The sequence below is a fragment of the Ureibacillus thermosphaericus genome (genome assembly GCF_002370195.2).
GTDB lineage: Bacteria > Bacillota > Bacilli > Bacillales_A > Planococcaceae > Ureibacillus > Ureibacillus thermosphaericus.
This window is the reverse complement of record NZ_AP018335.1, coordinates 368,014-425,684: the sequence shown is the minus strand read 5'-3', so window position 1 is coordinate 425,684 and position 57,671 is coordinate 368,014. Positions and strand designations below refer to the sequence as shown.

Annotated in this window: 52 protein-coding genes, 1 other RNA gene and 2 riboswitches (2 of these 55 only partly in view); of the genes, 36 read left to right on the top strand and 17 right to left on the bottom strand. The window is 36.1% G+C overall.

What is annotated here, in order from left to right:
• From UtA1_RS02015 to UtA1_RS02005, 3 genes are all read left to right on the top strand, one after another.
• A protein-coding gene (locus UtA1_RS02015) for a hypothetical protein (RefSeq protein WP_096549893.1) crosses the window boundary here: on the top strand, positions 1–5 show its final stretch. It extends 688 nt beyond the left edge of the window; 5 of the gene's 693 nt are visible here — the last part of the coding sequence; its start codon lies off the left edge, out of view; the stop codon is at positions 3–5.
• A 149-nt stretch (positions 6–154) separates the two neighbouring features.
• Positions 155–256, top strand: a riboswitch (purine riboswitch).
• A gap of 121 nt (positions 257–377) precedes the next feature.
• Positions 378–950: a xanthine phosphoribosyltransferase gene (locus UtA1_RS02010; RefSeq protein ID WP_096549892.1), complete on the top strand. Its 573-nt coding sequence runs from the start codon at positions 378–380 to the stop codon at positions 948–950.
• Between the two features lie 37 nt (positions 951–987).
• Positions 988–2,286, top strand: coding sequence for a nucleobase:cation symporter-2 family protein (locus UtA1_RS02005; protein WP_096549891.1), 1,299 nt, complete (start codon positions 988–990; stop codon positions 2,284–2,286).
• A gap of 90 nt (positions 2,287–2,376) precedes the next feature.
• On the opposite strand, the gene fumC is transcribed toward UtA1_RS02005, so the two are convergent.
• The 4 genes from fumC to UtA1_RS01985 form a co-directional block, all read right to left on the bottom strand.
• Positions 2,377–3,765 carry a class II fumarate hydratase gene (gene fumC, locus UtA1_RS02000; protein WP_096549890.1) on the bottom strand — a complete coding sequence of 463 codons (1,389 nt, stop codon included), beginning with the start codon at positions 3,763–3,765 and terminating at the stop codon, positions 2,377–2,379.
• A 260-nt stretch (positions 3,766–4,025) separates the two neighbouring features.
• A complete protein-coding gene (locus UtA1_RS01995; protein WP_232019926.1) occupies positions 4,026–4,466 on the bottom strand; it encodes an SLOG family protein in 441 nt (146 codons plus the stop codon).
• A gap of 174 nt (positions 4,467–4,640) precedes the next feature.
• Positions 4,641–5,780 carry an IS110 family RNA-guided transposase gene (locus UtA1_RS01990; RefSeq protein WP_096549889.1) on the bottom strand — a complete coding sequence of 380 codons (1,140 nt, stop codon included), beginning with the start codon at positions 5,778–5,780 and terminating at the stop codon, positions 4,641–4,643.
• Positions 5,781–5,997: 217 nt separating this feature from the next.
• The gene (locus UtA1_RS01985) at positions 5,998–6,120 is read right to left on the bottom strand and encodes an SLOG family protein (RefSeq protein ID WP_232019887.1); all 123 of its coding nucleotides are present in this window, start codon (positions 6,118–6,120) and stop codon (positions 5,998–6,000) included.
• Positions 6,121–6,287: 167 nt separating this feature from the next.
• Between UtA1_RS01985 and UtA1_RS01980 the strand changes: the two genes are divergently transcribed.
• Positions 6,288–7,643, top strand: a complete 1,356-nt coding sequence (locus UtA1_RS01980) for a transposase (RefSeq protein WP_096549888.1) — start codon at positions 6,288–6,290, stop codon at positions 7,641–7,643.
• Positions 7,644–7,846: 203 nt separating this feature from the next.
• Here UtA1_RS01980 and UtA1_RS01975 read toward each other — a convergent pair whose 3' ends face one another.
• Entirely contained in the window at positions 7,847–9,058 is a 1,212-nt protein-coding gene (locus tag UtA1_RS01975; protein WP_096549887.1) for an ornithine--oxo-acid transaminase, read from the bottom strand.
• Positions 9,059–9,297: 239 nt separating this feature from the next.
• Positions 9,298–10,467 (bottom strand): MFS transporter, encoded by a 1,170-nt coding sequence (locus tag UtA1_RS01970; RefSeq protein WP_096549886.1) that lies wholly within the window; start codon positions 10,465–10,467, stop codon positions 9,298–9,300.
• A 999-nt stretch (positions 10,468–11,466) separates the two neighbouring features.
• Between UtA1_RS01970 and menC the strand changes: the two genes are divergently transcribed.
• The 3 genes from menC (at position 11,467) to UtA1_RS01955 (ending at position 14,522) form a co-directional block, all read left to right on the top strand.
• Positions 11,467–12,573, top strand: a complete 1,107-nt coding sequence (gene menC, locus UtA1_RS01965) for an o-succinylbenzoate synthase (RefSeq protein WP_096549885.1) — start codon at positions 11,467–11,469, stop codon at positions 12,571–12,573.
• A 38-nt stretch (positions 12,574–12,611) separates the two neighbouring features.
• The gene (locus UtA1_RS01960) at positions 12,612–13,661 is read left to right on the top strand and encodes a YkvI family membrane protein (RefSeq protein WP_232019886.1); all 1,050 of its coding nucleotides are present in this window, start codon (positions 12,612–12,614) and stop codon (positions 13,659–13,661) included.
• A gap of 96 nt (positions 13,662–13,757) precedes the next feature.
• Positions 13,758–14,522 (top strand): spore coat protein, encoded by a 765-nt coding sequence (locus tag UtA1_RS01955; RefSeq protein WP_096549883.1) that lies wholly within the window; start codon positions 13,758–13,760, stop codon positions 14,520–14,522.
• Positions 14,523–14,667: 145 nt separating this feature from the next.
• Here the strand turns inward: UtA1_RS01955 and UtA1_RS01950 are convergent, their stop codons facing one another.
• Positions 14,668–15,438, bottom strand: coding sequence for a serine/threonine protein kinase (locus UtA1_RS01950; RefSeq protein ID WP_096549882.1), 771 nt, complete (start codon positions 15,436–15,438; stop codon positions 14,668–14,670).
• Between the two features lie 466 nt (positions 15,439–15,904).
• On the opposite strand from UtA1_RS01950, the gene UtA1_RS01940 reads away from it, so the two are divergent.
• The 5 genes from UtA1_RS01940 (at position 15,905) to UtA1_RS01920 (ending at position 21,800) form a co-directional block, all read left to right on the top strand.
• Complete coding sequence (locus UtA1_RS01940; RefSeq protein ID WP_172597810.1) at positions 15,905–17,497, top strand: S-layer homology domain-containing protein; 1,593 nt, start codon at positions 15,905–15,907, stop codon at positions 17,495–17,497.
• 368 nt (positions 17,498–17,865) lie between these two features.
• Positions 17,866–18,519, top strand: coding sequence for a hypothetical protein (locus tag UtA1_RS01935; protein ID WP_172597809.1), 654 nt, complete (start codon positions 17,866–17,868; stop codon positions 18,517–18,519).
• A gap of 191 nt (positions 18,520–18,710) precedes the next feature.
• Complete coding sequence (locus tag UtA1_RS01930) at positions 18,711–19,208, top strand: DinB family protein (protein WP_016837614.1); 498 nt, start codon at positions 18,711–18,713, stop codon at positions 19,206–19,208.
• 344 nt (positions 19,209–19,552) lie between these two features.
• Positions 19,553–20,302: a hypothetical protein gene (locus tag UtA1_RS01925; RefSeq protein WP_096549880.1), complete on the top strand. Its 750-nt coding sequence runs from the start codon at positions 19,553–19,555 to the stop codon at positions 20,300–20,302.
• 142 nt (positions 20,303–20,444) lie between these two features.
• A complete protein-coding gene (locus tag UtA1_RS01920; RefSeq protein ID WP_096552364.1) occupies positions 20,445–21,800 on the top strand; it encodes a plasmid pRiA4b ORF-3 family protein in 1,356 nt (451 codons plus the stop codon).
• Positions 21,801–21,862: 62 nt separating this feature from the next.
• Here UtA1_RS01920 and UtA1_RS01915 read toward each other — a convergent pair whose 3' ends face one another.
• The 4 genes from UtA1_RS01915 to UtA1_RS01900 form a co-directional block, all read right to left on the bottom strand.
• Positions 21,863–22,642 carry a DUF4097 family beta strand repeat-containing protein gene (locus UtA1_RS01915; protein WP_096549879.1) on the bottom strand — a complete coding sequence of 260 codons (780 nt, stop codon included), beginning with the start codon at positions 22,640–22,642 and terminating at the stop codon, positions 21,863–21,865.
• 280 nt (positions 22,643–22,922) lie between these two features.
• Entirely contained in the window at positions 22,923–24,518 is a 1,596-nt protein-coding gene (locus UtA1_RS01910) for a multicopper oxidase family protein (protein ID WP_016837618.1), read from the bottom strand.
• A gap of 462 nt (positions 24,519–24,980) precedes the next feature.
• Positions 24,981–25,298, bottom strand: coding sequence for a thioredoxin family protein (locus UtA1_RS01905; RefSeq protein ID WP_096549878.1), 318 nt, complete (start codon positions 25,296–25,298; stop codon positions 24,981–24,983).
• Between the two features lie 77 nt (positions 25,299–25,375).
• The gene (locus tag UtA1_RS01900) at positions 25,376–26,554 is read right to left on the bottom strand and encodes a PucR family transcriptional regulator (RefSeq protein ID WP_016837620.1); all 1,179 of its coding nucleotides are present in this window, start codon (positions 26,552–26,554) and stop codon (positions 25,376–25,378) included.
• A 184-nt stretch (positions 26,555–26,738) separates the two neighbouring features.
• On the opposite strand from UtA1_RS01900, the gene UtA1_RS01895 reads away from it, so the two are divergent.
• The 13 genes from UtA1_RS01895 to UtA1_RS01835 all read left to right on the top strand — a co-directional run bounded on the left by UtA1_RS01895 (position 26,739) and on the right by UtA1_RS01835 (position 40,137).
• On the top strand, positions 26,739–27,986 hold the full coding sequence (locus UtA1_RS01895) for a Zn-dependent hydrolase (protein ID WP_016837621.1): 1,248 nt from the start codon (positions 26,739–26,741) through the stop codon (positions 27,984–27,986).
• 18 nt (positions 27,987–28,004) lie between these two features.
• Entirely contained in the window at positions 28,005–29,417 is a 1,413-nt protein-coding gene (gene hydA, locus UtA1_RS01890; protein WP_096549877.1) for a dihydropyrimidinase, read from the top strand.
• A 19-nt stretch (positions 29,418–29,436) separates the two neighbouring features.
• Complete coding sequence (locus UtA1_RS01885) at positions 29,437–30,798, top strand: NAD(P)-dependent oxidoreductase (RefSeq protein ID WP_096549876.1); 1,362 nt, start codon at positions 29,437–29,439, stop codon at positions 30,796–30,798.
• A 13-nt stretch (positions 30,799–30,811) separates the two neighbouring features.
• Positions 30,812–32,095 carry an NAD-dependent dihydropyrimidine dehydrogenase subunit PreA gene (preA, locus tag UtA1_RS01880; protein ID WP_016837624.1) on the top strand — a complete coding sequence of 428 codons (1,284 nt, stop codon included), beginning with the start codon at positions 30,812–30,814 and terminating at the stop codon, positions 32,093–32,095.
• A gap of 28 nt (positions 32,096–32,123) precedes the next feature.
• Positions 32,124–33,632, top strand: coding sequence for an NCS1 family transporter (locus tag UtA1_RS01875; RefSeq protein WP_096549875.1), 1,509 nt, complete (start codon positions 32,124–32,126; stop codon positions 33,630–33,632).
• A gap of 9 nt (positions 33,633–33,641) precedes the next feature.
• Positions 33,642–33,836, top strand: coding sequence for a hypothetical protein (locus tag UtA1_RS01870; RefSeq protein WP_016837626.1), 195 nt, complete (start codon positions 33,642–33,644; stop codon positions 33,834–33,836).
• A gap of 162 nt (positions 33,837–33,998) precedes the next feature.
• Entirely contained in the window at positions 33,999–34,991 is a 993-nt protein-coding gene (locus UtA1_RS01865) for a M23 family metallopeptidase (RefSeq protein WP_096549874.1), read from the top strand.
• Between the two features lie 305 nt (positions 34,992–35,296).
• Positions 35,297–36,412: an IS4 family transposase gene (locus UtA1_RS01860; protein WP_096549873.1), complete on the top strand. Its 1,116-nt coding sequence runs from the start codon at positions 35,297–35,299 to the stop codon at positions 36,410–36,412.
• 233 nt (positions 36,413–36,645) lie between these two features.
• Positions 36,646–36,751: riboswitch (TPP riboswitch) on the top strand.
• A 98-nt stretch (positions 36,752–36,849) separates the two neighbouring features.
• The gene (gene tenA, locus UtA1_RS01855; RefSeq protein WP_096549872.1) at positions 36,850–37,536 is read left to right on the top strand and encodes a thiaminase II; all 687 of its coding nucleotides are present in this window, start codon (positions 36,850–36,852) and stop codon (positions 37,534–37,536) included.
• Between the two features lie 15 nt (positions 37,537–37,551).
• Positions 37,552–38,154, top strand: coding sequence for a thiazole tautomerase TenI (gene tenI, locus UtA1_RS01850; protein WP_096549871.1), 603 nt, complete (start codon positions 37,552–37,554; stop codon positions 38,152–38,154).
• Between the two features lie 2 nt (positions 38,155–38,156).
• Complete coding sequence (gene thiS / locus UtA1_RS01845; protein ID WP_096549870.1) at positions 38,157–38,360, top strand: sulfur carrier protein ThiS; 204 nt, start codon at positions 38,157–38,159, stop codon at positions 38,358–38,360.
• A 2-nt stretch (positions 38,361–38,362) separates the two neighbouring features.
• Entirely contained in the window at positions 38,363–39,127 is a 765-nt protein-coding gene (locus tag UtA1_RS01840; protein ID WP_096549869.1) for a thiazole synthase, read from the top strand.
• Positions 39,124–40,137, top strand: a complete 1,014-nt coding sequence (locus UtA1_RS01835) for a ThiF family adenylyltransferase (protein ID WP_126434388.1) — start codon at positions 39,124–39,126, stop codon at positions 40,135–40,137. The genes UtA1_RS01840 and UtA1_RS01835 overlap by 4 nt, the downstream gene beginning before the upstream one ends.
• Before the next feature lie 190 nt (positions 40,138–40,327).
• Here UtA1_RS01835 and ssrS read toward each other — a convergent pair.
• Positions 40,328–40,518: non-coding RNA, 6S RNA (gene ssrS / locus UtA1_RS01830), on the bottom strand.
• A gap of 136 nt (positions 40,519–40,654) precedes the next feature.
• Positions 40,655–41,296 (bottom strand): YfbR-like 5'-deoxynucleotidase, encoded by a 642-nt coding sequence (locus UtA1_RS01825; RefSeq protein WP_096552362.1) that lies wholly within the window; start codon positions 41,294–41,296, stop codon positions 40,655–40,657.
• Positions 41,297–41,510: 214 nt separating this feature from the next.
• Between UtA1_RS01825 and UtA1_RS01820 the strand changes: the two genes are divergently transcribed.
• The 9 genes from UtA1_RS01820 (at position 41,511) to UtA1_RS01775 (ending at position 50,992) form a co-directional block, all read left to right on the top strand.
• Positions 41,511–41,942: a hypothetical protein gene (locus UtA1_RS01820; protein ID WP_096552360.1), complete on the top strand. Its 432-nt coding sequence runs from the start codon at positions 41,511–41,513 to the stop codon at positions 41,940–41,942.
• Positions 41,943–42,520: 578 nt separating this feature from the next.
• The gene (locus tag UtA1_RS01810; RefSeq protein WP_096549866.1) at positions 42,521–43,093 is read left to right on the top strand and encodes a superoxide dismutase family protein; all 573 of its coding nucleotides are present in this window, start codon (positions 42,521–42,523) and stop codon (positions 43,091–43,093) included.
• 296 nt (positions 43,094–43,389) lie between these two features.
• Complete coding sequence (locus UtA1_RS01805) at positions 43,390–44,385, top strand: TAXI family TRAP transporter solute-binding subunit (protein WP_096549865.1); 996 nt, start codon at positions 43,390–43,392, stop codon at positions 44,383–44,385.
• 72 nt (positions 44,386–44,457) lie between these two features.
• Positions 44,458–44,970 (top strand): DUF1850 domain-containing protein, encoded by a 513-nt coding sequence (locus UtA1_RS01800; protein WP_096549864.1) that lies wholly within the window; start codon positions 44,458–44,460, stop codon positions 44,968–44,970.
• Positions 44,960–46,960 carry a TRAP transporter permease gene (locus UtA1_RS01795; protein ID WP_096549863.1) on the top strand — a complete coding sequence of 667 codons (2,001 nt, stop codon included), beginning with the start codon at positions 44,960–44,962 and terminating at the stop codon, positions 46,958–46,960. Before UtA1_RS01800 ends, UtA1_RS01795 begins: the two co-directional genes overlap by 11 nt.
• A gap of 233 nt (positions 46,961–47,193) precedes the next feature.
• Complete coding sequence (locus UtA1_RS01790; RefSeq protein ID WP_096549862.1) at positions 47,194–48,309, top strand: amidohydrolase; 1,116 nt, start codon at positions 47,194–47,196, stop codon at positions 48,307–48,309.
• 26 nt (positions 48,310–48,335) lie between these two features.
• The gene (locus UtA1_RS01785) at positions 48,336–49,451 is read left to right on the top strand and encodes a mandelate racemase/muconate lactonizing enzyme family protein (RefSeq protein ID WP_096549861.1); all 1,116 of its coding nucleotides are present in this window, start codon (positions 48,336–48,338) and stop codon (positions 49,449–49,451) included.
• A gap of 11 nt (positions 49,452–49,462) precedes the next feature.
• Positions 49,463–50,170 carry an N-acetyltransferase gene (locus UtA1_RS01780; protein WP_096549860.1) on the top strand — a complete coding sequence of 236 codons (708 nt, stop codon included), beginning with the start codon at positions 49,463–49,465 and terminating at the stop codon, positions 50,168–50,170.
• 81 nt (positions 50,171–50,251) lie between these two features.
• Positions 50,252–50,992: an alpha/beta fold hydrolase gene (locus tag UtA1_RS01775; RefSeq protein ID WP_172597807.1), complete on the top strand. Its 741-nt coding sequence runs from the start codon at positions 50,252–50,254 to the stop codon at positions 50,990–50,992.
• 73 nt (positions 50,993–51,065) lie between these two features.
• Here the strand turns inward: UtA1_RS01775 and UtA1_RS01770 are convergent, their stop codons facing one another.
• From UtA1_RS01770 to UtA1_RS01760, 3 genes are all read right to left on the bottom strand, one after another.
• A complete protein-coding gene (locus UtA1_RS01770) occupies positions 51,066–51,935 on the bottom strand; it encodes a YitT family protein (protein WP_096552358.1) in 870 nt (289 codons plus the stop codon).
• A 185-nt stretch (positions 51,936–52,120) separates the two neighbouring features.
• A complete protein-coding gene (locus UtA1_RS01765; RefSeq protein ID WP_096549858.1) occupies positions 52,121–52,828 on the bottom strand; it encodes a Fe-S oxidoreductase in 708 nt (235 codons plus the stop codon).
• 90 nt (positions 52,829–52,918) lie between these two features.
• Positions 52,919–53,887 carry a DMT family transporter gene (locus UtA1_RS01760; RefSeq protein WP_096549857.1) on the bottom strand — a complete coding sequence of 323 codons (969 nt, stop codon included), beginning with the start codon at positions 53,885–53,887 and terminating at the stop codon, positions 52,919–52,921.
• A 672-nt stretch (positions 53,888–54,559) separates the two neighbouring features.
• Between UtA1_RS01760 and ltrA the strand changes: the two genes are divergently transcribed.
• Positions 54,560–55,816 carry a group II intron reverse transcriptase/maturase gene (gene ltrA, locus UtA1_RS01755; protein ID WP_096552356.1) on the top strand — a complete coding sequence of 419 codons (1,257 nt, stop codon included), beginning with the start codon at positions 54,560–54,562 and terminating at the stop codon, positions 55,814–55,816.
• A gap of 57 nt (positions 55,817–55,873) precedes the next feature.
• Here the strand turns inward: ltrA and pepT are convergent, their stop codons facing one another.
• Positions 55,874–57,118 carry a peptidase T gene (gene pepT, locus UtA1_RS01750; protein ID WP_096549856.1) on the bottom strand — a complete coding sequence of 415 codons (1,245 nt, stop codon included), beginning with the start codon at positions 57,116–57,118 and terminating at the stop codon, positions 55,874–55,876.
• Positions 57,119–57,280: 162 nt separating this feature from the next.
• Between pepT and UtA1_RS01745 the strand changes: the two genes are divergently transcribed.
• Positions 57,281–57,671 carry the 5' portion of a hypothetical protein gene (locus UtA1_RS01745; RefSeq protein ID WP_096549855.1) on the top strand. The gene runs 1,304 nt beyond the window's last position, so the window shows 391 of its 1,695 coding nt (coding positions 1–391); the start codon lies at positions 57,281–57,283; the stop codon falls past the right edge of the window.

The following is a 57,671-nucleotide window of genomic DNA, read 5'->3' as shown; positions in this document are numbered from 1 at the left end:
AATAGTTTTTTGTGATAGTTTAGAAAAAACAGAAAATACGAACAATTTATCTGCTTGTTAGTTGAAATTTCACCGATTTCCGAATAATACATGTGTTTATTTTAAGAAATATCTTGCATTCGACATATGACGTGTTTATAATAATAAACATTCAAAAATAAATAAATACCACACTCATATAATCGCGGGAATATGGCTCGCAAGTTTCTACCGACTTACCGTAAATAAGTCGACTATGAGGGGATTGTCTAGATTTGTCGGATGTTAGTACATATGCACAAGTCTATGTGCTTTCGATATACTCGAAAGGCTTATTCCTCATAGGAAAGGTCTTTCGAGTTTTTTTATTAAAGAAATGATGAAAGGGCGAATTTTTAATGGATTTGTTAAAAGAAAAAATAGCTCAAGAAGGGAAAGTGCTTTCGGACACTGTGCTAAAAGTGGATTCTTTTTTAAATCATCAAATTGATCCGCTTTTAATGAGAGAAATTGGCGAAGAATTTGCGAATCGATTTAAGGATGTAGTGATTACAAAAATTTTAACAATTGAATCTTCCGGTATCGCACCTGCGACGATGTTAGGTTTGACTATTGGTGCAGAGGTAGTATTTGCACGCAAGAAAAAATCTTTAACTTTATCTGAAAATTTATATACTTCGCAAGTTTACTCATTTACAAAACAAGAAACAAACGAAATATCCGTTTCAAAAGACTTTTTATCCCCAGACGATAATGTGTTAATCATCGATGATTTTTTAGCAAATGGTGAGGCGGTAAAAGGATTATTGGATATAGCTAAACAAGCAGGGTGTAAAATCGTTGGAGTTGGCATTGTGATTGAAAAAGGATTCCAAAATGGTGGGAAAGCGTTGCGAGAACAAGGTATTCGTGTAGAGTCTTTAGCCATTATCAAATCTTTAAAAAATAACACAATCGAGTTTGCTGAATAATTGATTGTTTAATTATTTCGAGGAGGAACATGATTTCATGACGAATGGAAAAGCAATTACCCTAGGTATACAGCATTTATTAGCGATGTATGCTGGAGCTATTTTAGTACCGTTAATTATTGGGAGTTCATTAGGGTTTGATGAGCAGCAGCTAACGTATTTAGTGGCAATTGATATTATGATGTGTGGCGTCGCTACCTTGTTACAGGTAATGAGGGGGAAAGCTTTCGGAATTGGTTTGCCTGTCGTATTAGGATGTACATTTACTGCGGTATTTCCGATTATTTCAATTGGCCAGAGTAAAGGTATCGGTGCGATTTATGGAGCTATTATTGCTTCTGGATTTCTTATTATTCTCATATCAGGAGTATTCGGAAAGTTAGTAAAATTTTTCCCTCCTGTTGTGACAGGTTCTGTTGTTACAATTATCGCAATTTCATTAGTTCCAGTTGCCATGAATAACATGGGCGGAGGACAGGGAGCACCAGATTTTGCTTCGGCTTCCAACCTTACATTAGCGTTAGTTACTCTCATAATGATCTTATTGATTTATAGATTTACAACAGGCTTTATTCGTTCCATCTCCATATTATTAGGCTTAGTGTTCGGAACAATTATAGGTATTTTTATGGGGAAAGTTGATTTTTCGCCTGTATTAGAAGCAGGATGGTTCCATATGGTACAACCATTTTATTTTGGAACGCCAACCTTCGACTTGGCTTCAATCCTTACAATGACGCTTGTTGCGATGGTTTCGTTAGTAGAATCGAGTGGTGTTTATTTTGCATTAGGCGATATTGAGAAAAAGTCAATTTCAGCAAGTGATTTGGCACGCGGCTATCGATCAGAAGGATTGGCTTCAATCATTGGTGGAATCTTTAATGCATTTCCATATACAACGTTTTCACAAAATGTTGGATTAATTAAAATGACAGGGGTAAAAGATCGAAAAGTCATCATTATTACTGGGGTAATGCTCGTTGCTTTAGGCTTTTTACCAAAAATCGCAGCACTAACAACAATTATTCCAACTGCTGTACTAGGTGGTGCTATGCTTGCAATGTTTGGAATGGTATTGACACAAGGTATTACAATGCTTGCACCTGAAATTTTGAAATCACCAGAAAACACGATGATTGTCGCAATTTCTGTAGCTTTAGGTGCAGGTGTTGCATTTGTACCAAATATTTTTGAAGTATTGCCAGGTAGTTTATCCATTTTAACGTCTAATGGAATTGTTTGCGGTTCGTTATCAGCGATTGTGTTAAACATCATATTTAATATGATTGGTCCAAAAAAAGTAGATTCCATGTATGCAACAACAGCAGAAGAGTAATATAGAAAAGAAATAACCGACGAGCCAATTGCTCGTCGGTTATTTCTTTTTAAGGGGTATGTTAAGGGATGAAAACACAAATTTAGAAATTTAAGCATTTGGATAAATCATCTTTTTCGGATCTACATATTCATCGAATTGTTCTTCTGTTAGTAAGCCAAGAGAAAGTGCAGCTTCTTTTAAAGTAGTGCCTTCCGCATGTGCTTTTTTCGCTATTTTTGCTGCATTTTCATAACCGATGTAAGGATTTAATGCAGTAACAAGCATTAAAGAATTTTCTAAGTTGCGCTCAAGTACTTCATGGTTCGGTTCAATGCCTATAGCACATTTGTCGTTGAAGGATTTCATTGCATCAGCTAAAAGTCGGGCTGATTGAAGGAAGTTATAAATAATGACAGGTTTAAATACGTTCAATTCAAAGTTTCCTTGACTAGCAGCAAAAGCAATCGTTGCATCGTTACCGATTACCTGAGTAACAACCATCGTCAAAGCTTCAGATTGAGTAGGATTTACTTTACCAGGCATAATCGAACTTCCTGGCTCATTTGCAGGAATAATAATTTCACCAATACCACTACGAGGGCCGCTAGCAAGCCATCTAACATCGTTCGCAATTTTCATTAAGTCTACAGCTAAGGCTTTTAAAGCACCATGTGCAGCAACAATTTCATCGTGGCTTGTTAATGCATGGAATTTATTTTCAGAGGAAACAAATTGTTTACCTGTTATTTTACTAATTTCGTCTGCCACCATGTCTCCGAATTTTGGATGAGCATTGATACCAGTACCAACTGCAGTACCACCGATGGCTAAGCTCTTTAAATACTCGGTATTATGTTTAATCATTTGTTCTGAGCGTTCTAGCATATAGTACCAACCGCTAATTTCTTGTCCAAGTGTTAAAGGTGTTGCGTCTTGTAAGTGGGTACGACCAATTTTAATAATATCTTTGAAAGCTTCTGATTTTTCTTTTAATGTATTTTTCAAAAGTTGTAATCGAGGTAACAAATAGTCTTCTACCATTTCAACAGCAGCGATATGTAATGCTGTCGGGAATGTATCGTTCGAACTTTGACTCATGTTGACATCATCATTTGGATGAACTTTCTCCGATGATCCTTGTTCAATTAATAATTGATTTGCACGGTAAGCAATAACTTCATTCACGTTCATGTTAGATTGAGTACCGCTACCTGTTTGCCAAACAACTAGTGGAAATTGGTCATCCCATTTACCTTCTAGAATTTCATCTGCTGCAGAAATTATGGCATCTGCTTTTGCTGGTGGCAATTTATTTAATTTTTTATTGGCGATCGCTGCAGATTTTTTTAGTATTGCCAATGCTCGAATGACTTCTATTGGCATTTTTTCATCGCCAATTTGGAAGTTTTCTTTACTACGTTGTGTTTGGGCGCCCCAAATCTTATTTGCAGGTACACGGACTTCACCTAACGTATCTTTTTCTATACGATATTTCATTTTGTACAACTCCTTTGTATTAGTATATGTATTTCAAATAAAAAAATAGTATTGATTATAGAATTTTGGCTGCAACATAATAGTTGCAGCCTAGAAATGTCTATATAGGGGGATATAGACATAATTTGGAGAAAATAAAATGGAAAATATTATTCCCGAGATATATTTTGGGGGGTTCAGCTCGGAAATTTTCTATTTACGATAATGATAATCATTATCAATTAAATTGTCAACAGGAAATTCAAAAAAATTTGAAAAAATCACCATTCAGCTCTTTCTAATTCTTCTGCAATGATTTGCAAATCGTAAGACGTAATCACAAATAGTTCATATGGATTGCGTTCCATGTATTTCTCAACCAGTCGCTTTAAATATTTTGGAGATCCTTCATGTTCTTCATCATAGACAAGTAATAGGGCATCGGTATTTTGAATAATAAATTTATCTTTTTCAACAAATTGCCAAGGTGCTTCATATGGTTTTTTTGTTATACTTGTCACAAAATCTGCTTGACTAATAATGTAAGCGTATTGTTGTTGTCTTTGTTCATTCCAATTTTTCTCGATATCTAAAAAAGGTGTAATAACGGAATATTTCAATTGAGGAAATTCATTTTTTAGTTCAATGACAACTTCTGCAGTCCATATTTCAATACCGAGTTGTCCACTGACGACGACCCATTCTAATCCATCCTCAATCATACTTCTCAATTCATTCTCAATGGCTTTTTCTGTGAAAATAATTTAATTCCACTTAGCCCATGAATAGCTTCAATCTATTGAGGGTAATATATAAATAACCTAAAAAAGACAATAAGAAAGCAGAGCTACCTAATGGAAGGTAACTTTGTTTAAACTTATTCTTCTTTGGTTATACTAATTAATTAAAGGTTCTTTATAAGGCTCCTTATTAATTAGCATGGAGTAAATGATTCGAAGCATTCGATGCGATATGGCAACGAGTGCTTTTTTCTTTCCTCTTCTTGCAGCAATCGACCAATATTTAGCAGCTAACCAACGATTCCTACTTCTAGAGATTGCCCATGCTACTTCGCACAGTACAGTTTTGATATGAGGATTCCCTTTAGTCGTTTTAGTTGACTTTCGTTTTCCTGCACTTTCATGATTTCCTGGAGCAACTCCGGCCCAAGACGCTAAGTGTTGAGAGGTAGGAAATTGTTCCATGTTCACCCCAATCTCTGCAATAATAATTGCTGCGGAATCCTTTTTAATACCCGGAATCGTTAGTAATAACTCCACTTCTTCTTTATAATTCTTCAGAATTTCATCTATTCTTTCCTCGATTTGGCTGATTAATGATTCTAAATAAACGATGTGTTGCCAAGATTGTTTGATTAGAAAGATTTGATGATCGTTTAAAGTACCGAATAAAGAGTCTGTAATCATTTGTTTTTTGTGCTTCATTCTTCCGTGAATACTATTTTCTACATCAATGGAATCAACATATCCATTTTGAATTAATTTGGATAGAAGTTTTCTTCCAGAAACACCAAACACATCTGAAATAACTGAATTTAGTTTAACATTTGAGCATTCTAATACTTTCAGAATCCTATTTTTTTCTGAAGTCAAATGGCCGATCCATTTTTTACGAAGCCGAGTTAAATCACGAAGGTTTCGTATATCTTCTGGTGGAACAAAACTTTTTTCAATCAGTCCATAACGCAATAACTTCGCAATCCACTCTGCATCCGAAACATCTGTTTTTCTTCCAGGGACATTCTTGATTCTTTGAGCATTCGCTAATGTAATATCAAAGTAATCCTCCAAAATGTTATAAACAGGTTTCCAATAAACTCCAGTACTCTCCATCGCAATGTGCGTAATGCCATGGTTTTCCAACCACTTTAGTAAACGAAAGAGATCCTTTGTTAAAGTGGGGAAAGTTTCTGTTTCAATGAATAATTCATCGTCCTGTTCGCCAATCATGACACAAGCAACAATTGTTTCAGCATGTACATCTAATCCTGCACAACGTGTCATCAGTACATCCAATATAATCCCTCCCATAAAGTAGATTCACAAACAGCGAGTGAATTTGAAATATAAGCATTTTTCTGTACGTAGTCATCATTCCAAATGAATGAGCTAACAATGGGTTGTTCACCAAATCCACTCAAACAGTTTTTTATTCAGGGTATCATCCACCATAAAAGCCTACGTATTGTTAACTGTTTGTGTTATCTACATTATGGGAAAGAAATATCCATTTTCATGCCAGGGTTGTGAATGAAAATTCATGATTGTTTTTTATGATTTGAATGCCAGGATGTTTTTTTTTAAATATACATAATTCATGGGGTCTGTATCCTGACACATAAAGCGATTGAATCATTCTAATCCCCCTCTTAATATAAGGAATAGTTTTGCTATATGAGTTAATTTCATAATTCTCACCCCTTGATTTTCAAGGGATTCAAGACAATAAAAAATGGGTACCTCCCCAAATTTCGTTATAATGGTAGGTAACCAAACAAACCATACGAAAGAGGTGAGTACCCTATGACTATTGTAAAACAAATTTCTCTTTTTGACATCCATCAATTATTAGAAATGGAAAGTTCCCATCGTTATGATGCCATTTTTAGTGCAATCGACATTCAGCCTATATTTCAATTGTTTTCTAAAAAGACATTGAAAGGTGCACCACGTGAATTGAATTATGGTGCAATGATTCAATCGCTGATTATACGTATTGTCGAACGTATTCCAACTATCAAGGATTTAGTCAAACGTTTGGTTCATGATCCTTTATTTCGTTTCGACTGTGGATTCCTTGTGTCTGATGTCGTACCATCTGAAAGCTCTTATTCACGCATGATTCAAGTCATTAGTGAATCAGATGTGCTAGATAAAATGAACGATACACTCATCAAAACAGCGATGTTGGAAGGCTTTCTAAATGATGAACATGTCGCCATCGATGCGAGTCACTTTGAAGCTCGTGATGCGTTCACACCATCAGAAAAGAAAGCACCTAAAACTCCTAAAAAACGTGGTCGTAAAACGAAAGCTGAACGAGCTGTTTGGTTAGCCGAACAAGTAGAGAAAAAAGGAAATCAATCAACCTATGAAAAAGAACTGAAAGAACAGCTGGATATCCCATTAGAAACCCTTTGGAAGGATGTACCGATTGAGCCAAAATGGGGTGTGAAAAAGAATAGTAAAGGAAAAAATACATTCTGGTTTGGTTATAAAGCCCATTTAGCTGTTTCGACGAAAAGTCAATATATCATCACTCGTTTGATGTCCTCAGGTAATTTAAGTGATTGTAAAGCTGCGATTCCATTATTGAAAAAACTTCATCACTTAGGAAACGGTCAATTTACAATAGCTATATTTGATGCTGGTTATGATGTTGAACCTATTTACCGTCAAGCCGTATCACAGTCCATGCGAGTCGTGATTCCTTACAACGTTCGCCGAGAAGGAGAATATATAGGATTCGATGAACATTTTCGTCCAACCTGTGTGCGTGAACATAGTTACCAATATGACAGCTTTGACGCTAAGTACAATACATTAAAATTCACACGTCCAAAGGAATGTGCAACTTGCCCATTACGAGAAGACACCCTTTGCCAAAAAGTTTTCAAAACCAAATGTGATATAGATATCCGTAAATTTACCTATCCAGCACGTGGGACAGAACGATGGAAACAGCTTTATCAAGAACGTACAGCAGTCGAACGCGTTAACGCTTATTTAAAGGAATACTTTCAATTAAACAATGTCCGTCATCGTACAGGAAAGAAAGCAAAAATGCATTTCAATCTGGTGACGTTAATTTATAATACCTGCAAACTAGCAGTTGATCGAATCAATGCTTTATTACAGCAACAAAACCAAGTTGCATAATTAAAAAAAACAAAGTTTTTAGTATAGGGGTACTCTATACTTCAGAAATACTATGATTTATGAAATTGATTCATATATTAATTGAATCATAATGTAATGAGAATAAAAAAATCAATAAATAAGGCTGTTTAGAAATTTTAACTTTCTAAACAGCCCATAAATGAATTGCATTTAGTGCATGTTAGTGAATATTATATATTCTCTTAATTTGCACTTTCTGCATTCTCAAGAACTTCTTTAATTCGTTCAAGTGCCCAATCAATTTGTTCTTTCGTAATGATTAATGGTGGGGCAAAGCGAATTACATATTCATGAGTTTCTTTACATAATAGACCTTTTTCCTTTAATTGTTCGCAATATCTGCGAGCAGGTTCATAAAGTTCAACCCCTATGAATAAACCTCTTCCTCGCACTTCCTTAATAATAGGTGATGAAATTTTTAAAAGTTCTTCTTTAAAGTATTGTCCTAGCTCAAGTGAACGTTCCACTAATTTTTCTTCTTCGATGACTTCAAGAGAAGCGATTGAAACAGCACAAGCTAGTGGGTTACCACCAAAAGTAGAACCATGAGAACCAGGATTTAATACCCCTAAAATATCATCGTTTGCCACCACAGCAGAAATTGGCATTACGCCCCCGCCGAGTGCTTTTCCAAGAATATAAACATCCGGCTCAATATTCTCCCACTCGCAAGCGAACATTTTTCCTGTACGGCCAAGTCCAGTTTGTATTTCGTCCGCAATAAACAATACATTATGTTCTTTACAAAGTTTTGCTGCTTCTTTTAAGAATCCTTCAGGAGGTACAATGATCCCTGCTTCTCCTTGAATCGGTTCAAAAATAAAAGCTGCCGTGTTTGGAGTGATAGCATTTTTTAGAGCTTCGATATCTCCATATGGAATTAATTTAATTCCTGGAATTAACGGTCCAAAACCGCGTTGATATTCTTTCTCAGATGAAAGAGAGACAGGAATCATAGTGCGGCCATGGAAGTTTCCATTGCAACCGATGATTTCAGCTTTATTTTCTTCAACGCCTTTCACATCATAAGCCCAACGGCGAGCAACTTTAATCGCTGATTCCACAGCTTCTGCACCAGTATTCATTGGTAAAACCATGTTTTTTCCGGTGATATTACATACTTTTTCATACCATGGACCAAGTTGGTCGTTATGGAATGCACGAGAAGTTAAAGTAACTCGATCTGCTTGATCCTTTAATGCTTGAATAATTTTTGGATGACGGTGACCTTGGTTTAGAGCCGAATAAGCAGATAGCATATCCATATATTCTTTACCTTCTGGATCTTTTACCCATACTCCTTCTGCTTCACTAATCACAATTGGTAGTGGGTGGTAGTTATGAGCACCTAGCTTTTCTGTAATTTCTATAATTTCTTTTGTTGTTTTAACCATTGAAAAATCCCCCTTAATGTACTGAAGCATAAAAAAATTGTGTTTTTTAGCAAAATTGCTTATAAATTCATTATATATGATAGATGTGATTTTTTAATCGAAAGAATTTAAATTATCAATACTATTATAATAATTTGATCTTTTTATTAGGCATTAGGGTTCGATTGAAACTTTTTTCAAAAGACTTATGAAGGATAAAAATAAAGGGACTGTCCACTTTTCAGACGCCCCTTTTTTGATTAATGATAAGAATTCAGTTGGTTTTTCCAAAACATTGCAATGATAATACTTAAAATTAATATGATTGTTGCAAAGTAGTATGGATAATTATAATTCATATCAAATAAGATACCACCAATGATAGGGCCAAAGATATTTCCGATGCTTGTAAACATGGAATTCATGCCGCCTACAAAACCTTGTTCATTTCCTGCAATTTTTGAAAGATAGGATGTAATTCCTGGACGAATTAAATCAAAGCCTACAAAGACAATCCAACAAGTTAACATGATTGTCCAGTAAGAATTTACAATTGTCATAACGAACACTAATAGGCCTGACATAATTAAACTAATTCGAACAACGTTAATTTCTCCGAACCGCTTTGTTAATGCATCAAATAATAAAATTTGCACAACTGCTCCAACAATACCACCGCCTGTAACGATTATGGCGATATCTTTTGGTGTAAATCCAAATTTATGATCAATAAATAGGCTAAATAATGACTCGAAGGAAGCTAAACTGAATGTCGATAGGAAAATAATAATAAATGAAATAAGATACATTGGAATAAAAATTCGTTTCCAACCAACTTTTTCATCTTTGAACACTTTCGGATGCTCTCTACGTTCAGGCTCCTTCAAAATAAAAATGGAGGCAATGGCTACTAATGCTCCCAAAACACTGGCAGCAAAGAATGGTACACGAATTCCAAATTCCGCTAAAAATCCGCCTATACCTGGCCCTACAATAAATCCGGTATTAATCGCGGCAGACATAAATCCAAGGGCTTTCGGACGTTCGCTTTCAGATGTGATATCCGCAATATATGCAGTAATCGCAGGCATGATGCATGCGCCACTAATTCCACCTAAAATTCTTGATAGGAAAAGAATCTCAAGGCTCTTAGCAATACCAAATAACAACTCTGAAAAACTAAATAAAAAAAGACCGATGATAATCATTATTTTCCGGCCGTATTGATCCGTCCATTTTCCTGTAATGGGAGAAGCGATTAGTTGAGCTAATGCAAAAGCAGCTACCATGTTTCCTACTACGGTGCCGCTTAAGGATAATTCATTCATTAATGAAGGCAAGACAGGGATAACTAGGCTAATACCAACAAAGGTAATAAAAATATTTCCAAGTAATAGAGCAAAGGCAACTTTTTGAGATTTTGATTGCATAAATATCCCCTTTGAATTTTTTATCTATAAAATTATTTTTAAATAGCAGTAGTGATATTGTAACGGTACATTTACAGAAATTGAAAGTGCAAAAAGGTCTATTCCTATTTAAACCTTTACGAAAGACTGAGTCAAGGAAACACAAATGTTTCAGAATACTTACATAAAATAGTAAAAGGGAAAAAGACATGACAAAAAAAGGATGGCTACTTGCCATCCATGAATGATAATGGGATTTGTGGAAGAAATGTGTGCTCACTCACCACTCGCCGTCGTATAAGGGGTGTACAATGGTTACTGGGAATGCAAATTCGGAGAGACGTTCCCAACTAAATAAATGGAGGTAACAATGATCAAGCTATAAACTCCACCCTCATGCCAACCTAAGAAGTTAGGATACAATATGCGTCCAAACCATTCCTGTTGTGAAGGGATCTATTCACCATCGACTTAACTTTACAGATCCTTTTCAATGAAACAAATTCAGGCTCTTATTTTTACATCGTTATATAGGGAGTTCAAATTGATTTACTGCAGAGGGCTGTATTTGTTCATTTTCACAATACAGGAAATGGGTATCCTTGATTTATCCAATTCAAAGTTTGTTACATCAAATTGAAAAGGATAATTGTTGCCGTACATTTATATTCATAGGGTAATTTACTTCCCATTACAATAATTAAATTTCTCACCTCCTTTTGTTTTCATCATATTCATTTAATAGTTTATATGAAGGGACAATTAGCTAATCTTTTGATAATAATAAACAATTATAGCGAGAAAAATTAGAGATAAAAGTCTATTATTGAACTAAACTTTTTTCTTTACTTCACTCTTAAGAAAAACTACAACTATTTTCGGTTTCTCAAGTAGTAAAGAATTTTTATGGATTTAATAGTCCCTATTTAAATTATTATTCAGAGATAATGTGATGAGAAAATACTTTTTAATGAATTTGTATAAACGAAATACATATGTATTAATAAGGGAGAATTAATGATGAGAATTCATAAAGTCATTGTTCGTTATGTAAAAATGCCAATGAAAAATCCATTTACAACAAGCTTTGGCACGTTACATGATAAATCTTTTTTATTGTTGGAAGTTCACACAGATGAAGGAATTGTTGGATTTGGTGAATGCGTTGCTTTCGAAGCGCCGTGGTATAGTGAAGAAACCGTAAAAACTTGTTGGCATATGCTAAAAGATTTTCTGATTCCAATGATTTTACAAAAGAACATCCATCATCCAAATGATGTAAGTAAAATGTTTGCAGGCATACGGAAAAACAAAATGGCCATTGCATCGATTGAAGGGGCAATTTGGGATATTTACGCACAACAGTCTAATCAATCTTTAGCAAAAGTCCTTGGAGGAAATAAAGAAAAAATAGATGTAGGAGTGAGTCTCGGTATTCAATCGACAATCGAAAAGCAAATTGAAGTGGTCGGGAAGTACATTGCAGAAGGATATAAAAGAATTAAAGTCAAAATAAAGCCTGGATGGGATGTGGAAGTCATCAAAAAGCTGCGGGAAGCATTCCCAAATGTTCCGATGATGGCAGATGCGAATTCAGCATATACTTTAAGCGATATCGACTTATTAAAACAGTTGGATGAGTATAATTTGATGATGATTGAACAGCCGTTAGCTTATGACGATATTGTGGATCATGCGACACTTCAAAAGCATTTGAAGACACCGATATGTTTAGATGAAAGTATTATATCCCTTGAAGATGCACGAAAGGCAATTGAATTGGGGAGTTGTGGTGTTATAAATATCAAAATTGGACGAGTTGGAGGTTTGTCTGAAGCAATCAAAATTCATGATTATTGCCAATCAAAGGGCATACCGGTTTGGTGTGGTGGAATGCTCGAGGCAGGAATTGGCCGAGCATATAATATCGCTTTAACATCATTATCAAATTTTGTTTTACCTGGAGATACTGCAGGGTCAAGCCATTATTTTGAGGAAGATATCATAAATCCCGAAGTTGTTGTGAAAGATGGAACTATCCAAGTGCCGCAAACTGTTGGAATTGGGTACGAGCCTAATCGAAAGATTATTGATAAATATACAGTTTCCTCGAATGTTTACAATTGAATACGACAAACGATTATTGAGTTAGAGAAATGGGGGAAATGGTGAGAAATAGTTTAAAAATCGGGGGAGCATTTGTCGGTTTAATGATTGGGGGTGGCTTCGCATCTGGACAAGAGATATTCCAATTTTTTATCTCCTACGGTTGGTATGGACTGTTTGGGGTTTTCGTTGCTAGTGTACTATTTTCTTTTTTAGGAATGAATATAGCAACATTAGGATATTCTTTGAAAACAACATCCCATAAAGAAGTCGTGCTTTTTATTGCAGGTTCAACATTCGGCTCGATCATCGATTGTCTCATAACGGTGTTTTCTTTTTGTATTACGGTTGCTATGTTTGCAGGGGCAGCGAGTGCTTTTGAAGTGCTATTTGGAATAAATGGTTTTATTGGTAGTTTCTTTATGATGATATTCACAATTTTCACACTGATGCTCAATGTAGAAAAAATTATAAGTATACTTGCCCTAGCAATCCCCTATTTAATCATCGTGATTTTCATACTAGTGATTGCTTCAATTTTAACGATGGATGGTAGTTTCAATGAACATGTGGAAATGGCAAATCAATTATCAACAGGACATTGGCTATTAGCAGCACTTTTATATGTTTCGTATAATTTAGCGGTAGGGTTGCCAATGCTTGCGGTAATGGGGAGTACTGTGAACAGTAGAAGAGAGGCAGGAATGGGTGGAATTATTGGTGGATTATTAATGGGCATGTTGATTCTATTAGTTTATGTGGCGCTAATGGCAAAAATGGATGTGATTTTTGGGAAGCCGATGCCAACATTAGTGATTGCCTTAAATATACATCCAATTATTGGTGTGCTGATGGCTATTACTTTAATTATAATGATTTATAGTACAGCAGTCGGTGTACTTTATTCTTTTGTCATTCGATTTGTATCACCAAAGTCCAAAACGTATAAATATTTTCTCATTGTTTCCGCCTTCATTGCATTTTTTGCAAGCTTTATCGGGTTTACTACCATTGTGAAAACTGTGTATTCCATTATGGGATATTTTGGGTTTATCGTAATAATCATCACTTGTTGGATGTGGCTAAAAAGAAAAGGGAGCTTAACCTGAGGCAATTCTCAGGTTTTTTTATTTATGAAAGAACCAATCACTCATTATTCACATATATAATGGGGTAACGGTATTTTACTCGTTAGGAGGAACAACATGTATCCATATTGGCAACCACATCAGTTTGACATCTTGCCTAGCTTAATGCCCCCCTTTGACCAATCAAAAGGCCCCTCTGTAGTAGCTTATCAATTGAGTGACGTTACCGGTGATGGAGTGCTTGATGGAATTTTTCTGATAGCCTCAAAACTCGACGATAGTCCTTATTTAAGCAATATGAGTCTAGTTGTTCAAAATGGTTTCACCCATGAAATATCCGTATATCATTTAAGAGATGTAGCAGGATATAATCCAACGATTTGGACGGGAGATTTAACTGGTGATCAGGTAAATGATATTCTAGTAACTGTTCAATCCGGTGGAAGCGGAGCGATAGTCTTTGCTTACGTATTTTCGTTTTTACATGGCAAGTTAGGGAAAATTTTTGATTCTATTAAGTTTAATGAAGAACGGCAGTATGAAGTAAACTATAAAGACAATGCAGAAGTAATGGTAACGAGCAGGAATCCTAACATACGTTATCTATTAAATATTCGTTATAAAGGAAAAGAGTATTTACATGAAATATATGATTCCAATGGAAAGCTAAAGGAACCTATTCAAGGTTGGGTAGATCCTGCTAGTGGGATATATCCAATTGATCTAACGGGGGATGGGAAGTATTCATTATTAACAATGGAAAAAATCGCCGGGAGATATCATGCAGATGGTTTAGGATACGTTGAGAACGTTTTACATTGGAATGGACGGGAATTTGAAGCGGTGAGTCAACATGTTGCAATTAATGGAGCAAGTTTCTAATATATTTTCTGCAAATAAGTTAAAATGGTTTTGAATATAGTCAACGATTAATAAGTCGCTTCTTCAATGAAGCGACTTAATTCGATTTCTTTTAAAAAAATAATAGCCTACTGTTGAAATAAATACTTGTAAAAATTGGCTATTATTAGACTTTAGGGATGCAATGTAATGCTTCCTCTGCGCTTGAGAAAGGTGGCCGGATTAATAGTAAACGTTCAATATAGTTTTTTACTTCTTCAGGTAATTGTAATTCTTCTTGCCAACTTCTCTCTTTACTTTCTGTAGGAGTATAGGATGAGTAAAGTAAAAAGAGTAGAAAATGACCGAGAAAATAAAGATCACTACAATGATTTGCAGCCTTTTTTGGATTTTTAACTTCCTCGATCTTTTGCTTCGGGTTTAAATAAGTAGCTAATCCAAAATCAATAATAGAGAGCTTTCCTTGATGGACTAATACGTTAGGGATTCTTAAGTCGCGGTGCACAATACCTTTATGATGAATTTGGACGACCATTTCTAGAAGTATTTTTAAAATATGAAGGGATTCAGGTAAAGAATAAACATTACCTTCTTCAAAGATTGTTTGTTCAAAAGTGCGGCCTTCCATATAATCCATTACGAAAAAAGGGATATTTTCAACTTCATTTTCAACAATGACGGAAGGGACAAAGGGAAAATTCAATTCTTTAAGAATTTGGATTTCCTTTTGAAATCTTTGACGTAATTTCTTAGAATGTCGATATTTCGTTATTAGACGTTTCAGGACATATTTTTTTCCGGTCCGCTTTTCTATGATTAAATATGCTATACCATAAGTACCAGTACCAAGTACCTCAGAAAAACAATAATTTGTCTTTTCATCTATATACCTTTTAAATATTCGATGGTACTTGTTTTCAAGAAAATATCGAATCATCGTTTAACTACTGAAGAAACTTCTTGAACTGAAGAAGCTACCGGAACGAAAAATACCACTGCTTTTATGTCCACGTTTGTAATAATGATGTCCGTAAAAGTTATGCCTTTTTGTGAATCTTCTATAGTTGGAAGAAGAATGACGTTTTCCCCCTATGATGGACTTGAAAAATTTATCGATCATGCTAAACTTCCTCCTTTTCAAAAAGCCTTTTTTGAATATGTACGAATTATCAATAAAGAAGTTTCATAAAAAACGATTCGACGACAGGAGTCAACATATTATTTATCACCCATTAGGTAGAATTAAAGAAAAACTTAAAAAATTTCGAAACCATTTTGATAGAATCTTCGTATCTATAAACAGGTCACATAAATTGGTAACAAAGTATAGGGGTTTCCAGTAAAGGGATATGTTACAATTATTGTAAATGTGGCTAACTATTATGTGTCGGAGGAGGAGAAAAATGAAGAAAACAAGATTCTTTTCTATTTTACTAGCAATTGTTTTATTGTTAGCGGTCCCGTTTGGGAGTGCAGGTGCAGCTGGCTTTACAGATGTAAGTGGTAAACATTGGGCTTCATACGAAATCAACCGCTTAGTAAGCAAAGGGGTTATTAAAGGGTATGAAGACAATTCGTTCAAGCCAAATCAAACTATAACACGTGCTCAAGCTGCAGTTATATTATCAAGAGTATTAAAACTTGATACAAGCAAAGATCCAAAGATTGTATATAAGGATGTTTCAAAAGATTATTATGCATATGACGCTATTGCTGCTGTAACAAACGCTGATATTATGAAAGGGTCTAATGGTGAATTCAGACCGAATGATGATGTTACTCGTGCACAGATGGCGATTATTTTAACAAATGCCTTCAAATTAAAAGGTAATGGAACAACATCTTTTAAAGATGTAGCGAAAGATTTCTATGCATATGAAGCAATTGATGCTCTGTATGCAAATGAAATTACAACGGGTAATGAACAAAATGCCTTCAATCCAAATCAACCTACGACACGTGCTCACTTTGCAGTATTCTTATCAAGAGTATTGGATAAACAATATGCAAATGATCCAATTGTACAAGAACTAAAAGAAATTTATCAAAAAGAATTTGAATTGAATTCTTATGAATTTGAAGGAACAATGAATTACGGTTTTGAATTCCCTACAATTGAGGGAGCAACTGAAGAAGCAACTGCAATCTTTGATATGTTTAAAGATATTCATGTCGATTTCAAAGGGGTTTATCAAAAAGACCCATTACAACTTGAAATGGATATGACATTTAAACTAAACGGACCGTTCCCAATTGGTGATATTAAACTGCCAGTTGTGATGACTGCTGATAAAATGTGGATTCAAATTCCTGAACTGCCATTTGCCCCAACTCCAGAAGAGTATAAAGGTAAATTTATTGAAATGGATTTTGCTGAGCTTTCAGAAGTAACTGGACAACCTGCTCCTGTATTGGATATAGAATTACAGCAAAAATTTAATGAAGAATTGTTCGATCTCTTCTTTGATCACTTCGGTGGGGAGTATTATGAAGAAGTATCTAAAGATGCAATTCAAGTACCAGAAGGTATTGAGGTAGACAAAGTAATTAAATTTGAAATGACGAATGATGAATTAACGCCTTTCATTCAAAAACTATTTAATAAAATTTTACCTGAATTCGTTGCATTATTGGAAAACCCAGAATACGCCAAAGCACTTGGTGTTACTTCCGAAGATATCGAGATGTTAAAACAATCACTGGAAGCTGCAGAATTAGATATTAAAGATATTGTTGGTGAAATTAATAATTACGTGACATTAAATGAATTGAAAGAATATATTGCTGTACATCCAGAAAAATATATTGGCTATGATGTGTTAAATTTTGATATAGACTTTACAATGGAAGGCGAAACATTCGGATTAAAAATAAACTATAAAATGGGTAAATCGAATGTAAATGAAAAACCAAACTTTGTGATTGGTATACCAGATGCGACAAAGATTATTAAGTTTGAAGAATTAATTAACTTCGAAGGGGTCATTGAAGATTAATTTCTAATAATTTAGTACGAGTCTTTTAGTGTCCATTTTGCCGCACAGTGCATGTTAAGTGTCCTGTGCGGTTTTTATTCAGAATGAGAAGTGATGAAATAGAAACATTTAAGTTAATTCGAAACAGAAAAATAAGTTAAATGTGAAAAGCAGCTAAGTAATACTTTAATAAAAATGATTTTTTCTTATTATACCAATAAAACATATAAAATAACTTGGTATACTTTGGTTGTTAATATTCAACAAAAGGGGTTTTTAGTATACAAACACATCTTTTTCTCCTCTTTCAATGAAGATGAATATATGCCTATGTAGCGTTGAAATAGCTACATACATTGAAATTAGCTTGAAGAAAAGGGGGAAAAAGCGTGTATCCTTTTTTTAACGACAATGATAATAATAATCAATTTGATTTTGATGATGATGTAACGCGTAGAGGGTTTCAAGGCCAGCCATCAAGGTTCCCAGGTATGCCAGGAGGATTCCCAGGTGCACCAGGGGGAGGCCCAGGCGCACCGGGAGGATTCCCAGGTACACCAGGAGGATTCCCAGGCGCACCGGGAGGATTCCCAGGTACACCAGGAGGATTCCCAGGCACACCAGGAGGATTTCCAGGCGCACCGGGAGGATTTCCAGGCTCACCGGGAGAATACCCGGGTACACCAGGGGGATTCCCAGGCTCACCAGGAGGATTTCCGGGTACACCAGGGGGATTCCCAGGTACACCAGGAAGACCACCTGGAGGACAAATGACTCCACCTGCAGCTCCGCCTCCAAGTTTCACACCTCAACTTAGCTCATTCCAAGGAACAGCTGAATTTGGTCGTCGCAGTGGAGGACGAGGAATTGGGAGATGTTTGTTCCGCAATACTTTTATTTGGTTAACGAATGGTAATAGCTTCTGGTTCTATCCGATGTTTGCTTTCGGTAACTCAATTATTGGTTTCCGTTGGAGAGGAAATCGAGGTTGGGTTTACGATGTATTAAATCGTCAACGTATTGCATTCTTCCAATGCTATTAATTTAATGATATACAATATTGAATTTCAATGGATATGCCTATGTTTGAAGTGAGCGATTTTCCGCGTCACTTTTAAACATAGGCCGTTAACTCTAAAAATAGTTCTACTCCGTTCATTATAAAAAGAATAAGTAGTTCTTTTTTTTATTTTGAAAGAATAATAATTAGAAAGAATGAAGGAGGGTAGCAAGAGTGGAAAAAATACAGAAAACCCGTGAAAAGCTTTTGCAAAGTGTTCGTTCCTTGTCTAATGAACAATTAAATGCAGTACCTGAAGAAGGGAAATGGTCAATCGCTCAAGTGTTAGAGCATTTATATTTAATGGAAATGAATACGGTAGATGGAATATTGGAAACGCTATCAAAAGATGAATACAATCCAACTGAAGAAAAACCCCTTTACCATATATTAGATCGTACGGTGAAACGAGTAGCGCCAGATGATTTAACACCTTCAGAGAAATTTCAAACATTAGAAGAGCTTATACAAAAATTAGAAAAATCTAGAGAAGCATTGTTGCAAAGTATTGAAGGTGTTAGTGAAGAAGATTTAGAGCAAAAATCTTTTATTCATAGAAGGTACGGGCTATTATCAATACGACAGTGGGTATCATTAATTGGCTATCATGAAGAGCGTCATTTGCAACAGATTGAAGAAATAAAAGGGACGTTATTAAAGAAGGTTAATTAATGAAACACCTTCGATTATCGTAGGTATAATCGAAGGTGTTTTTAGATTTTAGGAAGAAGTAATATGCTTGTTGTCGAAACTGAAATGTTAACTTGAAAAAATTGCTTCTCCTCTACTGCTTCTGTTTCTTCCACTATTTCTCCTTTTATCCTCGTTTAAATTTGCACGATTACCACAACAATAAACTAGTAACATCTTATTAATGTGATTCTCAATTCTAGAGTAAATATCCCAAACATAGAATAATTTTTTTCTAAATGAATATATATACTATAAAGTTGTGTCCATTTTATTACGAAAACGGAAATTTTTATAACAACATATAAAAGGGGGGAGGGCTTGAGTTGCCTATGGTGGAAATGGGATTTTCCATACTTATTTTGTTCATCCTTTCACAAGCTTTTATATATATGCAAACAAAACGTAGAGAAAAATCAAGAGAATATAAAGAAATTGCTCAACATTTCGTCCTGCCATATTTAAATGAAGTGTTATTATTTATCGAGTTAAAAACTGATCATCGCAAAGAAACAGGTGTACCGATGATTGAAATTAGTTCAGATGAAGTCGTAGGTAAAATACAGGAAAAGATTAGTTATGGAAATGCGAAGTTAATGAATGCGCTTTATCGTTACTTTAATTCGGCAGCGTATTTTGAAGGTCGAGGAGAGGCAAAAAATCTAGCGACTTATGAGGTGTTCTATCATTATTTAGATCACGCTTATAATTCGATTGAAAAAAGCGAATTCAAAGACGAGCAATTATTAAATAACATATTAAAATGCCAAAAAATTTATGGAATTGCTTTCGTTTTGACTTCCATTTTAGGCAATGATGAATCGTTAAAAATTCTTTCGTATAAATGGCTTTGGAGTCATCACTTTTTAAATAAAATTCCACTGCATTTATTAGAAGATTTAATTCATAACTATAATAATTCAAAAACAGAAGAGCATAAGTTGTTAAAGTTTTTAAGCATTATAAAGCAAGATTTCCATGAGTCACCAGAGATCGATCGATTCCATGAATTAAAAAATTATTTGGAAGAAGCTTTCATAATTGTAGAAAAGCGCTGGTTAAATTATAGTAGCTAGTATTGGCTACTTTTTTTATTCATATTTTACTTTTAGTTTCATATTAAAAATGATAACTTCTATTTTTGTCAAGTTATTTATATATAATTATAAAGGGTTTAAGCGAGTCAGCACTAATTTATTTAGAAAGTAAGGTGAAACAATGAGAGCTTATATTTTAAAATTGACATTCGAAGGAATTAAACCAGAAGTTTGGCGAAAGGTGATTATACCGGTTGGAGCAACCTTTAATCGACTGCACGAAACGATACAGTACGTAACAAATTTTAAAAGCTATATGGAACCCTATCATCATTTTTGCTTCCCTTTGGAAGATGTTATGATCACAAATAATGAAGAATTAATTGAACAGAAAGAATTGAACGGAAAAAAGGTAAAGCAACCTAGCCGCATTAAAATTGATCAATATATTGAGAAGAACGGTAAAATTCTTTATCAATATGATTTCGGGGATAATTGGGAAATCACCATAACGTTAGAAGATACCGTAGATGATTATTATTTTGGCTATCCGACTTTGCTAGACGGCGGAGGTATGGCACCGCCAGAAGATGTTGGGGGACCAGTTGGATATATGAATTTTTTAGAAATTATTCATGACCCAACTCATCCACAATATACTTCAACTCGAGAATGGGCTGAATCGGTCGGATATAAACCGTTAAATATAGACCATATTAATTCTCTTTTAAAACATGTAAAATTCAAAAAGACAGAATGGGAACATATTCATCATGAAAATTATTTAATTATATCTGACAAATATAGGGGTTCTGAAGTTATCGATCCAGAAAAAGTAGCGAATAAAGAATTAATATATGACTATATTGTAAGTTGTACGAACTTATATGGAATTGTTCCAAATTATAAAGTAATACACATTTACAATTTGCAAAACAAGCCAAAAATTACGAGTAAAGAATTACAAGCAATTACAACGGATTCAAAATATAAAAAACTACTTGAAGAAGCTAATGTCGTTGTAAAATTAGATCGTTTTATTCATAAAACTCTTGAAGAGAACAATATTACGGAAAAATTGGAACAACTTGTGGTTGGGAAGCCATTTTACATTCCTGAAAAAGAAGAATTACTGCGTTATAAAGATGAGTTCTATTATGAAGAAACGAAGTATCATCGAGAACTTATTAAAATACTAGAAAGAGTTGAAGGGCTAGAAAGTAGATTGATTCAAGAGTTAGTGGATGATTTTGTATGGAAAATCAAGGTGATGAATTATAAATTTAATATCTTCATGAGGGAATTTTTAAATCAATTTGTGTTTGAAAATGTCAATCAGGTTAACGAAATAACAAGAGTGATTTTTTCCATTGCAAATACTACAAGACTTTGGGACAATCGTGGGTATACTCCAAAGGAATTAACAGATCTTTCAAAACCAAAACAAACGAAAGTAGTAGTTGGTGCTAAAATTGGCCGCAACGATCCATGCCATTGCGGAAGCGGGAAAAAATATAAAAAATGTTGTGGTAGGTAATTAAAAAAACCAAGGTGATCAGCCAAGATCTCTTAGAGATTTATTTCACCTTGGTTTTTATTTTATTTAATTTCAATGCTACCGCTAGATACTTCTAAATCGATATTGTATTGTCCAGTTCCATGAGTGCCTCGTAAACGATTTTTTTCTCTCACTTCATTATTTAAAGGAAAACGATTATGAATGTTTCCGCTTGATATTTCGCCAGATAATGTAAAGTCACTATCATCTGGTAAATCGAGTGCAATATGGCCAGAACTTACTTCTGCATCTATATCACCTATTAAATCATCTACTTGAATGGAAATATTTCCGGATGAAACATCAATCTCCAATTGGCCTGTCACATGTTTTATATTCACATTCCCAGAATTAACATCCAATTCAGCTTTATTTGCTTGTAACGAATCGATGCGAATGTTTCCTGATCTTACATCCATTTTGAATTCATGGAGTTCCATGTCTTTTGATAATTCAAAGTTAATGTTTCCAGAACGAACATCAAATTCTAAATCACGATTATAGCTTTCAGGGATTGTAATAATAAGCTCTGTTCGATCCCCGAAATTGAAAAATTCATACCATCTGCGATCATATTCTATTTCAATCGTATCGTCTTTTTTAGAAAGGGATACTTTGCCTTTACCTTTTAATTTCGCTTCAACATAATCTTGATTTTTAGTAAGTATTGTTGCATTTGCTCCTGCAAGATCTAACTCGATTGTATCAATTTCATTTGTAACTTCCGCTCTAAAATCTTTTGAAAAGAATGAAAAGTGACCAATACTAATTAAACTAATAAGCAATAACATAACGACGATGGCTAAAAGTATTTTCTTCACAGAAAACCTCCTAAATATTTTTGTTTATATCAACATATTAGATAAAAAGGGGATGGCCAACAACAAACCGGGGGTTTATTTCTTTATAGGTCTCGAGGTGTAGAAGAAATAGAAGCATTGAGTAAGTATTAAAGGGGAAAAATGTAAAAAGTCGAATGGATAAAAAAAGGATATATACATAATGCAAAAAAAAACGCCTGTTAAAAGGCGGGATAATAGTGAAATTTATTGAACTATTTCAAGTGATAGGGAATTGGCGATATTTGTAAAATAATTATCTTTAATCATGTTGTACGACAGGATGGGCGTCATCAATGACTCTGATAGGGCGCATCATATCGTGATCTTCATGTTCGAGCAAGTGACAATGCCAAATATAGTTCCCCGTATGTTCTTTCCAATGCATGATGACTCTTGTGACCATTCCGCTAGGAGCGCTCACCGTATCTTTCCAACCTCTTTCGTAGTCGAGAGGCGGTTCTGGATCACCTATAAACTCAAGAATTTCCCCGTTGGAATTTTGGTATAATTCAAGATCAAACGGTCTTCGATCAAGAATTTTGAATTGTACTAAATGAATATGCATAGGATGGGCAATTGGTGTGGCATTGATAAATTCCCAAATTTCAACACTATCTAAAGAAGGTTTTTCTGAGCATGGATCGTGATACATTTTATTATCTAGCATCATCATAATTCTACCGTATTGATCTTCTCCGACAGATAAAGGTAGCTTACGAATGACATGAGCGTGGTGTTCATGTAAATCCATTGATTCAGCAAGTTTAGTTGGAATCTCACTTGTATCTTTTCCTTTTAACGGGCGAGTTACACGAAACTCCATAATGTCCCTTTTGGGCTCATCTTCATCAAATAAAGTATTAATTAATTTGATTTTTTGCCCTTTGAACGAGGAGAAGTCAACGATTACATCTACTCGTTCCGCTGGCATAAGCTGTATAGAAGTAACTTTAACAGGTGCAGTTAAAAAACCGCCATCCGTACCAATGAGATAAAATGGTTCCCCATTTTCAAGTTGGATATTGTAAGTAGAGCTGTTCGCACCATTTAAAATGCGGAATCGATATTTTCTTGGTTCTACCTCTAAATACGGCCAAGCTTTTCCGTTAACAACCATCACATCTCCGTTGAAAAATGGAACAATGGTAGGAATAAATGGTGCTGGAATTGGGAATGGTGCATCTTCCGGTGGACGATCTGGATAAAATAATGATCCATCTTCGTTAAATGACTTATCTTGGAGGAGAAGAGGATATTCATAATCTCCTTTTGGCAAATTTAATCGATCTTCTAATGCATCTCGGATGATATAAAAACCTGTCAGACCTGCATAAACATTTAATCTTGTCATCGCCATTGTGTGATCATGATACCAAAGGGTCGCTGCTGGCTGATGATTTGTGTATTCATGAACCTTTCGTTTAAATTTTGGTCCCGTATATTCATAGTTTTGTGTATACCAAGCTTCTGGATGACCATCGCTTTCCCAAAATACATTAGCACCGTGTACATGAACAACTGAACGAACTTCTGGTGAGTCACCTACACTGTGCAATGTGCGATCAATAGGTAAGAAATGCTTTTTTGGAAGTTTGTTTAAATATTTCACATAAATTTTTTTGTCTTTTCTTGCCTCAATTGTTGGCCCCGGATAAATTCCATCATATCCCCACACTTTTGTTAATGGAAAGTCTCGGTGAAATCGATGAAACGCTTCTTTCATCGTAATTTCAAAATATGAATTGGTTGGATAGTTAGGGTTGGGTTTCGGTTTCACTACAGGGGGTTTTTGTAAAGGCGTTACAAACTTTGGTATTGAAGCAGGATCTTTCGGGTTTACTTTCGTTTTAGGCAATTTTTCACTTCCTTTGTCATACTTTCATATCTATCCTATTCATCAGCATCATCTTATGTTTCTAATAGTGGGACAGATAGAACGTATGAGATGACAGACCATTAAAGTCAAATTTGAAGCTGATTGATGGTAATGATGTCTAACTATGCTGTAAAAACACATGGCGAAATGTAAATTAGTGGGTTTGCCTAATTGGAAGATTGTTGGTGGAAAAATTTATGAGAGTTTTGCATATTCGTTAGTGAATATTAGGCTATTGGAGTCGCATCTGATTCTTTCGGTACCTTATTCGCAACAGTAATTAACTCGAATAGAAGCATATGTTTAATTTATTCCTTAGTTCACAAGTTGGAAAATAGAATAAAAGACCCCTATCTAATGCGGGGTCCTTTATGTTAAAAAAGTTTTTATATTACCTTAAAGGGCACAATGAGAAGATTATCCAATCTATTTAATATTATGTTAAATGTTTAAGCTATCAATAAAGTTTTCAATTTCTTCTTGTGTTTTGCGGTCGCGGCTAACGAAACGTCCAATCTCTTTTCCATTGTTGTAAGCGATAAAACTTGGAATTCCAAAAACATCAAGTTCGCCGCACAAATCTAGAAAGTTGTCACGATCTACTAATACAAACGTATATTGAGCATATTTTTCTTCGATTGCCGGAAGGAATGGTTTAATGAATATGCAGTCTTTGCACCAATCTGCTGAAAACACAAAGATTACACGTTCGTCGTTTTTTAGTTCATGAAACTGTTCAATGGATTGTAGTGATTGCATTGTTTCTCCTCCAAGTGAATGTATTGTAAGTTAAAAGGTATCATACCATATTATTTAAACCAAAACAAACTAAACCACTATGTTTTATTTAATACATCTTCTATCATCAGAGCGATGCTTAAATTGGTTTTTGTAAAATTATCGTTTAAATCAACATCTAACAAAGATTCGAGTTTTCGAATTTTATAATTGACGGTATTTCGATGAAGGAAAAGTTTTTTGCTAATCCGATTTACACTTCCGTTTTCTTCTAAAAAAATTTTCAAAAATTGCACATAGTCCGATCCATTCATTTGGTCGTATACATATAGGGGGCCTAGCATTTCTTGATGAAAGGATTTGATGACAGGATCGTCGTATAATGCCAAAAGAATACGATATGCACCGATATCTTTATATTTAAAAAAAGAAGATTTTTGTTGCAATTGGGTTAAATGGATCACAGTGAGCGATTCGTTATAACTTTTTTTCACTTGTTGGATTGAGTGATATTTATTTCCCATACCAATGGTTAATTGTCTTGTCCCCAGTTCTTCGTATTCCTTTTTATAAATGTTTTGAAAGATGGATTCTATTGGAATTTTCTTAGCGTGTTCATCATAGGAAAAGATGACATATATCAATTGATTATTATGTTCCAAACAAAAGAAGTGTTTGAAATATTGTTGAAACTCATAATCAATCAATTTTCGGTATTGAAAATATTTATTATTTGGTTGATCCAATAAACAAGTAATCACGCAAAAAGATTCTTCTTTTGAAATACCACGTTGCTTCAATAATTCTTTTAATTCTTCGAGAGGGGAATCGATATCAAACAGTAATTGCTGCAAAATTCTTTTTTCATTGTTTTGTTGATAGTGCATATTTTGTTTTTTCGAAATAAACTCAAAAGTCATTTTTAATAAATCCGCGATTCGATATTTCCATTCAAACTGGAAAAGAGGTAATTGCTTTTCATTCGCAAATTGAATGATTGCATTGGGGACACGAGGAATGTAGGGTCCGATATTGATAATAAAACCTGCTATTTTTTTTGCATGTGAGGACTTAATTAATCTTTCCAGTTGCCTTTCATCATTATTCATTTGAATACCAGTCGTTACAATTAATTCATTTGGTCGACAAAATGGAACTAAGTCAGCCGATTCGATTACATTAATTCCAGAAAAACTTTTATGGATTCCAGCCTGTCCACCAATTAACTGCAGATGTTGGAAATTTGGATCAGATAATAGCTCCGAAATTTTTACCATAGAATCCCCCCAAAATAAATTGATACGCGTAAATCCCCTATTGGCTTATATGAAAAAAAATTATCAAATAGAACTGTGCAACTGCACAATAATTTTCGTCAGAATGACCATTAATTGAGGATTAAGTTTCTAATAAAATTATCGTAATAAGTCACAGTTTAGTTGGTATAAAGGGGGGGAGTTAATGTATAAGTGCAATGAGGCGAGGCTGAAAGAATCCATCATTCAGTTTAGTCAATTCGGTGCTACAAGTAACGGCGGTGTTACAAGGCTCGCCTTATCAAAAGAAGATCTTCAAGCAAGGGACTATTTCGTTCAATGTTGTGAACAACTAGGGATGGAAATAAAAACAGATGATATGGCCAATATTTATGCGACTTTGCCGGGAAAAAGGAATTTACCACCAATCGTGATGGGGTCGCATCTTGATTCCGTCGTGCGAGGCGGTCGGTTTGATGGAGTGCTTGGCGTATTAACTGCGCTAGAGGCGGTAAGAACAATCAAAGAAAATGGACTAGAATTAGAGATTCCGTTAACGATTGTGAATTTTACCAATGAAGAAGGTGCTCGTTTTGAACCGTCAATGATGAGTTCCGGGGTACTTTCTGGAAAATTCGATAAAGAACGAGTGTTAAAATCAACAGACGTAAGTGGCATCACGTTTGAACAAGCATTGAAAGAAAGCAATTATCAAGGAAGCGAAGAAAATCGGCTAAAAGAAGCCAGTGCTTTTATTGAATTGCACATTGAACAAGGTCCTGTACTAGAAGCGGAAAATGTTGAAATAGGTATTGTTGAAGGTGTAGTGGGAATGGTTTGCTATGAAATTCGCATTACAGGTGAATCAAACCATGCCGGCACAACACCGATGAAAATGCGTAAAGATCCTTTATTTTTAGCTAACAAATATATATCACTCCTCATAGAAAAACTAGGTCAAATCGATGAAGAATTAGTTTATACAATCGGTCGAATGAATGTCTCTCCAAATATTCACACAGTCATTCCTAACAAAGTTGTCTTCACGTTAGAGTCACGTCATAAAGATCCAGCAAAAATTAAACAAGTAGAAGAAGTAATCCATTCCTTACCAGAAGAAGAAGCAGGATGCAAAGTGGAAATTGAAAGGCTTTGGAATCGTGATACAGTCGTTTTTGACGAAACAATTTGCAATCAAATCGAAGAGGCTTGTAAAAGCTTTGGTTATTCATCAAAAAGGCTATATAGCGGTGCAGGCCACGATGCACAATTTATTGCAAGCTACATTCCTACAGCGATGATATTTGTGCCAAGCATCAATGGAAAAAGTCATTGCGAAGAAGAAGAAACCCCTTACGAAGATTGTGCAAAAGGTGCAGATGTATTGCTGGAAACAGTGCTGAATCTTCAAACAAAATTTTCACTAAAAGTGCAAGAAAAGCAAACTAATTAAAGGAGGAAAGGTGCTTATATGTCAAAAAAAATCATTAAAGGCGGCTGGATTGCAACTGCCTCAGATTTTTTCCAAGGTGACATTTTAATTGAAGGAGAGAAAATTGTTCAAATCGGTGGAAACATTGTTGATCCGGATGCTGAAATCATCGACGCAAGTGGAAAGTACGTGTTTCCAGGAGGAATCGATCCGCATACGCATCTAGATATGCCTTTCAATAATACTGTGACTGATGATGATTGGGAAACAGGGACAATTGCTGCAGCCTTTGGTGGAACAACAACAATAATCGACTTTGCATTAACTGCGGGGGAATCGAAGCTAGCAAATGCTGTGGAGAAATGGCACAAAAAGGCGGAAGGAAAAGCAGTTGTTGATTATGGGTTCCACTTAATGATTCATGACTTAAATGAAGAAACGGAAAAAGAATTGCCTATTTTATTAGAAAAAGAAGGAATTTCATCCATTAAGGTATTTATGGCTTATGCGAAGGAATTCCAAGCATCTGATCGAACATTGTTTAAAGCTTTCAAGATAGGAAAAGAAACTGGTGCCGTTGTGATGGTTCACTGTGAAAACGGTTCCGTAATCGATGAACTGGTGGAAGAAGCACGAAGAAAAGGCCATACAGCACCAATTTATCACGCTTTGACGAGACCGCCAGAAGTGGAAGGAGAAGCGACGAAGCGAGCAATTGAACTCGCTCATATTGCGGGAGCAAAGCTTTATGTTGTTCACGTGACATGTAAAGAAGCAGTTGAAGAAATTATTAGAGCCCGAGAAAAAGGATACGAAGTTTACGGAGAGACTTGTCCACCCTATTTGGTGCTAGACCAAACAGCCCTAGAGAAACCAGGATTCGAAGGAGCAAAATATGTCTGGTCGCCTCCTTTAAGACCGAAATCTCATCAAGAGCCATTGTGGAACGCATTAAAGGCAAAACAATTACAAACGATTGGTTCAGACATGTGCTCATTTAACTACAACGGTAAGAAGCGTTTAGGGTTAAATGATTTCTCTAAAATTCCAAATGGCGGACCATTTATTGAAGACCGCTTCAGTGTATTATTCTCAGAAGGTGTTGCAAAAGGGCGCATTTCCATTACAGACTTTGTTGACATGATTGCAACGAGCGCGGCAAAAATCTTTAATTTATATCCGCAAAAAGGAACAATTGCGGTTGGCAGCGATGCAGATATTGTCATCTTTGACCCGACTGTAAAACGGACTATTTCCGCTGAAACACATCACATGAATGTCGATTATAATCCGTTCGAAGGAATGGAAGTGACTGGTGAACCGGTAAGTGTGTTGTTGCGCGGAGAGTTCATTATTAAAGACAAAGAATTCGTAGGTAAAATCGGAGGCGGTAAATATATTCATCGCAGCTTAGCTAAGGAACCAAAAAAAGAAACTCAAATCATCAATTGATAGTTTAGGAGGGGGATGTATGACAAGCCTTTTGGGGGGTCGCATTTCATCTAATTTGACTGAAAATTTTGAAGAAATTTATAAAGGAATGACACCAAGCGAAGCTATCGAAGAAGCGAATCGTTGTTTGTATTGTTATGATGCACCTTGTATTAAAGCTTGTCCAACGGCGATTCCAATTCCTAATTTTATTAAGAAAATTTCATCCGGTAATTTAAAAGGGTCAGCAAAATTGATACTTGAGGCAAATCCTATTGGAGCCAGCTGTGCAAGAGTTTGTCCAACTGAGGAGTTATGTGAAGGCGCTTGTGTTTTAGGTTCTGTTTCAAAACCGATACAAATAGGCAACTTGCAACGATATGCAACAGATTGGGCAAGAGAACAAGAAAAACCTTTATTTGAAGCAAAACCATCTAACGGCAAAACGGTAGCCATTATCGGAAGCGGTCCGGCAGGATTATCTGCAGCAAGAGATTTAGCTCGTTTAGGCTACGAAGTAACGATTTTCGAAGCGGAAAAGGAAGCAGGGGGGTTAAATTATTTCGGAATTGTTCCTTTCCGCTTACCGAAAGATGTTGTGGAATGGGAAGTACAACAAGTTGAGCAATTAGGTGTTGAAATAAAAACGAATACTCGTGTTGGTGTAGATGTTTCCGTTGATGAAATAAAAAACAATTATGATCGAGTTGTGTTGGCAATCGGAATGGGTGATGTTCCGAATTTAGGAATTGAAGGGGAAGAATTAGAAGGCGTTTATGATGCAATTCAATTTGTAAAAAATACAAAATTAGGATCTATTACAGAATCTTTCAGAGGGAAAAAAGTTGTTGTCATTGGTGCAGGAAATACAGCGATTGATGCTGCAACATGCGCAATTCGTTTAGGTGCAGAAAACGTTCAAATTTTATATAGAAGAACTAAAAATGAAATGACAGCTTATGAGTTTGAATATGATTTTGCAAAAATGGACGGCGTTGAATTTAGATGGTTAACAACGCCTGTGAAGATTATTGGAAAAGACAATAAAGTCGTAGGCATTGAGTGCATCAAAATGGAACTTGGCGAACCGGGTGAAGACGGTAGACAAAAGCCGGTACCAGTAGAAGGTTCTAATTTTGTATTAAATGTAGATGCAGTAATTAAAGCCATTGGGCAAACGCGTCACATCGATCTATTAGAAGCCTTTGGTGTGAAACATTCAGGCGGAGTTGTTCAAGTCAATGAGTGTTTAGAAACGTCTGTGAAGAATGTCTATGCATGTGGAGATGTTATCTTTGGGAAAGGTCAAGGAGAGGCAATGGTTGTAACGGCTACACAACAAGGGAAAGAAGTAGCAAAAGCTATACACGAATCGTTTGAATTACAAAAGGAAAAAGCCTAGGGGGGATTGAAACATGGCGGATTTAAGCATAAATTTAGCGGGAATTAAATCACCCAATCCATTTTGGCTTGCTTCAGCACCACCGACAAACTCTGGCTATCAAGTTCAAAGAGCTTTTGAAGCAGGTTGGGGTGGAGCGGTATGGAAAACCCTTGGTGAGCCTATTTTAAATGTCTCTTCACGATTCTCTGCATTATCATATAACGGTCAAAGAGTGGCAGGATTTAATAATATTGAGCTCATTACAGATCGGCCTATCGAAGTGAATTTGAAAGAAATCTATGAAACGAAAAAGAAGTTTCCTAATCATGCTGTTATTGCATCCTTAATGATGGAACCAAAACGAGAGAAATGGCATGAGATTGTGAAACGGGTTGAAGATGTGGGCGTAGACGGGCTAGAGTTGAATTTCGGATGTCCACACGGTATGGCAGAGCGAGGAATGGGAAGCGCCTCTGGTCAAGTTCCAGAGCTTGTTGAAAAACAAACTTATTGGGTTAAAGAAGTTGCAAAAACACCTGTTATTGTAAAGCTGACGCCAAACATTACAGATATTACAGCAACAGCAGAAGCTGCGACTAGAGGCGGTGCAGATGCAATTAGTATGATCAACACAATTAATAGTTTAATGGGTGTTGATTTAGATACATGGAACACGATACCTCATGTTGCAGGAAAAGGAACGCATGGAGGATATTGTGGTCCAGCTGTCAAACCAATAGCGCTCAATATGGTGGCAGAATGTGCAAGAAGCCCTTATATCAATGTTCCGATTTCTGGTATTGGAGGCATTTCCAATTGGCGTGATGCAGTGGAGTTTATGCTGATGGGGGCTACAGGTGTTCAAGTATGTACAGCGGCGATGCATCATGGATTTAGTATCGTAGAAGATATGATTGATGGTCTTAATAACTATCTCGATGAAAAAGGAATTTCTTCTGTGATGGATATTGTCGGAAAAGCAGTTCCGAAATATTCCAATTGGGGAGATTTGGATCTTAACTATAAAGTAGTTGCAAAAATTAACAACGATGTGTGCATTAACTGTAACAAGTGTTACATCGCTTGTGAAGACACTTCTCATCAATGTATTGAAAGATTGAATGATGAGAATGGTAATCCGATTTTAAAAGTACGAGAAGAAGATTGTGTAGGATGTAATTTATGTTCGATTGTTTGTCCGGTGGATGGCGCAATTGAAATGGTTGAAGTGAAAGACCGATTACCAAAGATGACTTGGAACGAGCGTCAAGCGGCAATTGCAAAATACTCTATGGCCAATGTATCTAGTGAATAATTCATTCTGAAAACAGGGAGAGGAAATTTTGCATAAAAAGAGTAATTACTTAAAGTCTCCTGATTTGCTTCCGATAACGCATGCAAAGAGGAACATTAGTCCGTTCGGATTCGCTGTTATTTGGGTAGGTATGGCCATTGTACTTGCGGCATTTGCCATTGGAGCGGCAGGGATTGTTAATTTGCCGCTTCCAATGGTCATTCTCGCAACGATTATTGGTTCTGTTGCGATCGGAATTTTAATGACGATTATTGGGGATATTGGCGTTGAACATGGGCTTTCTTTCCCCGTTTATATGCGGGCTCCTTTTGGAACAATTGGTACTCATATCCCTTCAGCAGTTCGTGGGATTACCGCTTCATGTTGGTTTGGAATTAACACATACTTTGGTGCTTCGGCAATAAACGGGATTTTAAACATATTATTTGGATTTGATCAATGGTTTATTTGCTTTATCCTATTTGCTACATTCCAATTAATCAATGTGTCTTTAGGAATTAAATCCATTGAACGATTTGCGGATTTTGCTGCACCAATCATCATACTCATTTCCATTTGGATGTATATTTCCTTAGCAGATAAAGCAAGCGTGCAAGGAAAAGATATTTGGACTTGGGTTGAATCACCTGCAACAGGTGTTGCTGCTTTTACTGCCTTCATGGTTATTGTAATGGCCAATATGGGATTCTGGGCAACGCTCGCAGCAGATATGCCTTCATTATCCAGATTCTTTAAAGCTCCAAAAAATGAGCGAAATTGGTTTAAGCGTAATAAAACGCAATTAGTAGGTTCCATCATTGTGATGCCGATTTTTAACACATTAATGATTATGATAGGTGCAGTTTGTTATGCCGCGGTTGGTACGGGTGATCCAATTGTGGCTTTACAAGAAGCAGCAAGTGGATTCATCTTAGTCATCTTGCTACTAATGATTATTCTCGCCCAATGGTCAACGAATACGTCAGCAAATGTTATTCCAGCAGCAACGATATTTTCAAATATTGGTGGACCAAAAGTGCCTTTCTGGGTTGGGGTAATTATTGCCGGCATCATCGGTATATTAGCTCAACCATGGAATCTGTTTGATATTCTTACTCAGGCATTACTCATCATTGGTGGTATTTTAACATCGATTGTCGGTGTGTTGTTTGCAGATTACTATATCCTTCGTAAAAGAAGAGTGAATGTTAAGGATTTATATGAAGTAGATGGTCAATATCGTTATGCTAACGGAATTAACTGGGCAGGAATGCTTGCATGGATTATTGGGGGAATTATTGCCAATTTATTACCGACCTATTCTTCAATTGTAGGATTGGTAGCAGGTGCGGTTATTTATTATATTCTTGCAAAATATTGGTGGTTTAAAAAATATCCTCAAGCTGAAATAGTAGATCCAGATGATTCCAAATATTTAGGAATTACAGCTGGTAGGGACTGGATGATTGATGGTACAGAGACGGATGTAGAAGTGATCTTTGGAGAGCTAGAGGTGGAGGCAACCGAGCAAGTCATCCCATCGAAAAACATAGAATGAGGTGATTTGATGTCTGAAGAATATAAGGAGTTTCTTAAAGAAAAAGAAATTATTGAAAAGTATTTAGAAAAGGGATTAAAAATAGAAAAAATTTACGAAAACTTAGATGGTACAGTTGTAAAATTTTCAAATAGTGATGAAGAAATAATACTTACAACTCCAAATGCTAGAAAATTAATAGTTACAAAGTTGATACATGCTTGATTCTTTCGTGCTTAACATGTGTTGTTAAGCACTTTTTTATTTGCATAAAACTCTCCTACATAAAGGAAATTGGAATGTAAAATAATGGACTTTATTGTCATAGGAAAATCACTCATGGTTTAAAAAATTCGGGATATTCTAATGAAGAAAGGAGGATTCGTTTTGGTTCGAAAAATATTTCTCCCCTTATGTTTGGCGATTGTATGCTTTTATATATTTCCGACTTACGTAAATGCAAAAGAAACGAAGGAAAATGTTTATCAGGAAAGAATGAATTTGTACAAAAGCTACGAAACGCCATTTGTCCCATGGTATCGTTTGGCGGCGGTCGATCAATATGAAAGAAATATCCAAGAAGTACGGAAGGATATTCCGAAGCGTGAGAGTATCATCGCGATTCAGTTTTCTCCTGAATTTTGGGTTGGAGAATTGAATCCAAATGAGGAAGATACTTCACCTTTTTCAATTGGATATTTTGGGGGGAAAGGTCTTGATGGAAACGGAGATGGCAAGGCAGATCGAAATCATGACCAAGATATTCTTTATACAATGGCAACGTATTTAAGCGAATTTGGCCCGTCAGAAGAGGATTTTAAAACTGCCTTATGGGAGTATTACAAAGATGAAAAAATTATCAATCAAATTATAACCATTCAAATACTTTATAAACATTTTAATTCTATTGAGTTAGACAAGCATATTTTTCCCCTCCCAGTTCGAGGCTATAATTACAGCTATAAAGGAACTTGGGGTGCTAGCAGGGGATGGGGCGGAAGACGTATACATGAAGGAACGGATATTTTTGCAGGCTATGGAACGCCTGTTCTGTCAACTTCTTATGGTGTTGTAGAAGTGATGGGCTGGAATCAATTTGGCGGTTGGCGAGTTGGCATTCGGGATAATCATAATACGTATCATTATTACGCACATTTAGCATATTTCAATAAAGATTTGAAAGTTGGAGATATTGTAGAACCGGGAACAATTCTTGGCGCCGTAGGAAGTTCTGGATATGGTAAAGAAGGAACGAGTGGAAAATTCCCTCCACATTTACATTACGGAATGTATAAATTTAATGGCCGTACAGAATGGGCATTTGACCCATATCCACATCTTTTGCAATGGGAAAAACAAACAAAGAAGGGACAAAAATAACAAGAGTTGCTTTAGCGAAAAATCGCTAGAGCAACTTTATTTTATGGTAGAAGCCGCAAACATTTTTAGCTAAAAGTATTTGAAGAATATCCAGTCTGCTAAAAAAGATTATGCTTTTCAATGAGACACTGGGAAGTAGAAAGTTATATATAGTTGGAATAAAATCACTAGCATTGCACTAATTAAATCTGATGATTCAAAATACTAAGAATGTTCAATTTTTTATTGATTTCGAAACAAAAAAATCCTTTACAATGGAAGTACAGGTGGTTCCTGTCCAAATCCAATCGTAAAGGATAAACGTTATGGACAAGAATACACTAATTTCATCATTTGGTAAATGGGTTTCACCCATAAATATTCAAAAACTTAGCGAACAAGTCAAAGAATTGAAACAGGACTATTACACAAAAAAGCTGACAACAGAAGCCTATATTAAACTTTTATTGGTAGCCCAGCTGCTCGAATTTAAGAGCTTAGAGGAAATGAGTGATGCACTTGTAGACGAAGATCTTCAAAAAGCACTCGGATTTGAATCGATAAGTGCCTCTCAGCTATCCCGAAAAAACAATCAGATCAACCCACTAATTCTTGCAAATTTGTTCTTGGATCTTGTTTGGAAAATTCAACGGTACCATTATAAAACCGGAAAGAATATGCCACTGAAAATCATTGATTCAAGTACACTCCCGTTGAATTTGACCAATTATAAATGGGCAAAATTCCGTAAAACAAAAGCTGGTGTAAAGCTACACTTACGGCTCGTTTTCATGGATAAAGACCCCGTCTATCCTGAAAAAGCAGTGATTACGACAGCAAAAGAACATGACCGAAATCAACTCGAAGTCCTAGTGGATGATAAAGAAGCCATGTATGTGTTTGACCGCGGTTATGTGGACTATGAACGTTTTGATCGGATGACAGATGATGGCTATTTCTTCGTTTCAAGACTGAAGAAAAACGCAGTCATTCGTGAAGTCTATACATTTTCACTTCCTGATGATTGTCACGTTCTATCCGATAAAATGGTCTACATTGGTACCACACAAAATCGTACTGAAAATGTCTTTCGTCTACTAGAAGTTATGGACACAAAAGGGAACTTACTTCGTTTCATCACCAACCGATTTGATTTAAAACCAGAAGAGATAAGTGATATTTACCGATCTCGCTGGGCTATTGAACTCTTTTTCAAATGGCTCAAGCAACACGTAGAAATTAAGCACTTTTATGGAATGAGTGAAACAGCTATTCAAAATCAAATTTTCTTAGCCCTTATCACGTATTGCTTACATGTTCTCATTCAATTGGAGATGAAAAGTAAGAAATCTCTACTTCGAATTACTCGTTGGTTAAAGAGAGCTCTGTGGAAACCAGCTTATGTTTGGTTGCGAAAATTTGATGGGCGAGCCAGTCCATAATCTCCCTTTTGTCGTTGTCGCTCTGGTTTAACTGTATATATTTACCAAATGGGCAGTGCCACCTTTCTTTAGGTTTTGTCTTTTTGGCACAAATTCACAAAAATTAATTAACAGAAAATTCTAACTATATTTATGCAATGCTAATGGAATAAAATAACAAAATTTATATTCATTTTAACTTATTGAAAATTTTATGAGTTCATGCAATAATGATTGTAATTTAATAATGCATTATAAATCACTAGGGGTGCTAATTCATTTTAGCTGAGAGAGGCATTGCCTCAACCCTTTGAACCTGCACTAGGTAATGCTAGCGAAGGGAAGTGGTTGTTGGGACTCGTATTGTCTATTATTATATCTTTTTGCATTTCGGGTTTTAAGCCACTTCAATTTGAAGTGGCTTTTTTTAATGGTGAATTGAAAGGGAGGGAGAAATGATGAAATTTACTGACCGACTCTTTGAAAAGTATTGGTCAACTTGGAGAAAAAACCATGAACATCCGTTTGTGAAAGAGTTAGGTGCAGGCACATTGGACCCTGACAAATTCCGTTTTTATATGATTCAAGACTATTTATACTTAATCGATTATTCCAAATTGTTTGCTTTAGGTGCGGTGAAAGCGCCAAATCTTGAAGTGATGACGGTGTTTGCCAACCTGCTTTATTACACAATGAATGGAGAAATGGCGTTGCACAGAAAATATGCGAGTCGTTTTGGCATAACGGAAAAAGAGCTGGAAGAGGCAAAACCGTCTCCGGTAACGCTTGCATATACGCACTATATGTTAGCTGTTGCACAAAATGGTTCTATCGCTGAACTTGCAGCTGCTCATTTAGCTTGTGCATGGAGCTACTGGGAAATTGGATGTGAACTTGCTGAAATCGAGGGTGCTAAAGAACACGGATTATATGGAGACTGGGTAAAAATGTACAGTTCCGAAGAGTTTGGCCAATCAGCGCAATGGAATCTCGATTTGCTTAATCAATTGGCAGAAGGAAAACCGGAATCTGAACTTTTACGACTAGAAGAAATCTTCTTAAATACAACACGATTTGAATACATGTTTTGGGACATGGCATACAACAGGCAAATGTGGCCGACTGATGAAAAAGTCAATGCATGAAAGGAAGTCAATGTATTGGAACTGCATGCCATAACTGATGGAAAAAAATCAATTAAAGAGCTGAAAGAGATTATTACATCCATTGCCGATGTTGTTGATTACATTCATATACGCGAGAAAAGTAAAGTGCCCGCAGAAATCGTTGCGCTAGTAGAAGAACTTATTTATGCAGGGGTGGAGAAAGAAAGGCTTGTTATTAACGACAGGCTTGATATAGCCCTACTTACGGGTATACGGAACGTACATCTTCCAGCAAACAGTCTTCCGGCAGCAAAAGTAAAAACGGCGTACCCATATATGAGAGTTGGGGTTAGTGTGCATTCCGTTGAGGAAGCAAAAACTGCTGAAGAAGCGAGGGCAGATTATTGTCTTTTCGGTCATGTATTTGAAACGGACAGCAAAAAAGGATTGGCAGGTAGAGGAACGAATGCCCTAGGTAAAATCGTTGAACAATTGCAGATTCCCGTGATAGCGATTGGTGGAATTACGCCAGACAACGTTGAACAAGTGCTGGAGAAAAAAGTGCATGGCATTGCGGTGATGTCTACCATTTTCTCATCGAGTCAACCAAAGGAAGCCGCAATCCATTTAAAAAATATTGTTCAAAAAGGGGGATGAAGTTGCATCTTTACATTAATGGCCGAAAAACAGAAGTGCAAAGTAGTATTCAAAGTGTTGAAGATTTGTTGAAGTTTTATAAATTACAAGATCGCATAGTCGTGGTTGAACAGAATGGCGAAATTGTATTGAAAGAACAGTACAGCAAGCAGCAAGTGAATGATGGCGACAAAATTGAAATTGTTCATTTTGTTGGAGGGGGATAAACATGTTAAAAATTGCAGATAAAGTTTTTCAATCAAGATTGTTGTTAGGTACAGGGAAATTTCCGAATTTTGAGATTCAAAAGGAAGCGGTAGAAGCATCTGGCACAGAGATTTTAACTTTTGCGGTCAGAAGAATGAATATTTATGAACCATCCCAACCGAACTTTTTAGAAATGTTGGATCTTTCCAAATACACGCTTTTACCGAATACGGCAGGAGCCAAAACAGCGGAAGAAGCAGTGAGAATTGCGAAACTCGCAAAAGCTTCAGGGTTATGTGACATGGTGAAAGTCGAAGTAATTGGGGATGATAAAACGCTTCTCCCTGATCCTATTGAAACATTAAGAGCATCAGAAATGTTATTAGAAGAAGGATTTATTGTCCTTCCTTACACTTCTGATGACGTAGTGTTAGCGAAGAAGCTGGAGGAATTGGGAGTTCATGCTATCATGCCAGGAGCTTCTCCTATTGGTTCTGGGCAGGGTATTATCAATCCATTAAATCTTTCACTAATCATTGAACAGGCAAATATTCCTGTCATTGTCGATGCAGGAATTGGTTCCCCAGCAGATTGTGCGATTGCAATGGAGTTAGGTGCAGATGGCATTTTATTAAATTCAGCGGTGTCAGGTGCAAAAGATCCAGTTAAAATGGCAAAAGCAATGAAACTCGCTATTGAAGCTGGAAGACTTGGATATGAAGCAGGAAGAATTCCGAAAAAGCGCTATGCTGTTGCCTCCAGTCCAACAGAAGGGATTCTTTCATAATGGAGCGATATTCGCGACAAATTTTGTTTTCTCCGATTGGTGAGGAGGGACAGAAAAAATTACTGAAAAGCCATGTACTCATTGTAGGTGCAGGGGCACTAGGTTGCGCGAATGCTGAGATGTTAGCTCGAGCTGGCATCGGTAAAATCACTATCATTGACCGGGATTACGTCGACTGGACAAATCTCGGTCGTCAACAACTTTATACGGAAGAAGATGCAAAAAATAAAATTCCGAAAGCTGTTGCTGCACAAAAACATCTACAAACAATCAATTCAACCATTCAAATTGAAGGGATTGTTGGGGATTTTTCAATTGAATTAGAAGAGATGGTAAAAGATTTGGACCTCATCATTGATGGAACAGATAATTTTGAAACGAGATTTTTCATCAATGATGTTGCCATGAAACACGGCATACCATGGATTCACGGTGCGGTTGTAAGAAGTTATGGTATGAGTGTTTCGATCGTGCCAAAACAAACACCGTGTTATAATTGTTTGCTTCAAGTGATTCCATCCGATGGTATGACTTGTGATACCGTTGGAGTCATTAGTCCAGCGGTGCAAATCGTTGCATCTTATCAAACAGCGGAAAGCCTGAAATACTTAGTGAGTGGAAAGGTGTCTAAACAACTAGTTTCCTTTGATGTTTGGAAAAGGGAGCATTCAATTATTGACGTTTCTTCTTTAAAAAGAGAGGATTGTCCTTCATGTGGGAATAATCCCACACATCCTTACTTAACATTAGAAACAGGTTTGAAAACAGCAGTGTTGTGTGGCAGAAATACGGTGCAAATCAGACCGCACCAAAAACAACAAATTTCATTGGATCATATCTCAAAAAGACTCCAACCGCTTGTTCAAAACTTAAAAGCGAATCCTTACTTAATTTCTTTCCAAGCAGAAGATGTTCAAATCGTTCTCTTTCAAGATGGCCGGGCATTAATTCATGGAACGAAAGAAGAAGAAAAGGCTAAAAGAATTTATCATCGCTATGTGGGAGCATAAAAGTGCTGAAAGTTGCTTGCCATTGGGAAAAACACGGACACCTGTTAACTATGAGCGAAGTAGAAGTAGTATCAAAATATATTATTATAGAGGAAAGCGGGGAAGGTTCTCCGCTTATTTTTTTCAATAAATTAAAAAGCCCTCCTAATCGGAGAGCTCTTTTACAAACATTGTTAAGGTAATGTTTGTAGTGCAAGCCGCCTTGCCGTAATATTATAGAAAGTTTTAAAACCACGACTCCACCAAGTGGGTGTTCGCAGAAGATTTCCTGTATATCGTCATTCACCGTAGTGTGACGCTCGCCATTCCACCTTCGATCTAAAACTCCCTTTTTCAGTTCAAAGGTTAAAACTTAATATTCAACGTACAACGCAGCTTTAATGTAATAGTAATTGAATATGTAGCCTCGTGCAAGTAAGTATCTTTTAATAAAAAAGTCAAATATTTAATATAAAAAAGTAACGGATATTAGAGATAGAATTGGATGCAAAATAAAAGCCTCACTATAGCAGAATCCTTACTCTTGAGGCTTTATTTTGTTCAATATTTCATTTGTTAAATCGGCGATATTAATTTGCGTATCTTCTTTCATGACATCCTTTAAAATTTCATTTCGGAAATAATTGACACTTACTTTTAAAGGCATTTGAAGAAGATTTGTTAATGCTTGTTGATACATAATAATAAATTCTTTATCCGTATTACCTCGCTTCAGTTCAGCGAATGATTCATAAAATTGATCAAGCTTATCCGCAAATTCAAGAAGTCTGCCTTCTAACGTACCATCTTTTCCCTCTTTCATTCGCTCGAAGAAAACTTCTTGAAATTCAGGTGGAATCTCTTCTTTGATGAATTTTTCCATCATTTTTTCTTCCACGTGAGCAAGCATTTGTTTTAACTCTTCGCTTGCATGTTTTACCGGTGTTTTAATGTCACCAATAAATACTTCTGCAAAGTCGTGGTTGATTGTTTTTTCGTAAAGGGATTTCCAATTGACTTTTGCCCCATTCATTTCTTCAAGCGTTCCGAAAAACAATGCGTATTGAGCTACTTTCCAAGAATGGGCAGCAACATTGTGTTCTTCAAATTTAAAGCGCCCTGGAGCTCGAAAAATACGTTCTAAATCATTTAAACTAGTAAAAAATTTATGGATACCGATTGTAAACACTCCTAACAACCATGATTATGAAAAACCTGTGTGTTAATCATACATCAAAGTTTATCCAATGAGAGGCGATAATTAAACATTTAACATAAAAGTAAAATAGTTTAATAAAATGCTAAAATGATTTGTCATTGAATTTATAAATTAAGTATTTGAAATACATGTTATAGTAGATGTAGGTATTATAGATTGGATGTGAAAGAAATTGATGCATACTATTTTTTTATTCATTCATATTTTAAGCGCAATCATTTCAATAGGTCCGTTAGTTACATTGATTCCTTTAACAAAGAAAATGGAAGCTGCGGATGAGATAGAAATGATTGGATTTGTACAGTCTTTTCGAATAGCCATTACTGTTGTCAAGCATGCTGGTCATGTTCTTGTACTTTCTGGTGCGATTCTTATTATCGTTAGTGGATGGAAATGGACTGATTCATGGATTGTTTTAACGATAGCCATAATGTTAATATCCATTGTTTTCTTAGCAAGTGCTTTCAAGCCCACATTAAAAACCTTTGGGACGAGTCATTATAAGAAAGAAGAATTTATCGAGAAATTACGAAAAGCAACATGGAAATATATCATATTATTGCTGATTATGTTATGGTTGATGGTTGATAAACCAATGCTATGGTGAGTCATCTTATGTTGTTAGAAAGGTTGTAATATTATTCATATGATAAATGGTTCGAAATGCTACTTTTGTTTTTTTAAAGATACTAAGGTGTTTGTAAATAAAATACGAAGGGCCTGACCAAAGTGCAAACTTTTGGTTAGGCACAAATTCTTATGATAAATAATTTATTTGCTCCTAAAGTGGTCACATCAAACACGCCTCTTCGCCGCAATTTATTTGAGATGAAAGGGTCATCGTTAATAGAAAATTGGCGCTTTAAATGACTTTTTAGGCGCCAATTTTTCCATTATATTGACACGTCAATAACATTTCCTTTATACGGATGGTTTATTTGATGCTGTGCTTGATTTGATTTTTCCAACATCTCAATGACACCGGATGACCCTAAATTTAAGGATTTGTCTAAAATGCTTAATTGTAGAGTATGTTGGAGTGAGGCTAGCTGACTAGACATAATTGAATTGATATCCACGGAAATCCCTCCTTTCCATTAATATCGGAAAGTTTTTCGCCATTCCCATCTTTTTTGAATATTTATCCACTCCTTTGTCGAAACTTTTTTCGAGGGAGGGATGAGCATGAAAAACATCTTATTAAACAGTTTACCACTTAGCATACTACTTTTAGGCGGTTGCAGTTTTTTTGGAGCTGCGAATGAAGAGAATAACGAAATAATTCCCACGAATACAAGAGAAGCTTTGACTGCAACAGCAACCATGATTGATACAGAGGGTAATGAAATGGGGATAGTTGAATTGACCGAGTCATCAGAAGGTGTGAGAATCCATGTAAAATTGGAAAATGTACCGGAAGGAGAGCATGGTTTCCACATTCATGAAGTAGGAAAGTGTGAAAAACCGACTTTTGAATCTGCAGGAGCGCATTTCAATCCTAAAGGAAAAGAACATGGTTTTGACAATCCGAAGGGCTTCCATGCAGGAGACTTACCGAACATATCACCAGATGAAAATGGCTCTGTCGATATAGAATTTATTGCAAAAAATATTACCTTAGAAAAAGGAAAGGAAAATTCCTTATTTGATGAAGACGGAAGCTCTGTTATTTTACATGAAGCTCCTGACGATTATAAAACGGATCCATCCGGAAATTCTGGTTCGCGAATTGCTTGTGGTGTAGTAGAGTCAAATTAACCAAAAAATCAGGATGTTTGCTCATTTTTAAGCGACATCCTAAATTTTTTTATTATTATATTTATTTTGTTAAATATAATAAATCAGATATTAGAAAATTTAAAAAAAGGTTGTATTATAACACTTTTGCAATACTGTACCCAATTTTTTTATATAAAAATTTCTATTATAGTAAAATGATTATCTGCTTAATACGCTATTATTCTATAAAAATATTTGACATAAGTAATTTACAATAGTTACAATTGTACTGTGTTAAAACACCTATTACGCAATACAAAGAGGAGGGAATTGATTTGAAAAACAAAAAGTTTCTATTTTTATCAGTAATTAGCATCATGTTACTCATGTTGCTAGCTGCATGTGGTGGCAAAGAAGACACTTCTAACACAAATGAAGGTTCATCTGAAGGGGATAACAAAGAAACAACATCTGATATTAAATTCTTAAGCATGGTAACTGGTGGTACACAAGGTACTTACTATGCTTTAGGTGGTACATTTGCTGAATTAATCTCAAATGAAACGGGTATTAAAACAACTGCTGAAGTTTCACAAGCATCTGCTGCAAACGTAAATGCTTTAAAAGCAGGCGATGCTGAAATCGCTTTCGTACAAACAGATATTGCATATTATGCTAAAAATGGTCTATTAATGTTTGAAGGCGAGCCAATGGAAGATTTAGTAGCTATCGGTGCTCTATATCCAGAAACAGTTCACCTAGTAACAACAGCGAAATCAGGTATTAAATCTTTTGAAGATTTAAAAGGTAAAAAAGTTTCTGTCGGTGCTCCAGGTTCTGGTACTTACGCAAACGCTGAACAATTATTAGAAATTCATGGTTTAACAATGAAAGACATCCAAGCGCAAAACTTAGACTTTGGTGAATCAACTGATGGTTTACAAACAGGCCAAATTGATGCAGCGTTCATTACTGCTGGATATCCAACAGCTGCTGTAGAAGCTTTAAGTGCACAAGCTGACGTAGTGGTTGTTCCAGTAGATTCTGAAAAAGCAAAAGCATTAATTGAAAAATATCCATATTACACAGAAGATGTAATCCCAGCAGGAAATTATGGTTTAGCTGAAGATGTTCCTACTGTATCTGTACTTGCAATGCTTGCTGTGAAGAAAGATTTACCAGAAAATGTAGCGTACGGAATTGCAAAAGCAATCTATGGCAATACTGATAAAATTGGACATGCTAAAGGTGCATTCATTAAGAAAGAAACTGCTCTAAATGGTATTGGAATTGAAGTGCACCCAGGTGCTCAAAAATACTTTGACGAATAATTATTGATCGTTGCAAAGTGAAGGGCTTGAAGGCTAGTGCTTCTTCAGGCCCTTTGTATATGGAGAGATAATATGAAAAAATTTGCAATTATCATAATCGTCATCATCGCAATTTTCGCAGTTCTTTTTTTCCTTCCTTTTTTTTCTGTTATTTCCTTCACGGAAACAAAAACGAATGAACCGCAAATGTATTACATAGATGTAGGTAAAGATACATTATTTCAAATTCGTTTTACCCATTCCATTCACCTTACGGATGTACTAGAAACATATGAAATAATAGACAATAAAATCAAAATGATACTGATGGAGTATGAAGATGTGGCAATTGGTATGCCAGCTTCTGCAGAAGAAGGGCAAACATTAATATATGAAGATGGGAAGTATAAACTTTATTCAAATAATTTTATAGAAAACTTTGTCCTTTATGTCGGAGATGTCAATAGGGATTTATTTTTTTATTACGAGGATAAGGAATATGATTTAAAAAAATTTCTTCAGCGGGGAAGTTCCTATATCGTTGAAGTGAAAAAAATCTCTCTTTATGACAAGATGAAAGGAGTGCGAATAGCTCATGGCTACTGATAAACAACTAGAAGTTCTAACAGAAGAACAGCAACAAGAAATTTTAGAGAAGTATGACACCGAATCTAATGTTCGACGTTTAGGTGGAGTAATGAAATGGATTGTGTTTGGTCTACTACTTGCCTTTTCATTATTCCAATTGTATACGGCTATATTTGGTCAATTTACAGCTTATATACAACGTAGCATTCACTTAGGATTCGGGTTAACAGTTATTTTTCTTTTATTCCCTGCACGAAAAAAGGCATCTAAAACGAAAATTCCATTTTACGACTATTTATTAGCGATCATTGCAGCAATTTCAGGGATGTATTGGACGCTTAACTATCAACGACTTGTAACAAGCTTAGGGAAAATCGACCAAATGGATTTTATCGTTGGTACGATAGTTATTCTATTAGTGCTAGAGGCTGCGAGAAGAGCGGTTGGTTTACCGATTACAATTATAGCGTCACTATTCTTGGTATATGCGTTCTTTGGCCCTTACATGCCAGACTTCTTGGCTCACCGTGGTCAATCGCTTGAACAAATCGTAAACTTAATGTATTTCTCAACAGACGGTATTTTAGGTACTCCTATTAGTGTATCTGCCACTTATATTTTTGCCTTTCTATTATTTGGTGCTTTTTTAGTAAAAACAGGAGTTGGATCTTACTTCAACGATTTAGCTATTACAATTGCAGGGAAATTGATTGGTGGACCTGCAAAAGTAGCTGTCTTCTCCTCTGCATTACAAGGAACAATTTCAGGAAGTTCCGTTGCCAATGTTGTAACATCAGGTTCATATACAATACCATTGATGAAAAAATTGGGATATAAAAAGGAATTTGCAGGTGCGGTAGAGGCAGCAGCCTCAACAGGTGGTCAATTAATGCCGCCGATTATGGGGGCAGCAGCATTCTTAATGGTTGAATTTATTGGACGCGGTATCACTTACTGGGAAATTGCGAAAGCGGCCATTATTCCAGCCATTTTATACTTCTCAGGAATTTGGATTATGACTCACTTTGAGGCGAAAAAAATGGGGCTTCGTGGGTTGACGGATGAAGAAATTCCTAATCGAAAAGAAATTTTCAAAAAACTATATTTATTAATTCCGATTCTATTAATTATCGTATTAATGATGACTGGAATTCCTGTAATTCATGCAGCGTTATACGGTATTCTATCTTGTATTATTATTGGGTTTATTAACAAAGAAGTTGAATTTGGTGTGAAAGATATTATTGAAGCGCTTGTTGATGGAGCTAGAACAGCATTAGCCGTAGTTGCGGCAACTGCTTGTGCGGGTATTATTGTAGGAGTCGTTGTAAAAACGGGTCTTGGTTTAAGTTTAGCAAACAGCTTAGTAAAACTAGCTGGCGGAAGCATTTTATTAACATTGTTCTTTGTTATGATTGCTTCATTAATTTTAGGTATGGGTGCCCCTACAACAGCCAACTACGTTATTACTTCAACAATTGCGGCACCAGCGATTGTAGCACTACTCGCACCAGACGTTCCACAAGCTGCAGTACCGCTTGTTGTGATGTTATCTGCACACTTCTTCGTATTCTACTTTGGTATTATTGCGGATATTACGCCGCCGGTTGCACTCGCAGCATTTGCGGCATCGGGTATATCGGGTGGAGATCCAATTAGAACGGGTGTGAATTCGGCAAAACTAGCTATTGCAGCCTTTATTATTCCGTATATGATTGTTTTCTCTCCAGCATTATTAATGATTGATGTAACATTTTTAGAGGTTATTTGGGTTGTATTCACAGCTATGATGGGTATGATAGCAATTGGTGCAGGTGTAATTGGATTCTGGTATAGAAAAATTAATTGGCTTGAACGAATCATTGTGATTTTAGCGGGACTTGCCATGATCTATCCAGAATCAATGTCAGATATTATTGGATTAGTTGTATTCGGCATCATGTTTGCGATTCAACTATTCACAAAGAATAAAGGAAATAACACTAAATTAGATGCATCAATCAACTAATGATTTTAATCCGTCTCGATAAGAGACGGATATTTTTTTGTAAAAAATCTAATCTATTAATAGAAAATGATAGATTGAACCGAATTCATGGGATACATGGAATAATTTTCGCACGAAAAACTCTAATGATTATTTTATGATGGAAGTAATTGTTTTTGTGTAGGCAAAAGCAATTAATAAATATTACTACATTATGTATAATAGAGTAAGCAATAAAATAGAGGTGCGAAAATATGGGTCAAGTGAAAACATATGAAGAAGTCGTCTTTAGTTGGTTTGAGCTTTTTCATAACTGTCCAGAAGTCAGTTGGAAAGAGTATCAAACTACTAATAAAATCGCATCAATTTTGGATGAATTAAAGGTACCATATAAACGGTTTAACGATATGACTGGACTTGTTGCTGAAATTGGTCAAGGGGATGAAGTAATCGCAGTAAGAGCTGATATTGACGCCCTTTGGCAAGAAGTAGATGGTGTCATGAAAGCCAATCATTCTTGTGGACATGATGCGAATATATCAATGGTATTAGGTGCATTGCTAAGAATTAAAGACCTTCCTTTAAAGAAGCGAGTGCGGTTTATTTTCCAACCAGCTGAAGAAGTAGGCGGTGGAGCGATTGAAATGGTGAAGAGGGGAATAATCGATGATGTATCCTATCTATTTGGTATTCATTTAAGACCTATCGATGAGTTGCCTTTTGGTAAAGTATCTCCTGCGATTCACCATGGTGCCGCACTATTTTTACAAGGTGAGATCAGAGGTGTGGATGCACACGGTGCAAGGCCATATCAAGGGAAAAATGCTATCGATATCATTGTAGCGATTCAACAAATGTTGAAAAATATTTATTTAAACCCTTTTGAAGTGCATAGTGTGAAGTTAACGAAAGTGGTGGCTGATGGTGGAAGCGTTAATATCATTCCAGGGAACGCTACCTTCTCTATCGATATTCGAGCTCAAAAAAATAGAGTGTTAGATGCATTGCAATTACATGTAGAAAACGGACTTCGAAATATTAGCAAAATGTTTGATACAGAAATTGTTTGGGATTGGTATGATAAAACGCCTGGTGCTGAAGTATCCGAAGAAGCGAAGAAAATTGCGGAAAAAGCGATTATGGATACTGTTGGAGAGGGCTTCTTAGCAGAGCCGGTGCACACGCCAGGTAGTGACGATTTTCATTTTTACACCGTGTCGAAACCGGAGTTGAAAGCGACAATGATTGGTATCGGTGCAGATTTACAGCCAGGCCTTCATCATCCGCACATGACTTTCAATAAAGATGCGTTAATTATCGGAGCAAAAGTGTTGGCTAAAACTTTGTTTAATGCAACACAATATAAATAAATGTTGTTAGAAGGAAGTTGACTTTGATGAATATTAAGAGCATAGAAATTTTTGCAGTGGAATTCCCACTGATAAAACCCTTTATTGTTAGTTACGGTACGTATCCAACGATGCCATCGATTATCGTAAAACTTACAACGGATGAGGGATTCGTTGGATGGGGAGAAAGTGTACCGGATGAACACGTAACAGGTGAGACGTTTGAATCCACGTTTCATGTGTTAAAACATTCGTTAGCACCTGCGATGATTAATGAAACGCCTTTTCATTTTGAAAAAATTCATGACAAAATGAATCGCATATTAAAAGGCGCACCGAGTGCAAAGGCGGCAATCGATATTGCATGTTTTGACGTTGTGGGAAGAAAACTTGGAGTACCTATCTATCAACTCATTGGAGGAAGATTTCATAAAAAATTTCCAATTACTCACGTATTAAGCATTGATGAGCCTGATAAAATGGCAGATGAGGCAGAAGAGAAAGTAAAAGAAGGCTATCGATCTTTTAAGATGAAAGTTGGCAGAGATGTAGAAAGTGATGTAGAAAGAATTAAAGCTGTAAGACAACGGGTTGGAGAACAAATTGCCATTCGCATTGATGTAAACCAAGGATGGGTGAATAGCGCAAATACTTTAAAAGCATTGCGATATTTGGAATCCATGGGCATCGATTGGATTGAACAGCCAGTGGTTGCAGATGATATTGAGGCAATGGTTGAAATTAAATCAAAATCCAACATACCTCTTATGATTGATGAAGGCCTTTGCAATGTTCGTGATATGAGGGAAATTATTGCAAAAAAAGCTGCAGATAAAGTGAACATTAAGCTAATGAAATGCGGAGGAATTTATCCTGCGGTGAAACTAGCGACAATGGCGGAAATGGCCGGAATTGAATGTCAAATTGGTTCGATGGTGGAGTCATCCATTGGATCGGCTGCTGGTTTTCATGTAGCCTTTTCGAAAAAAATTATTACGAGTGTGGAATTAACGGGGCCACTTAAATTTAAAACGGATATTGGGGATTTAAAGGAAAGTTATAAAATTCCATTTATTGAGTTGAATGAAAAAGCAGGTTTAGGTGTAAAAATTGATGAAGAGGTTTTATCTCAATTAACAACAGATTCTTGCATTATTGAATAAAGGTGGAAGACATGTCTGAAGTGTTAGAACAAGGTGTTTTAGGGGATATTCCCTATTATGTCAGAAGATTAACGGTAGAGGATTTACAACGGATTTTAGATCTCCAACAAGAAGTTGTTAAAGCACTGCCAAATCAAGAAACGTTAGAGCCTCTTTCTGCGGAGGAATTTTTATTTATTCTAAAGGGCAATGGATTGATGATTGGAATTTTTAATCATGATCGTCTCATTGCTTTTCGTGCGCTCTTAATCCCAATTGTAGATGATCAGAGTCTGGGAAGAGATATTGGATTGACGGATGAAGCAGATTTGAAAAGAATATTATATCAAGAAATTTCAAATGTGCATCCTGATTTCCGTGGATATGGATTACAAAAAAAGATGGCAACGATTATCATGAACCAAATTGATACATCGAAATTCGATTATGTGCTAGCGACAGTCATGCCTTATAATATCCCAAGCATAAAAGATAAATTTCATCAAGGAATGCATATTGCTGCATTGAAGGAAAAGTACGGCCGGAAAATGCGATATATTTTCGTGAAATATTTGCACAAACACTTGCAATTGAGAGATGAATCGGTGTTTATTTCAATGGGAGATATTGAAGGTCAACAGAACCTATTACATAATGGATATGTTGGAGTTGCATACAAAAAACAAGACGATGATTGGTTTATTGAATATAAGAAAGTTTCAAACGAGGGCTTGGAATAGACCAAGCCTTTTTAATTTTCATTCATTTCTAGTATAAGGGTGAAAAGGATATCCAAACTAAGTGAAAAAAGGAAGATGGATATGGAATTTCACGAGTTTGGGAATCTCCGAAACCCGAAGTTGTTATTAATCCACGGAATGGCCGTTACTTGGGAAAGTTTTAATCCACTCATAGATGAATTATCAAAGCATTATTATTTAATTATTCCTTCTCTGGATGGACATAATGGAGATTCGTCATCTCATTTTGAATGTATTGATCAAGAAACAGAACAAATTGAAAATTATATATTAAGTCGATATACGGATTATGTACATGGGGCATACGGTTTTTCGATGGGTGGAACCATTTTATTAAAGTTGTTAGCGAATCAAAAAATACAAATATCAAAAGTAATTTTAGATGCAGCCTACTATCTTCCTTTAGGGATTTATTCGAAAACGGCAGCGATGATTTTATCAAAAATCCTGTTAGACTTACGAAATAATCAATTACATCCTAAAATGCGCTCGTTATTAAGTTATTACGATGTGGATGTTGAAAGCTTAAAGAAGGCTTTATATCCTCAAATTTCTCTCAAAAGTATTGAAAATTGCTTTCTAGAGTTATTCAAATTTTCATTACAACAATCCCTTCGGAACTCAACAGAAATGTATTATTGGTACGGCAGTAATGAAATCATCCCTGAAAAATCCATCAAATACTTAAAACAAGTTGTTCCAAACATAAAAGAAAAGGTTTTGAAGGATTTAGGTCATGGGGAATTTATTACAAAGTATTCAACTGAAGCGGTGAAAGAGATGAGAACAATATATGGGTGAGTATTTGTAAAAAAGAAAAAACAACAAAGTATTGAAACTTGTTGTTTTTTCTTTGGAATCGATTTTTTTGTAATTAATGGATATTTTTTTTCTTGAAATTGCCGCCACGAACTTCTGCAATATCATTGAAAGTAATAAATGCATTTGGGTCTTTCTGTCTGACAATGGTTCTTAATTTACTTTCTTCCATTCGGTTGATGACGCAATAAACAATTTCAACTGGCTCGTTGGCATATCCACCAATCCCATTTAAATAAGTAACGCTACGACCTAATCGATTGATAATCGCTTCTCCGATTTCTCGGGAATTTTTGCTTATAATTGTAACGGACTTCGCATCTTCAAGACCATTTTCGATGATGCTAATAACTTTTGAAGCGATATAATAGGCGATTGCTGAAGAAAGAGCTCCTTCAACGCCAAATACAAAACCGACGAAAATGAAAATAAATACATTGATAACTAAAATGATTTCACCAGTTGAAAAAGGTACTTTTCTACTAATTAATACAGCAAGCATATCCGTACCGTCTAAGGCGCCGCCGTTACGTAATGCTAGACCCATACCAATCCCGAGTAATATACCACCTGAGATTGTGACTAATAAAGAATCCTGATTAATAATAGTTGGGATATGATGCATAATCGAAGTAGCAAATGATAATGTACCGATACCAATAATGGAGTTAATTGCAAAAGTTTTTCCGATTAATTTATAACCTAAGTAAATAAATGGGATGTTTAAAATCGCTAAGAAAAGACCTAACGGAAGTGGGGTAAGCGTAGAGAGAATAATAGATATTCCGGTAATTCCACCATCAGATACGCTGTTTGGAATTAATACGGCTTCAAGACCATAAGCAGCAATAAATGCACCGATAACAATAAAGGCAATACTTACAATTCTATTCAATAAGGTAGGTTCATGACTTTCTTCATGCATATGTATAGGTTCCAATCCTTTCTCCTAAGAGTGCTTTTTAATTTTATCAAAATTTTGAAAGTCTTGCATCTACTAGCTCTAATAAATTTTTGATTAATTGAGAAGAAAATGTTATAAAAAAGAAAAAGATTTCCTATTTACTCTATCAAAGTAACTACCTTTGATAAGCAGGAAATCTCTTAACATTATTTTATTGGACAATAAGTGCAAGCGTTTAATCCAGGAATATCCTTTGTAAAGCAGCAACTTTTTCGCACTGGCGAATTGACGAGTTCCATCGGATTTTTTCCTTTTGTATATTCATAAAACCAAGATTTATTTGAAAAACGTTGCCATACTTTTGTATCCTCAAGTATTTCGATATCTTCAAAAGCTCGGTCTGCCAGCAGAGGATTTTGTAGCAATACATTATAATTCCACAACATATACCCGAAGATGTTCTCCCAAAGAGTAAGAGGAGAGATGGTTGTTGTTTGGCGAAGTTGTACAATAATTTGATGGGCTTGATACAGGATTTTTGAAATGACATATTCCCTTTCATTTTCTTCTACATAGCGGAAGTCTGTAGGAGTAATGTATGTTCCGAGCGTATCCATACCATATTCATGTACATGGAAGTAACGAACATCTTCTAATTTTCCGTCCCAAATTTCATCATAAGCAGTGAGAAAATAAAATTGGGTAGCAACGAATAATCCATAGCGACAGCTGAAATGGGATATAGCTGCAGCCTCTGTACTTGCTTGAGTAATTTCCATCATGAGCTTCAGAAAATCTTTTAGAAAAAATTCTTTATGTATATTTTCCAATGTAAATAAAGGATTTTTCGGCTCTTCTGTAACAATACTATAGGAATTTAGGAAAGTAAGTTGTTCATATGTTAAAACGGGCATCGTATCACCTCTATGTTATTTCACTGTGTTTAACATAACATGTTTTTGCTGATTTTGTTTGGAGATGATATAGAAGGGGAAAGCCAAACGTCATTGGAGAAGTTTGGCTTTTTCTGATAGGTCTGATTTTTTTCCTATAATCGCTGTGTGATAGCTATGAAGTAGCATGCCTACGATAATAACCGCAAGACCGAAAAGTGCAATTGGATCTGGTAGAGGAACTCCAAGTATTATCATTTCTCCGATAATGACAAATACGACTTCCATCGATTGAGTGGCTTCAACTGCAGCAAGTTTTCCTTGATGATTTCGCACACGGTCTGTGGCAATAAAGAACAACGTCGTGGCGATTACACCGGAACTAACAGCGACAATTAAGGATTGTATGACTTGGTTCATGGAAGGGAGCCCCACTGTACAAATCGCAATAACAGCTAAAATAAACCAAGCTGGCAGCGATGCAATGGTCATACCAAGCACACGTTCAAACGTATCGATTCGACTGCCGCATAACTCCATCATTTTTCGATTACCAAGCGGATAACTAAAGGCAGCGATGACTACCGGAATCATTCCAAGCAGTAAGTGATTGAAAGTTACCTCTTTTCCTTGTGGTATTTGAATAAGCATAATACCGACTAGAATAATGCATGAAATGAATAAGGAAGTGAGCGGTATTTTTTGACGTATGATTTTGTTATCTACGACGGTTACAAATAACGGTGCAAGAATTACACCGGCAACAATCGTAAACTGCCACGTTCCCGACACAAGCCAACCAGGTCCATAAGCTGCTGCAAAGGTGAGTGGTGCGTAAAAAAGAACAAAGCCCACGAAACTCCAGAGCAACCATTTTGAAGTATTTTCTCTCATTTCTCTACGTAAATTTTCAAAACCAGTTCGGTAAGAAACAATGGCAATAAGGAAGGGAAGCATAAAGAAAAATCTTAGTGAAGAACTCCACAGCCAACTTCCTCCACTTAACTCCATGGACCGATTTAAAATAAAAGTAACCGCAAAAAATAAGGCTGCAAATATGCCAAGAGTGATTTCTTTCATTTTATTAATACCTACTTTCTTAGAGAAAATATCGAAAAATTCTATACTACAAATATATTAACAGAATATTCAAACATGAAAATAAAAAACTTACGAAGCAAAATGCTTCGTAAGTTTTATTTTGGTGCGCCCGGCATGTACATGAACTATAGGGTGTAAGTCCCGAACCCCGAAGACAGAAGTAGAGGTTAGCCAAGAGCAAGGGTGTCCGTGGTGACGCGGAATCTGAAGGAAGCTGGAGGCAAAACACCGGTCCGAGGAACACGAACCTCATATAAGGCTAGGTATGATTGAGTGAGTTTGCCAAACAAAACAAAGCTCTTTCTGTCGAAGGTCATATCGAGTAAATGAGGCGGATAGATGGTGTGAAAGTGCATGTACTTACCCGGGGAGGTCTGGCGGATAGGTGAAGTACGCTTCATAACCTACTTAGTGATAAGTAGCTGAACCGTCAGAAGTCAGCAGAGGTCATAGTATTAGTTGGTCTAGAACAACTAAGAAGGACCGAACAATTAAGAGAGAATAGCCCTTGGCATTCAGTGAGTCATGATGAACACAGAAAACGTAGTACCTCACTTGAGGAAGGAAGCGGTGAATCCCGTGGGGGACCTCTTGGAGGGTGGAGTGACCACTGGCATAAAGAGAACAGCTATTCACGGAAGGAGAATAACGATGCTTTTGAATCAAATCCTGTCACGGGAGAACATGCTTCAAGCATTAAAACGTGTAGAACAGAATAAAGGAAGCCATGGAGTAGATATGATGCCTGTACAAAACTTACGACAGCACATAGTCGAAAACTGGCTATCTATTAAGGAGGCAATTCTCAAGGGAACTTATGAACCAATGCCAGTCCGCAGAGTCGAAATCCCGAAACCTGACGGCGGTGTTCGTTTACTAGGAATCCCTACCGTAACAGACCGTTTGATTCAACAAGCAATCGCCCAAGTACTTTCAAAAGTGTATGACCCTACATTCTCTGAAAACAGCTACGGATTTCGACCAAACCGAAGTGCTCATGATGCGGTGAGGAAAGCGAAAGAATATATAAGAGATGGACATCGATGGGTCGTAGATATGGACTTGGAGAAATTCTTTGATAAGGTCAACCATGACAGATTAATGGGTACACTCGCGAAGAGAATCCAAGATAAACCATTACTGAAATTGATTCGTAAGTATTTACAATCGGGAGTCATGATTAATGGTGTGGTGTCAAACACATTTGAGGGAACTCCACAAGGAGGACCATTAAGTCCGCTACTATCTAACATTGTACTAGATGAACTAGATAAAGAATTGGAAAGAAGAGGACACAAATTCGTTCGATATGCGGATGACTGTAACATTTACGTGAAAAGTAAACGAGCAGGACTTCGCACAATGGCAAGTATCCAGCGATTTATTGAAGGAAAACTACGACTGAAAGTAAATGAGAAGAAATCAGCGGTCGACCGTCCATGGAAACGTAAGTTTCTAGGATTTAGCTTTACCTATCATAAAGAGCCAAAGGTTCGTATCGCAAAAGAAAGCCTTAAACGAGTGAAGAATAAAGTTCGTGAAATCACATCACGCAAGATGCCCTACCCGATGGAATACCGCATTCAGAAACTGAATCAATATCTAATGGGATGGTGTGGATATTTTGCCTTGGCAGACACCAAATCTATATTCCTTGGATTAGATAAATGGATTCGTAGAAGACTTCGGATGTGTCTATGGAAGAACTGGAAGAAACCGAAAACAAAGATACGCAACCTTATTCAACTTGGCGTACCACAATGGCAAGCGTATGAATGGGGAAATACTCGGAAGAGTTATTGGCGTATTTCAAATAGTCCAATATTACACAGAACCCTTGGTAACTCCTATTGGAGAAACCAAGGGCTGAAAAGTCTTGAAGCTCGTTATGAAAACTTGCGTCAATGATCTTAATTGAACCGCCGTATACGGAACCGTACGTACGGTGGTGTGAGAGGACGGGAGTTAATCGCTCCCTCCTACTCGATTTTCTTCTTCAAAGAGTTTGACGATTTCGATGATGACTTTTGCAGCGAGTTCCATAGTTTCGGCAGATACAAATTCGTATTTACCGTGCATGTATTCTCCGCCAGCAAAAATATTTGGAGTAGGCAGACCCATATAGGACAACTGAGAGCCGTCAGTTCCTCCGCGGATCGGTTCGACGATTGGTTGAATATTTAAATTTTCCATTGCTCGTTTTGCAATGTCTACGATTTCTTTTACAGGCTCGATTTTTTCTTTCATGTTGTAATACTGGTCTTCTAATTCGACAGTGATGGCATTGTCACCGTATTCTTCTTTTATTCGCTGTTCAACCATTCGGAAGTATTCTTTTTTCGCTTCAAATTTGTTGCGGTCGTGGTCGCGAATAATATAAGAAAGAGTTGCTTCCTCAATAGTTCCATTAAAATTCATCAAGTGAATAAATCCTTCATAGCCTTCTGTTTTTTCAGGAACTGCTTCTTGAGGCATGAAATTATGGAATTTTATCGCCATCGTGATAGCATTGACCATTTTTCCTTTTGCAGTACCAGGATGTACGCTGATTCCGCGAGTTGTTACTTTTGCAGCTGCTGCATTAAAGCTTTCGTACTGTAATTCTCCTAGTGGGCCGCCATCCATCGTGTAAGCAAAATCCGCACCGAAAGCTTTGACATCAAATTTATGTGGCCCACGACCAATTTCTTCATCAGGAGTAAAGGCAACTCGAATTTTTCCGTGTTTAATTTCAGGGTGATTTACTAAATATTCCATTGCCGTCATAATCTCTGCTATTCCAGCTTTATCATCTGCTCCGAGTAACGTCGTGCCATCTGTTGTAATCAATGTTTGTCCAACATAATTTTTTAAATTTGGGAATTGGTTAGGGGATAGAGTGCATTCATCGTTTAATTGAATATCTCCGCCGTCATAATTGTCAATTCGTTTCGGTTGGACATTTGTTCCAGAAAAATCTGGTGATGTATCAACATGAGCTAAAAAACCAATAGTTGGTACAGGCTTGTCTGTATTGGATGGTAATGTGGCAAATAAGTAGCCATTCTCGTCCAATGTGATGTCTGTAAGTCCAATTTCGGCTAGTTCATCTTTTAGTACATTTAATAAGTCCCATTGTTTTTTCGTAGAAGGGGTTGTAGAGCTTTCCGGATCAGATTGTGTGTCGATTTTAGCGTATCGAATCAATCGTTCAATAACCTTTTCTTTCATGACGCTGCCTCCTTATTAATACTGCCACTATTGTATCATTTTTCCTTTTTTATGATGAGAAAAATGCTGTGTCAAAAATTACTTGTGTCAAAAATTACTATTGAAATTATTGAAACTATTTATAGCTACCCACCGTAGAATAGAAGAAGGATGGTGAATAGGATGACACAATTACTCATCACGACTCTAATATTTTCTATTATTACAACGATTCTTATCGTTCCAATTACTAGAAGATTGCCGAAAGAAGCTACATTATCATTTAAACAATTCTTGCAATCATTATTATTTGTATTCATCGGTAGTTGGATTATTTATTTTCTATTCGTATATTTGACGAAAATTGATGTGCATTGGACAATTTTCATTTATGCATTACCTGTTATATTGTTAATGGGTATATTGGCATCTGGTGGAGCAGAACGAAATATCAAAGGGATTCTGTTTTTAGCTAGTTTAATTGGATTAATATATATGCTTACAGCACCCATTTTTAATGCGGATGAAAAGTATGAGTCTGCAAAAATGGAGCAAAAAGTCGAAATTGAACCTT

Excerpts from the sequence above, each read along its gene's own strand:
- UtA1_RS02010 (WP_096549892.1), top strand. The coding sequence starts at position 378 with ATGGATTTGTTAAAAGAAAAAATAGCTCAAGAAGGGAAAGTGCTTTCG.
- UtA1_RS02005 (WP_096549891.1), top strand. The coding sequence starts at position 988 with ATGACGAATGGAAAAGCAATTACCCTAGGTATACAGCATTTATTAGCG.
- fumC (WP_096549890.1), bottom strand. The coding sequence starts at position 3,765 with ATGAAATATCGTATAGAAAAAGATACGTTAGGTGAAGTCCGTGTACCT.
- UtA1_RS01995 (WP_232019926.1), bottom strand. The coding sequence starts at position 4,466 with ATGATTGAGGATGGATTAGAATGGGTCGTCGTCAGTGGACAACTCGGT.
- UtA1_RS01985 (WP_232019887.1), bottom strand. The coding sequence starts at position 6,120 with ATGATTCAATCGCTTTATGTGTCAGGATACAGACCCCATGAATTATGT.
- UtA1_RS01980 (WP_096549888.1), top strand. The coding sequence starts at position 6,288 with ATGACTATTGTAAAACAAATTTCTCTTTTTGACATCCATCAATTATTA.
- UtA1_RS01975 (WP_096549887.1), bottom strand. The coding sequence starts at position 9,058 with ATGGTTAAAACAACAAAAGAAATTATAGAAATTACAGAAAAGCTAGGT.
- UtA1_RS01970 (WP_096549886.1), bottom strand. The coding sequence starts at position 10,467 with ATGCAATCAAAATCTCAAAAAGTTGCCTTTGCTCTATTACTTGGAAAT.
- menC (WP_096549885.1), top strand. The coding sequence starts at position 11,467 with ATGAGAATTCATAAAGTCATTGTTCGTTATGTAAAAATGCCAATGAAA.
- UtA1_RS01960 (WP_232019886.1), top strand. The coding sequence starts at position 12,612 with ATGGTGAGAAATAGTTTAAAAATCGGGGGAGCATTTGTCGGTTTAATG.
- UtA1_RS01955 (WP_096549883.1), top strand. The coding sequence starts at position 13,758 with ATGTATCCATATTGGCAACCACATCAGTTTGACATCTTGCCTAGCTTA.
- UtA1_RS01950 (WP_096549882.1), bottom strand. The coding sequence starts at position 15,438 with ATGATTCGATATTTTCTTGAAAACAAGTACCATCGAATATTTAAAAGG.
- UtA1_RS01940 (WP_172597810.1), top strand. The coding sequence starts at position 15,905 with ATGAAGAAAACAAGATTCTTTTCTATTTTACTAGCAATTGTTTTATTG.
- UtA1_RS01920 (WP_096552364.1), top strand. The coding sequence starts at position 20,445 with ATGAGAGCTTATATTTTAAAATTGACATTCGAAGGAATTAAACCAGAA.
- UtA1_RS01905 (WP_096549878.1), bottom strand. The coding sequence starts at position 25,298 with ATGCAATCACTACAATCCATTGAACAGTTTCATGAACTAAAAAACGAC.
- UtA1_RS01900 (WP_016837620.1), bottom strand. The coding sequence starts at position 26,554 with ATGGTAAAAATTTCGGAGCTATTATCTGATCCAAATTTCCAACATCTG.
- UtA1_RS01895 (WP_016837621.1), top strand. The coding sequence starts at position 26,739 with ATGTATAAGTGCAATGAGGCGAGGCTGAAAGAATCCATCATTCAGTTT.
- hydA (WP_096549877.1), top strand. The coding sequence starts at position 28,005 with ATGTCAAAAAAAATCATTAAAGGCGGCTGGATTGCAACTGCCTCAGAT.
- UtA1_RS01885 (WP_096549876.1), top strand. The coding sequence starts at position 29,437 with ATGACAAGCCTTTTGGGGGGTCGCATTTCATCTAATTTGACTGAAAAT.
- preA (WP_016837624.1), top strand. The coding sequence starts at position 30,812 with ATGGCGGATTTAAGCATAAATTTAGCGGGAATTAAATCACCCAATCCA.
- UtA1_RS01870 (WP_016837626.1), top strand. The coding sequence starts at position 33,642 with ATGTCTGAAGAATATAAGGAGTTTCTTAAAGAAAAAGAAATTATTGAA.
- UtA1_RS01860 (WP_096549873.1), top strand. The coding sequence starts at position 35,297 with ATGGACAAGAATACACTAATTTCATCATTTGGTAAATGGGTTTCACCC.
- tenA (WP_096549872.1), top strand. The coding sequence starts at position 36,850 with ATGAAATTTACTGACCGACTCTTTGAAAAGTATTGGTCAACTTGGAGA.
- UtA1_RS01840 (WP_096549869.1), top strand. The coding sequence starts at position 38,363 with ATGTTAAAAATTGCAGATAAAGTTTTTCAATCAAGATTGTTGTTAGGT.
- UtA1_RS01820 (WP_096552360.1), top strand. The coding sequence starts at position 41,511 with ATGCATACTATTTTTTTATTCATTCATATTTTAAGCGCAATCATTTCA.
- UtA1_RS01810 (WP_096549866.1), top strand. The coding sequence starts at position 42,521 with ATGAAAAACATCTTATTAAACAGTTTACCACTTAGCATACTACTTTTA.
- UtA1_RS01800 (WP_096549864.1), top strand. The coding sequence starts at position 44,458 with ATGAAAAAATTTGCAATTATCATAATCGTCATCATCGCAATTTTCGCA.
- UtA1_RS01795 (WP_096549863.1), top strand. The coding sequence starts at position 44,960 with ATGGCTACTGATAAACAACTAGAAGTTCTAACAGAAGAACAGCAACAA.
- UtA1_RS01790 (WP_096549862.1), top strand. The coding sequence starts at position 47,194 with ATGGGTCAAGTGAAAACATATGAAGAAGTCGTCTTTAGTTGGTTTGAG.
- UtA1_RS01785 (WP_096549861.1), top strand. The coding sequence starts at position 48,336 with ATGAATATTAAGAGCATAGAAATTTTTGCAGTGGAATTCCCACTGATA.
- UtA1_RS01780 (WP_096549860.1), top strand. The coding sequence starts at position 49,463 with ATGTCTGAAGTGTTAGAACAAGGTGTTTTAGGGGATATTCCCTATTAT.
- UtA1_RS01775 (WP_172597807.1), top strand. The coding sequence starts at position 50,252 with ATGGAATTTCACGAGTTTGGGAATCTCCGAAACCCGAAGTTGTTATTA.
- UtA1_RS01770 (WP_096552358.1), bottom strand. The coding sequence starts at position 51,935 with ATGCATGAAGAAAGTCATGAACCTACCTTATTGAATAGAATTGTAAGT.
- UtA1_RS01765 (WP_096549858.1), bottom strand. The coding sequence starts at position 52,828 with ATGCCCGTTTTAACATATGAACAACTTACTTTCCTAAATTCCTATAGT.
- UtA1_RS01760 (WP_096549857.1), bottom strand. The coding sequence starts at position 53,887 with ATGAAAGAAATCACTCTTGGCATATTTGCAGCCTTATTTTTTGCGGTT.
- ltrA (WP_096552356.1), top strand. The coding sequence starts at position 54,560 with ATGCTTTTGAATCAAATCCTGTCACGGGAGAACATGCTTCAAGCATTA.
- pepT (WP_096549856.1), bottom strand. The coding sequence starts at position 57,118 with ATGAAAGAAAAGGTTATTGAACGATTGATTCGATACGCTAAAATCGAC.